Raw genomic sequence first — 57,120 nt, forward strand, 5'->3', positions numbered from 1 at the left:
GAGCGATCATCGCAGCAACCCGGCCGGAAAACCTCGATCACTCCACCCCGGCCGTCGTCCGGTTCATCTCGGCCAAACGGTCCCCGATCGACCCGGCGCTCCGGGAGAGTGGGCGGACCAGTTTGGCGACCTCGGCCCGCGCGCTGTCGACCACCAGCCCCAGCGCGGCCATCACCTCGCCCTCGGAAAGCACGGGTACGGCCACCGAGCAGGAACCCAGCGTCATCTCCTCGGTGGTCCACGCGAAACCGCGCCGTTGGATGCCGCCGAGCTCCCGAACCAGCCTGCCCGGCTCGACGATCGTGTAAGGGGTGTGGCGGGAGAGGTGGTGGGCGCAGTACTCCTGTACTTCCTCCCGCGAAGCGTGCGCCAGCAGCACCTTGCCCACACCGGTGGTGTGCAGCGGCAGCCTGCCGCCGCTGCGGGAGATGATCGGGGTGGAGCGCCTGCCGGTGAGCTTCTCGACGTAGACGGCCTGCAGCCCGTCGCGCACCGCCAGCTGCACGTTGGCGCCGGTCTGCTCGTGCAGCTGCTGCATGTAGGGCATCGCCACGCCGCGCAGCCCGGTGTGCACCGGAGCGAGCAGCCCGAGCTCCCACAGTCGCAACCCGATCGCGTAGCGCCCGGCGGCGTCGCGCTGCAACGCGCCCCAGTTCTCCAGCTCCCCCACCAGGCGGTGTGCGGTGGCCAGCGGGATCTCGGCCCGGTGGGAGATCTCGGTCAGCGACAGCCTGTCGGCGTCCGGACCGAAAGCGGTGAGTACGCTCAGCGCGCGCTCGGTCACCGAACGACCGGACTGCCTGCTGTTGCCCGCCATCGACCTCTCCCGAATCCTCGGCGTCGGGGTAACCCGGCCGCGGCACGCGCTCGCCGCGTGGCGAAAATCTGCCACGTACCGGTCCTCACCCGGAAAGATACTGGGAAGGTGAAACGGCACACACAGCGGATTCGGTGATCAGCCCACCGATCGCTCACCCGAACGGCGCATCGCCGGTTCCGCACCGATGCGCAGTGGCCTGCCCGCACCGAGCGCGGCCAGCGCGCCGCACAGGCACACCGCCAGCAGCAGCCACATCGACAACGTCCAACCGCCACTGATCTGGTGCAGCAACCCGACGAGCAGCGGTCCGGTCGCCGCGACCAGGTAGCCCACCGCCTGGGCCATCGCCGAGAGCCGGGACGCCACAGCGGCGTCCGCGGCACGCAGCCCGATCACGCTCAGCGCCAGGCCGAACAGCGCGCCCATTCCGAAGCCGAGCACCACAGCGGCCGCCCACATCCAGGAAAGCGGCGCCAGGAAGACCCCGAGCAGTCCCAGCGCCGAGACTGCCAGCAGCGACACCCCGAGCCATCGCTGGTCGGCGCGTCTGCCCGCCAGCAGCGGCAGTGCCATGGCGCCGAGCGCCTGCACCAGCGTGGACACCGAGAGCACCAGTCCAGCGGCGGTGGCGGCCATCCCGCGGTCCTGGGCGATGGTCGGCAGCCAGCCGAACACCACGTAGGCCAGCAGCGACTGCAGCCCCATGAACGCGGTCACCTGCCAGGCCAGCGGGCTGCGCAGCAGTCGCGCGGCCGAAACACCGGAACCGGGGGCGACCGCGCGACCACGCCGCAGGAACGGCAGCCACACGAGACCGGCCAGTAGGGCGAGCCCCACCAGCCCGATCAGCGGCACCCGCCAGGAGCCACCGGCGGCACGCATCAGCGGCACCGCCAGCGCCGCGGCGAGGCTGCTGCCGAGCGTGAGGAACACGGTGTAGAGCGAGGTCACCAGCGTCACGCTGCCGGGGTACTCCCGCTTGATCAGCGCGGGGAGCGTGACGTTGGCGATTCCGACGGCCGCGCCGACCACGATGGTGCCGCCGAACAGCGTCACCGTACTCGGCCCCGCGCGGAGCAGGCTGCCCAGCACCAGCAGCGGCAGGCAGACCGCGACCACACCCTCGTCGCCCCACCGCCGGCGGATGGAGGTCGCCGCGAGCGCGAACACGCCGAGGCAGACCACCGGCAGGGTCGGCAGCAGGCCCGCGACACCGGTGGAAAGCTCCAGATCTCCCGCGATGTCCGGCAGCAGCGCACCCGCCGCCGTGAACGGCGGGCGCAGGTTCAGCGCCAGCGCCGCGATCGCCACCAGCAGCCACAACGAACGCTTTCGCACCGTTACCACCGCCCTCCGACTCGGCGTGCTCCCGACAGCGGTCGCGAGTCGGGCGCCGGGATCGCTTCCCTCGGCTCGGGGACTCGCCGGAACGGCGGAGTCCCGCGTGGTGCCGTCAAGCCACGGAAGGTCCCGGAACGGGGTCGTCCGGCGGGCTCGACGCCGAGCATCGCCGTGTCGCCACGGCCGGGGATCGAAACTGCCACTCCCACACGAAATCATGAATTCGGTCCCGATGGAGAGCCTTCCGGCTCGTGATACGACGCACCGGGCCGCTCGCCGGAAGATCGCTCGTGAAGCGGTAGGTCACGAGAACGTGGCCTCGTGGGACCGTCCGCCGCCCGAGGTGGTCAAGGGCTCCGCTGGGACCGATCCTCGGCCGGACCGGCGGCGGGCTGCTCCTCGTCCCCCTCGGTGAGGGGTCGGTTGGGCGGCGCCGGTGGCGGGTCCTTGGTCAGCACAGCGGCCATGACGACCGCTAGGGGCAGCAGGCACAGCACGAGCAGCACGGGGCGGTAGGACACGGTCATCGAACGCCCGATCGCCAGCAGCGGCGGCCCGAAGGCGGAGGCTCCGACGGTGACGGAGTGGACCACCCCACGGATGGAGCCGATGTGGCGCAGCCCGAAGCAGCGTGGGAAGGCCACGGCTTCCAGGGTGCGGATGCCGTTGGTGCACACGCCGAGCGCGAGGCCGTAGGCGAAGGCGGTCCAACCGGGATGGACCCATCCGGCACCGAGCGTGGCCACGGCCAGCACGGTCATGGTGGCGACGATGAGCACGCGGTCGGCCACGTAATCAGCGAGCCAGCCGAGCAGGAAACTGGCGGCGAGTCCGGCCAGCGTCTGGGGGATGAACACGGCGGCGGCCTGCGCGGCGCTCAGCCCCCGCTCGCCGAGCAGCGAGACCTGGTGGAAGGTCAGCGCGGTGGCCACGAGGCTGCACACCCCGACACCGCTCGCGACGACCCAGAACATGCCGGTGCGCATCGCCTCGGGCAGGGTCCAATCCACCGTAGGGCCGTTACGGCGTCCGGCGCCGCCGGAAACGGGTTCCCGCTGGTGCTCCTCGGGGCGGGGTGGGGTGCGCGGCAGGACGAGCAGCGCGGCGGGGACGACCAGCGCGAGGACGACCACCCCTTCCAGGGCCCAGACCTCGCGCCATCCCAGCTCGGAAACGAGGCGTTCGAGCAGCACCGGCACCAGGGAGATGCCCGCCGTGCCGATGGCCGAGGTGAGGCCCATCGCGAAGCCGCGGCGGCGATGCACGTAGATGGCCACGGTGGTGGTGGCCACCAGGTTGAGCGCTCCCTGGCCGCCGACCCGGATTCCGATGAAGGCCGCGGTCAGGCCGATGATGCCGGATACGGTGGACGCGGCGAGCAGGATGATTCCGAAGCAGGCACCGATGGCGGCCATGATCGTGCGGGGGCCGAAGCGGTCGATGACGCGTCCCAGCAGCGGCATGACGAGCGCGCCGGAGATAGAACCCGCCATGTAGGCGGTCGAGACCACGGTGCGGGAGAGTCCCAGTGACTCGATGATCGGATCGACGAAGACCGACACGGCCGGGGTTTGTCCCGGGGCGGTCAGCGCCAGGGCCGTCGCGGTGGGAACGACCACGCGGGACAGCCGGGGTTCGGTCGTTGTCCCGGTGTCCGCCGCTGCCGTGGCTTTCGCCGCTTCGGTACTGTTTCCGGAGCCGTCTGAAGTGGACACTGAGCGGGTTCCTCGGTCGACTCGTGGTGGTCGTTCGGAAGCGACGGTATCGGACGGAAACCGGAGACTCCGTCGAAGGAGAGGGGATCACTCCGCGTCGGCGACCAGGTGGCGCAGATCCAGGTCGGGGTTCAGCCGCACGAGGGAGCGCAGCGCGATGTTGTCGGTGAACACGGCCAGGGTGACACCGTCACGACGTTCCAGGACCTCGCTGTTGTGGGTCCGCAGTGCGGCGCTCTGGTTCCGGTCGCCGACCAGGCGCACCACCTGGTAGGGCAGCCGTTCCAGCTTGATCGGCGCGCGGAACTCGGACTCCATCCGTTGCGTGACGACGTCGAACTGCATCGGCCCGACCGCCGCCAGCACCGGAGCACCCCCGCCACGGGTCTCGGAGTGCAACACCTGAATGACGCCCTCCTGTGCCAGCTGTTCGACACCGCGACGGAACTGCTTCGCCCGGCCGGGATCACTCGTGCGGGCCACCGCGAAGTGCTCGGGGGCGAAACTGGGGATCCCGGGGAACTCGACGGCGGGTTTGCCCTCGTACAGCGTGTCCCCCACCCCGAGCGCGGCGGCGTTGACCAGGCCGACGACGTCGCCGGGATAAGCGGTCTCGACGGTGTCGCGCTGTTGCCCGAACATGTGCTGGGCGTACTTGGTGGCGAAGGGTTTCTTCGTCGCGGCGTGGGTGGCGACCATGCCGCGCTCGAACTCGCCGGAGCACACTCGGGCGAACGCCACCCGGTCCCGGTGGGCGGGGTCCATGCCGGTCTGCACTTTGAACACGAACGCCGAGAACGGTGCGTCGAGCGCTCGGGGGGTTCCTCGCGTGTCCGGCCGGGCGGTGGGCTCGGGTGCCAACCGCACCAACAGGTCGAGCAGCTGCCCGACCCCGAAGTTGCGTACCGCCGAACCGAACAGCACCGGGGTGGCCACGGCCGCCCGGAACGCCTCGGTGTCGAGGTCACCGCCGGACTCCCTCAGCAGCTCGGACTCCTCGACGGCCCTGTCCCACTCCGCACCGATCTCCGAGGAGGCCTCCTCGGCGGTCAGGCGGTTCTCCCGCGCGAGGTGGGCGCCGCCGTCGGAGCGTTCGTAACCGACGAACTCCCCGGACTCGCGGTCGAGCACGCCCCGGAAGTGCCCGGCCTCCCCCACGGGCCAGGTCAACGGCATCGGTTGGAGCCCGATCCGTTCGCTGATCTCGTCGCACAACTGGAGCGCCTCGCGCCCGGGACGGTCCCACTTGTTGATGAAGGTGATCACCGGGATGTCGCGGTGGCGGCAGACGTCGAACAGTTTCAGCGTCTGCGGTTCCAGGCCCTTGGCGGCGTCCAGCAGCATCACCGCCGAGTCCACCGCCGCCAGCACCCGATAGGTGTCCTCGGAGAAGTCGGCGTGGCCCGGCGTGTCCAGCAGGTTTATGACGCAGTCGTCGTACTCGAACTGCAGTGCCGCCGAGGTGATCGAGATACCTCGTGCCTGTTCCATGTCCAACCAGTCCGAGACGACCCCGCGACGACCGGCCTTGCCATGTACCGCACCGGCCTCCGAGATCACCTTCGCGTGCAGCGCGAGTGCCTCGGTCAGGGTCGACTTTCCCGCGTCCGGGTGGCTGATCACCGCGAAGGTGCGGCGCCGCGCCGCCTCCCCCGAGGGGTCCGCGTGCTGGGTCCGAGGGGCCGTGCTCAATCTGTCTCCCGCTGTAGCCGGATCACCGGGGTTGGTCCACCGGTGCTCGTCGAACCGCCGCGCCGCCTGAACTCCACGTCATACGCGCCGGGCGGTACGAGAACGCTGCCGTGCCGGGGGGGGTCTTCGGACAAGACCCCCGATACACAACACTTACGTCAGTGTAGGTTTTCGCGTGGGAGGCGGTCGTCCCCCGGTCGTTCCGCCACGTGGTGGCGGCCCTCTCCACCCGGCGGCACGAATCACCGCCGAAGCGTTCCACCGAGCCGTCCCCGCTGAGTCCGCGAGCCCAGCTCAATCGGCCAGGCGGTTGTGGAGCGTCTCGGCGAACTCCTCGGCGGTCCGCAGTCGTTTCCGCAGCCGGTCGCACTGTTCGTCGGCCTTTTGTTGGAAGTCCCGCAGCCGCTCCCGCTCGCCGTCCGTCAGCTCGGTGATTTCTCGGGAGAGCAGCTCCAGCAGCTCACGCATCTCCTCGAGCTGGAACCCCAGCGGTTTCATCCGCTTGATCACGGCCAGGCGTTGCAGATCGACCTCGGTGTACAGCCGGAACCCGCCCTGGCTGCGCGCGCTCGGCACCACCAAACCGACTTCCTCGTAGTAGCGGATCGTGCGCAACGACAGGTCGGTGCGCTCGGCGACCTCACCGATCTGCATATGCCCGTCCACCATGCCGTCCTTTCCTCGCACCCGGAACGCCCGCTGTTCGCGACGACGGTGACCAACGATTCTCGCGCACCGACGAACCCGGTCGGGCACGGACCACGTACGAGGGACGGCGACTGCTCGTCAGGCCCGGGGAGGACCGCCACTGCGACGCTTTTCGTCGCGGATCCCGTGCGGGGCACGGTTGGGCAGCCCGGAGCACGGCGGAACAACCCGGAACGGAGCGGGGCAGCCCGGAACGGAGCAGGGCAGCCCGGTTCGCGCCGCCAACCGGCATGGGGGTGGGGCGCGAACCGGACTCGGGTGGGTCCGAGGGGGCGCCGTCGGACCTTCGACCTTCCACACGAGGAAGGCGGTACCGGCTCAGAAGGTGAGCATGGCCTTGACGGCGCGGCGCTCGTCCATCGCCCGGTAGGCCTCGGCGGCCTCGTCGAGCGGGAGGGTGAGGTCGAAGACCTTGCCGGGATCGATCTCGCGCCGCCAGATCAGATCGCCCAGCTCGGGCAGGAACCGGCGCACCGGGGCCGGCCCGCCGTGCAGGTGCACCTGGGAGAAGAACAGCTCCTGGCCGTCGAGCGTGACGTCGTGGCTGACGCCCACGAAACCGACGTGCCCGCCCGGCCGGGTGGCCCGGACGGCCTGCTCCATCGACTCCTGGGTGCCGACGGCCTCGATGACGGAGTGGGCACCCAGCCCGTCGGTGAGCTCCTTGATCCTGGCCACGCCGTCCTCGCCGCGCTCGGTGACGATGTCGGTGGCGCCGTACTCGCGGGCGAGTCGCTGCCGGGGCTCGTGACGGCTCATTGCGATGATCCGCTCCGCGCCGAGCTGCTGGGCGGAGAGCACCCCGAGCAGCCCGACCGCGCCGTCGCCGACGACCGCGACCGACTTGCCCGGCCCCGCCTCGGCGGCCACCGCGCCGAACCAGCCGGTGCCCAGCACGTCGGAGGCGGCCAGCAGGCTGGGGATCAGGTCGGCGTCGGGCTTGCCGGGCAGCACCACGAGGGTGCCGTCGGCGTTGGGGATCAGCGCGCGCTCGGACTGGGTACCGACGGCGGCCATGAACACGCGGTTCACGCAGGAGGACGGATAGCCGGAACGGCAGATCTCACAGGTGCCGCAGGAGGCCACGAAGGAGCCGACCACGTACTGGCCGGGCTCGACGCTCGTGACCGCGCTGCCCACCTCCTCGACGACGCCGACGTACTCGTGGCCCATCGGAGTCGGCCCCGCCACGGGCTCGACGCCGCGATACGGCCACAGGTCCGAGCCGCAGACACAGCTGGCGGAGAGGCGGATGATCGCGTCGGTGGGGGCGGTCAGCTGGGGATCCGCGACGTCCTCCACGCGGATGTCGCGGGGGGACTCCAGGACAGCAGCTCGCATGGTTCTTCTCCTCGGTTCGTGTTGTTCGTCTCGGGACGGAGGGGGCGCGTATCCGGTCACCGAATGAGGACGGCTCGACTTCCTACGCTTCGTCGGCCGCCCGGTACTGCTCCTCGGTGACGGGTTCGAGCCAGGTCGTGCCGTCGCCCGCGGCGGTGCCTTCCAGCAGCGCGTAGTGGCACATGACGTTGCCCTCGGTGGCGCCGTGCCAGTGCTCCTCGCCGGGCGGGGTCCAAACGGTGTCACCGGGGCGCATACGGATGACACTGCCGTCACGGGTGCCGACGAGCCCGACACCGTCGATGCAGTGCAGTGTCTGCCCCAGCGCGTGGGAGTGCCAGTTGGTGCGGGCTCCCGGTGTGAAGCGCACCAGGCTCGCGATCAGCCGGGAGGGTTCCCGGGGCGGGTGCAGCGGGTTGACGTAGACGTCGCCGGTGAAGTTCGCGGCGGGCGCCTTGGCGGTGGGGCTGACGGGTTCGAGTTCCACGGTCTCTCCTCGATCCGGGGCAGCTGATCCGGACAGCTCCGTGCGGGGGTGCTCTCAGTCCTGCTCGTCGAGCTCCCGGAGCCGTGTCAGGCCGCTCAGGCCGTTGGGCCTGCGACGTCCTCCCACCCACCCGACGGCGGTTGCTCGCTCCAGGGGTCTCCGGCCCGCGCTCGTTCCACGGTCCGTTGCCACCCACACACCCCGTCCGGGCGCGCGGTTGCCAGGGGACGTTGGGACGGGGACCGGCAACACCCCCTCGACGAGGGCGGGGCCACCCGCACCGGCGGCTACACCTACGCATACCGCGATCCGGAGGGAACCGGGTCAACCCGCGACTCCCGGAGAAAGGGTGGCTACACTCGCGTCGTGCTCGGGTTGGGTGAGCTGGAGATGAAGGTCATGGACGTCCTCTGGGCCTCGGAGAGCCCACTGCGGGTCCGTGACGTGCTGGAACGGCTCAGCGGTGACCGGGCCCCGGCCTACACCACGGTCATGACCGTGCTCGATCATTTGCACACCAAGGGCTGGGTCACTCGCTCGCGGCGCGGCCGGGCCTACCACTACGTTCCGGCGCGGACCCGGGAAGAGGCGGGCGCCGGACTGCTGCGTGAGGTGCTCGACTCCTCGGGGGATGCGGAGTCGGTGCTGCTGCACTTCGCGGAGTCGGTTTCGGAGCGGGAGCACCGGTTGCTGCGACGGGCCCTCGACCGCGACGAACGTCGTGACGAGAAACCATGACCCTCGTACTGGGACTGCTGGGCACAGCGGTACTGATCGGGGCGCTCGGCCCCGTCTACCTACGCGGCCTCATGTCCCCCCGATTCGGACCCGGTACCGCTCTGACCGGCTGGATCATTTCGATGTTCGCCGCCCTCGGCTCGTTCTACGTGGCAACGACCCTGCTGGTCGTGCCGCACGGCCTCTCGGCCGACGGCCTGATCGGGATGGCCGCTGCCTGCGTGAACACCGGCAGGCACCTGTGGGAGACGGTGCTGCGGCTTCTCGTGGCGGGGCTCGCGGTTGCCCTGACGGTGCGAGCGTGCTGGGTGGCCGTGCGGATGGGCAGATCGGCCTCGGAACGCAGCCACCAACACCTGACCGCGCTGCGTTTCCTCGGTCACGCCGAACGAGGTGAACGGGATACGGTGTTCTGGCTGCCCGAGAACACCCCGGTGGCGTACAGCCTCGGCGGACGCCGCGGCGCGGTGGTCGCCACCACCGGCATCGCCCGGCTACACGGGGAAACGCGCAGGGCCATCCTCGCGCATGAACGAGCCCATCTGCGCGGGCACCACCATCGCCTCGTGCTCCTGGCCGAGATCGCCTCGCGAGTTCTGTTCTTCGTACCGCTGTTCCGCACGGCTCCCTCGTCGATCCGCGTGCTCGTGGAACTGGCGGCGGATTCCGCGGCGGCCCGCGTGTGCGGCCGGGACCGAGTCAGAAACGCCCTGCGGGCGGTCGGTTCGGAACGCCTCCCGGCGATCTCACTGGCCATGTCGCGCGAGGCGATCGAGCTGCGACTGCGCTGGCTGGAACCGACACCTCGCTCCCGATCGGGCAGGGTCGGCCACGGCCTCGGCTACCCGCTCGCGGCCTTCACGTCCCTGTCACCCGCCGTACTCGCGCTGGGAGCCACGGCTGGTGCCGTGCTGTGGTTGTGCCTGTTGACCGCGCCCCCCATTTAAATACTATCGAACGTAGTATTTACTATGCTCCGTAGTAATTGATCGAACGGAGCGCTCATGGGCACATCACCCCGAAAGGCACGACTGCGGCGACTCCACGCGGTGGTGGCGGGCCTGGTCGCTGTCATCGCGGTTCTTCTCGTCAGCATGCTCCTCCCGCGCGACGAGGGCCCGAACCGGACGGCCGCACAGCCGGAGCCCACCGAGTCCGGGCAAGCGAAATCAGAGCAGGCGGGGCCGCTCGATTCACTCGCCCACCGGGAGCCCGGCGATCCACAAGCGCTCGGCCGGGTCGACGCCCCCGTGGTCATGGTCACCTACGAGGACTTCCGCTGTCCGTTCTGCGCCAAGTACGCGCGCACGGTGGCTCCCGAGCTGAAGAAGCGCTATGTGGCGACCGGGGTGCTGCGCATCGAGTGGCGCGACTTTCCCGCTTTCGGTCCGAAGTCGGTTCGCGCCGCCGAGGCCGGTCAGGCCGCCGCGCGGCAGGGAAAGTTCTGGAGGTTCCACGACGTGGTGTATGCGAACACACCTAGTCGAAGCAAACCGGATCTGCCCGTGTCCAAGCTGATCGACTACGCCGAACAGGCGGGGATCACCGACATCGAGCGGTTCAGGTCCGATATGGCGAACGCCGACGTCGAGCGCGCTGTCCGGGCCGATTCGCAGGAGGGCAACCGCATCGGAGTCACCGCGACGCCGACATTCGTCGTCAACGGCGATCCGATCATGGGAGCACAGCCCCTCGAAGCGTTCGTCTCGGCGATCGAGACCGCCCGTGAAGAAGCCCGATGACCGGTATCGGTCTGCTCGGCGCGTTCCTCGGCGGACTGCTCACCCTGCTCAGTCCGTGCGCGGCGCTGCTGCTGCCCTCCTTCTTCGCCTATGCCTTCGACAATCTCGGCAAGCTGGTGGCACGAACGGCGGTCTTCTACCTCGGGTTGTGCGCGACGCTCGTACCGCTCGGTGCGGCGGCGGGCGTGTTCGGAGCCCTGCTCACGCAGCACCGCAGCACCGTGACCCTCGTCAGCGGACTCGTACTCGTCGGGCTGGGGCTGCTGCAGATCAGCGGAAGGGGATTCGGCATCGGCGCCGCACAGCGCTCGGTCGGAAGAATCCCGATCTCCTCCGGGATCTCGGTGTTCGCCCTCGGTTGTGTCTACGGGCTGGCCGGTTTCTGCGCGGGACCTCTCCTCGGCAGCGTGCTGACCGTGTCGGCCGCGGGCGGGAATCCCGGCTACGGCGGGACGCTGCTGGCCGTGTTCGCCCTCGGCATGGCTTTTCCGCTGTTCGTGATCGCCCTGTTGTGGGAACGCTTCGACCTGGGGAACCGCCGCTGGCTGCGGGGGCGGGAGCTGTCCCTGGGAAGGTTCCGGGTCCACACGACCAACCTCGTCTCCGGCGCACTGTTCTGCGCTCTCGGAGTGCTGTTCCTGGTCACCGACGGCACGGCCGGTCTGGGTGGACCGATCGATGTGGACACCCAGTACGAACTCGGCGTCCTGCTGCACCGACTCACCTCCGGCGTCACCAACCGAGCGGTGCTGCTGGTGCTGGCCGTGTTCGCCCTCGGGGTCGCGTTGTGGCGACTCCGCCGTGCTCGTAGCGAACGAACCTCCTCCCGATGAACCGCCCAACCGAACGGGCTCGCCACCAACGACGACAGCGGAGTTCGCCACATGCCTGCTCACCCGCCGAAGTGCGCGCGCATCCTCGCCGTGGCCAGTGCGCTCGTCATCGCACTGGCCACGGGCACCTCCGTGGCCACCGCCGCCCCGCCGCCGGACAGCTCCTCCGAAGCGGCACAGCGCCTTCGAGAACTGGCACGCGAAGCGGAGGCCCTCACCGAGGACTACAAGGAGGCCCAGGAAAACCATCGGACCCGTGAGCGGGAGCTCTCCCGCGCGGAAACCGCCGCCGAACGCGCGAGGCGTGCGGCGGAGCGGGCAAGGGCCGAGCAGGAAGCACTCCGCGGCGAGGTCGACGAGCTCACCGCCGCCGCCTACACCGGCGGCGGATCGAACCAGCTCTCCGCCCTGATCACCAGCCGATCCCCCGAACAGTACCTCGACCGAGCCAGCATTTTGGCCAAGCTCGCGTCCGAGAGGGGCGCGGCCGTACGGAGCATCACCGAAGCGACGCGGCGAGCGGAAACCTCCGAACGGCGAGCGCGAGCGGCTCGTGACGACGCCGCGAAGGCCGCCGCCGAGGCGGAACGCCTGGAGGACCGGATCGCTCGACGCAAGCGAGCCATGAGCGAGCGGATCGCCGAGGTAGAACGGCAGTACGACAGGCTCACCCGTGCGGAACGAGCCGCACTCGCCGCGGACGGCTCCACCGGGGTCGGTGCGATATCCGGTTCCGGCGCGGCCGTCGAAGCCGTCAACATCGCCCTGGGCAAACAGGGCTCTCCCTACGTGTGGGGCGCCAAGGGCCCGAACAGCTTCGACTGTTCCGGGCTGGTCCAGTGGTCCTACGCACAGGCCGGAGTCGACCTGCCTGCCTCGACCCGAACCCAGATCGACGCGGGCAGAGCTGTGGACCTCGATCGGATGAAGCCGGGCGACGTGGTCTTCTACTACGACTCGGCCAGCCACAACGGGCTCTACATCGGTGGCGGCGAGGTCGTGCACGCCCCCACAACGGGCCAAACGGTCAAGGTCGAGCACTACACCGACATCGGCGACGTGCATTCCGTACGCCGTATGGTCGGCTGAACGGAGGCGGATTCGCCCGCGGACCACAGCGGTCGGCGGGAGGCGGCCGGCGACGGAACACGGCGCAGCACCGCACCCGGGTCCGAACGTACTCACGATCGGGAAGGAACCGGCTCACGATGCCCTGCCTGTTGCAGATCGACTTTCCCACGCGAGGCCCCTTCGGTGCGGCCATGACCGAGGCGTTCACCGAGCTGGCCGAGAGCATCGACGGCGAACCGGGACTGCTGTGGAAGATCTGGACCGAGAATCAGGAGACCGCCGAAGCGGGCGGCGTCTACCTGTTCGAGTCACGCGAGACCGCGCAGCGCTACCTGCGCAAGCACACCGAACGGTTGAACGAATTCGGCATCACCGGCATCAATGCCAAGGTCTTCGACGTCAACGAAGCCCTGTCGGTGATCAATCACGCTCCGCTGCGGCGGGAATAGCCACGGGACAAGCCGAGGCGTTACGCAACCGACCGCGCAGCGCCGCACCGAGCAACAGCACGGAGAGCACTCCGAGTACCGGCTGAAGCGGTTGGAACCAGGTCACCGCCCCGCTGGTGCCCACCGCCAGAACCACGAGCATGTTGCAGGTGGGGCAGCCGATCGCGAACCACGCCAACAACGCCGCCCCCAAGCCACGCCGTTGCCGCGACGACGAGCTCTCCAGCCGGGATCCCCCTGGCCCCACGTACGTGGCCAGGAGCAGCCCGAGCAGCACGGCCGTGGTGATCCAGATCGGATAGACCCACCAGGGGGCGGGAAGCATCCGTATGAAGACCGGATTGTCGATGATCGCGGTCACCACTCCCATGACCAGCGCGATCACGATCGCCGAAGCACTCGCGACGCCCCACTGACGCACTGTCCACGCCCGCATCGAACACCACTTTCACCACTTACGCGCGATACGTGCGCGGTAGGGGAACCGGAGCGACACGCCGGATCGACCGGTACCGAACCAACAGCACACGACCGCGGCCGGCCGAGCTCGGATGCGCCCTCGCGCTCGCGGGAGCGGTACTGGCGATCCAGCAACTACTACACACCATAGTAGAACACGGCAGGTTCGCACACCCCTGATCGGAGCCCCGCAGACTCCCGGACCACCCGGCTCGGCTTTCCACCCCCAGTGGGAACCGACGGTCATGCCTAGTGCGCTCGTTCGGACGCAGCCAGCTCCCTACCAGGGCGGGGGGCGTCGTGGGGTGAACGAGGCGCTCGGCTCGCCACCACGGCGCGACGAAGCGAGCTTTCGGGGAACTCGGTATCGGTGGATCCGGGCAGCCGACGCTCCGCCGTGCGTGCTCGCCGTTCCGGTGCTGGGCTGACAGTTACGGGAAACCCCGAACCGCGAGGAGGCGGAGATGGCGGAGGACGAGGTCGATGCCGTGGTGGTCGGCATGGGTCCGGGTGGTGAGGACGTGGCCGGGCGACTGGCCACGGCGGGACTGAGCGTGGTCGGCGTGGACAATCGCCTTCTCGGAGGCGAGTGTCCCTATTACGCCTGCATCCCCACCAAGATGATGGTCCGCGGGGCGGGTGCGCTCGCCGAGGCCGGGCGGGTGCCGCTGCTCGCCGGAACGGCCTCGGTCCAGCCGGACTGGACCCCGGTCGCCGACCGCATCCGCGACGAGGCCACCAGTGGTTGGGACGACCAGGCCGCCGTGCGGCGTTTCGAGGCCACGGGAGGACGATTCGTGCGGGGCCTCGGTCGGCTGACCGGCTCCGGTGAGGTCACCGTCGCCACGGCTGAGGGGGAGCGGGTCTTCCGCCCTCGTCGGGCGATCGTGCTCAACCCCGGCACCGAGCCCACCGTGCCGCCGATCGACGGGCTCCGGGACACCCCCTTCTGGACCAACCGAGAGGCGGTGCGGGCCCGCTCGCTGCCCGGTTCGATAGTGGTGCTCGGGGCGGGGCCGGTGGGGTTGGAGTTCGCCCAGGTGTTCGCACGGTTCGGCGTCGACACCACCATGGTCGAAGCCGCACCACGAGTGCTGTCGGTGGGCGAACCCGAAGCCTCCGAGAGCATCACCGAGGTTTTCACCGCCGAGGGGATCACCGTACGCACCGGAACCTCAGCGCGGCGCGTGCGGCATCGGGACGGTCGGTTCACCTTGGAACTCGACTCCGGGGAGAGCGTCTCCGCCGAACAGCTGCTGGTCGCCACCGGGCGGCACACGGATCTCACCACGTTGGGGGTGGGCGCACTCGGTCTCGACGAGACCGCGAACACCATCGACGTGGACGAGCGGATGCGCGCCGCCGACGGGGTGTGGGCCATCGGCGACGTCACCGGTCACGGTGCCTACACGCACACCTCGGTTTATCAGGCACGCATCGCCACCGACGACATCCTCGGCGATGGTGCGGAGACCGCGGACTACCGGGCCATGCCCGCTGTCGCGTTCACCGACCCCGAGGTGGCCTCCCTCGGACTCACCGAGGACCGAGCCCGTCAGCAGGGCTTCCCGGTGCGCACAGCGGTCACCGGGATTCCCTCCTCGGCCCGCGGCTGGATCCACAAGGCCGGCAACGAGGGGGTGATCAAACTGGTGGCCGACACCGACCGCGACATCCTGCTCGGTGCCACCGTGGTCGCACCACTGGGCGGCGAGATCCTCAGCGCGTTCACCGTCGCGGTGCACACCCAGGTGCATATCGCCCAGCTCCGCCGGATGATCTTCGCCTTCCCCACCTTCCACCGGGCGATCGAAGCCGCCCTCGGCCAGCTAGTCGACTGAGGCAGGTCCACGGGGAACCGGCCCGGTCCAGGACGGAACATCGCACGGGTGTGACGGCCCGTCGGCGTGACGTCTCAGCTGAGTGTCGGGCCCGGTAGTGAGCGTTGTAGCCGGTTTCCGGCCGGCCGGCGGAATGTCCAACCGGTGTTGACAACGCCGTCCGTGGCTGTAGCCGATCCACCGGGCGGGTGCGACCGAACGCGAACTCGACCGCACCCGTTGCACCTCGGTCAGTCGAGACGAGCCTTCGCGTAGGCCTCATTCAGCGATATCGACCGGCCGAGTTGAGAAGGCTTGGCCCCTTGTGGACGTTCGGAGCAGAGACCACCCAACACGTGCGTTACGACTGATCGTCACTCCGACCATGCTTTCGGCAGAGCCGATGAGTATTGGCCGGGCTGCCTCGGCATCCAGCTGCGGGGACCTAGTTCCCCACTGTGTCCACCACGGCGAATCACTCAGTCACTCGACGCGCGAGCCACGGCACTCAGGTGTCGGCGCTTTTCGCGAATATCAGCAGAGATTTCGCGTTGCTCGGCACGGCAGAAACCACCAGAAGAGGGGCCGATGCGTCCCGGATGGCTCCGCCCCACCGGGATGGCGCGGGAGAGCGGGCGCCGGGAGCGTCGGTCACGCTATTCGGCATCGCCTCTGGTTCGGCGGGCATAAGCGCGGGCGGCACGAGCACGGTCGCCGCAGCGCGTCGAGCACCAGTGGCGGCGGCCGTGCCGGAGCAGGTAGCGGTTGCAGGGGTCGGAGCCGCAAGCGGTGAGCCGTTCGGCATCGGGCCCGGCGAGCAGGTCGGCCGTGTCGGCCGCGAGGCTCGCCAGGGCGTGGTCGACGACCTGTGTCGTGGGGTGCGGCGCAGCACGGTAGGGCCCCGTGGTGTCGTCCCAGTGCAGCAGCGGAGCGGTCGGCACCCTCGTCAGAGCCTCGTTGATCGCCGACAGCGCTGCGGGCAGCGCGGGCAGCTCATCGACACGCGAGGCGAACAGAGCCCGGATCTGCTCCCGCAGTGAACGCAGTTGCGTCGCGCACATCTCCCGCATGTCCGTGTCGGCCGGTGCCAGATCACGTTCCGCCAGCCACTCGTTCGTGGCCGCGGGCGTTCCGAGGAGATCGATGACGTGCCCACCGGGCAGGGTGAAGGCGCTGTTGGCCAGCGCCAGCGAGGGATACTGCTCCTCGCCGGGGGCGTACGGCAGGTCCGATTCGAGGGTCGCGAGCTCCGCCACATCACTCATGCTACACCATCACCCATCCATGATTATCACGCTTTAAATTGAATTATCCGTGATTTCCAGCTAGAGTCCATATCACGGTTTTACTGAATCTATCCGTGAGAGGATCTTTCTTGTCGACCCCTGACACGACCGCGCGGTTGCCCGTCCGCGTCTTCGGCGGCCCGACCGCTCTGTTCGACTACGGCGGCCTGCGTTTCCTGACAGACCCGACCTTCGACGAACCCGGCGACTACGGGGGTGACGGACCGGTCCTGACCAAGACCGCTCCCCCGGACGGCAGCACGGCCGAGCTCGGCCGGGTGGACGTCGTGCTGCTTTCCCACGACGAGCACGCCGACAACCTCGACACCTCCGGACGCGCCCTGCTCGCCGAGGTACCGCTGACCCTGACCACGCCCGGTGGCGGTGAGCGACTCGACGCCAGAGGCATGGCCGACTGGGAAACCGTCGAGCTCGACCGTCCGACCGGTGGCAAGGTCACCGTGACCGCCGTTCCAGCCATCCACGGGCCGGAGTCGCGCGAGGAGGTCGAACCCTTCGCCGGGCAGGTCGTCGGTTTCGTACTCACCGGTGAGGACCTGCCCACCGTCTACGTCAGCGGCGACAACGCCTCGCTGGAGGTGGTCAGCGAGATCGCGGAGCGCTTCGGCTCGGTGAACACCGCCATCGTCTTCGCCGGTGCCCCGCGGTTCTCGGTTCTCTTCGACGGCAAGCCCGTCGTCCTCGACAGCGCCCAAGCCGCCGAAGCGTGCCGCGTCCTCGATGCGAACCACATCGTGCCGGTCCACTACGACAGTTGGGCCCACCTCACCGAGGGCAGGCAACACCTGGAAGCTGCCTTCGCCCGAGCCGGACTGGCCGACCGCGTCGACTGGGCCCGCGAGAGCTGAGTCCGGCCCGGGGACGCACGCCGCTGTGCACCGTGCCCCGTGGTCCTCCGCCGGGACTCACGGGGCACGTCCCCAAACCCGTTCCCGCCAAGACCCCGCACAACCACCGAGAACAGCAGGAATCGAATCCATCGCGACTCCGCCCGACATGACCATGACGCCCCCGCCAACACCCCATCACAGCACCGCCACAGTGGACACCCAACCCTTGAACCCAGCGCCCTGAACATCACACCGCTGAGCACCAGCCGGAAACAGGGCGAAAACCCACCACGGAGTGACACTCGAAACACTCCACCACCCCGAAAACCCCGCCACGGCACGGAAAACCCGACGCGGCACACCCCAGAACACACAAAAAATCGGGGAGATCCCCGCCTCCAGCGAAGCTCTCCCCGATCATCACGTCCGAGCTCGACGAACCATTGTGTCGGTCACCCGACACCCATTGTGTCGTCGGCCCTCGGTGGGCGAGGGGGGAGTTGAACCCCCACGTCCTTTCGGACACACGGACCTGAACCGTGCGCGTCTACCTATTCCGCCACCCGCCCGTGGGCTTTTCTGTTGTAACCTCACTCTACAACACCCGGATCCGAACCCTTCAACGGGGGTCTCGTTCCGAATCACCGCACCGAGCGTGAGCGATCGGTACAATCGGCCTCCGGAACCGTGTTCCGCAACCGGCTCGATCAGGTTAACACAGCCAGGTCACCGGACCCCGCGGGGTGCGTCCCCGATCGGAACTAGTAGCTGTAACGGCTCGTCGCGCCAGATACGATGGTACGCAAGAGTCGAGAGTATGGAGGAGGATTGCCGTGGGCCTCGTGCAGCGCTTCGAGCGCAGGCTCGAAGGCATCGTCGGCAACAGCTTCGCGCGGGTGTTCGGCGGCAAGGTCGTTCCCCAGGAGGTCGCGCAGTCGCTGCAGCGGGAAGCCGAGTTGCAGGTGCGCGAACTCGCGGGCGGCAGATTGCTGGCGTGCAACCACTACGTCGTGCAGCTGAGCCCCACCGATCACGATCGACTCATGGAGGACGAGAATCGGGTCACCGATCTTCTCGCCGACTGCGTTCAGGAGCATCTCACCGAGCAGCGGTGGGACACATATGGTGACGTCGTAGTCTCCCTGGAGCGCTCTGAGACGCTGCACACGGGACAGTTTCGAATAAGCTCGTCCGTCGACCCCGACGTAAGCCGACGGCCGGCAACACCTCGTACCGCAGGAGACCGACCCATGAGCCAGCCACCAGGCCAATATCCCCAGGGGGATCCGTACGCCCAGCAGGCGCAGTACGGCTACGACCAGGGCCAGTACGGGCAGGACCCGAACTACGGCTACGGCCAGCCCGGTTATGACCAGGGTTACGGTCAGCCCGGCGGCGGATACCCCCAGTCCGGTGGCTTCCCCGACCAGGGCTACGGCCAGCCCGGTTATCCCCCGCCCCCTCCGGCCTACGGCCAGCCCCCGGGCTACGACCAGGGCTATGGCCAGCCCGGCGGCGGATACCCCCAGTCCGGTGGCTTCCCCGACCAGGGCTACGGCCAGCAACCCCCCGGCTACGGTCAACCGCCGGGGTACGACCAGGCCTACGGCCAGCAGCCCCCCGGTTACGGCCAGCCCGGTTATCCCCCGCCCCCTCCGGCCTACGGCCAGCCCCCGGGCTACGACCAGGGCTATGGCCAGCCCGGCGGCGGATACCCCCAGTCCGGTGGCTTCCCCGACCAGGGCTACGGCCAGCAACCCCCCGGCTACGGTCAACCCCCCGGCTACGAGCAGGCCTACGCACAACCGCCCGGCTACGGCCAGCCGGGTGGTGGATATCCGCAGTCCGGCGGCTTCCCCGACCAGGGCTACGGCCAGCCCCCGGGCTACGACCAGGGTTACGGCCAGCAGCCCCCCGGCTACGGTCAACCCGGATACCCACCGCCGGGAGCGCCGGGCGGCTACCCGCCGGACGCGGCCCCCAGGCAGCTGACCGCCACCCTCCAGCTCGACGACGGTTCCAACCGCTCGTACACCCTGCAGCACGGCAGTAACGTGATCGGGCGCGGACAGGAGGGCCAGTTCCGGCTGCCGGACACCGGGGTCTCCCGCAAGCACATCGAGATCCAGTGGGACGGCCAGGCGGCGATGCTCGCCGACCTGGGGTCGACGAACGGCACCACGGTCAACGGCACGCCGGTGCAGACCTGGCAACTGGCTGATGGAGACGTCATCCGCGTCGGCCACTCGTCCCTGGTTTTCCGGGCTCAGGGCTGAGGCCCGCCTCTACCAGCACGAGCCGACCAGCAAGCTAGGAGCGTCCCCAACAAGTGTCCGAGCTGGTGATTCAGCTGACCAGAGCAGGGTTTCTCGCCCTGCTCTGGTTGTTCGTACTCGTAGCGCTGCGTGTGGTGCGCTCCGACCTGCAGTCGGCTTCCGGACTGCGCATGTCGGTTCCGGGAGCGGGCAAGAAGTCCGGCAAACAGTCACGCCCGAAAACGAAGTCACCACGACAGCTCGTGGTCACCGAGGGGGCGCTGTCGGGAACCCGAATAACACTGGAGGGGCGTCCCATAATGATCGGTCGCGCCGATGACTCCACACTCGTCCTGGACGACGACTATGCTTCGACACGACACGCGAAGCTGTCGATACGGGGCCAGGACTGGTACGTGGAAGATCTGGGCTCCACCAACGGCACATACCTCGATCGGACGAAGGTTACGGGGCCGACCAAGGTCCCGCTCGGAGCTCCGATCAAAATCGGCAAAACGGTGATCGAGCTGCGCTCATGACCCTCGTCCTGCACTACGCGGCCCGCAGTGATCGCGGCCTGGTTCGTTCCAACAACCAGGACTCGGTCTACGCCGGCCCCAGACTTCTCGCCCTCGCGGACGGCATGGGCGGCCATGCCGCAGGTGAAGTGGCAAGCAAGGTCGTCATAGCGGCATTGTCCGCGCTGGACGACGACGAACCCGGTGACGACCTGCTGGGCCAGCTGCACGACGCGATGCTGTCCGGCAACAACGCGATCTCGGAACTGGTCGCCAGCGACCCGGATCTGGACGGCATGGGCACCACGCTGACGGCCATGCTGTTCGCGGGAAGCAAACTCGGCCTGGTCCACATCGGTGACTCGCGGGCGTACCAGGTACGCAACGGCGAGCTTTCCCAGATCACGCACGACGACACCTTCGTGCAGTCGCTGATCGACGAGGGAAGAATCACCGAGGAAGAGGCCGCCAACCACCCGCAGCGCTCGTTGCTGTTGCGTGCGCTGACCGGCCACGAGGTGGAACCCAGCCTCGCGGTGCGGGAAGCCAGAGCGGGCGACCGCTACCTGCTGTGCTCGGACGGTCTGTCCAGTGTGGTCAGCGAGGAGACCATAGCCGAGGCGCTCGGGATATCCGATCCCCAGCAGTCCGCCGACCGGCTGATCGAACTCGCCCTCAAGGGTGGTGGCCCGGACAACGTCACCGTGATCGTCGCCGACGTCGTCGACGTCGAGTTCGGTGACGACGCGCCGATAGTCGCCGGAGCGGCCGGGTTCGACAACCAGGACCCCCGCCCACAACCCGACTCGGCCGCGGCGCGCGCCTCGGCCGCCACTCGGAGCCAGCCGACACCACAGCAGCAGGAGTTCACGGCCCCACCCCCCGATCCACCACGCCGGAGACGGTGGTTACGCGGCATGCTCGTCGGCTTCGGCGTGCTGGTGGTGCTGGCGGGGCTGGTCTTCGCGGGGCGCTGGTGGCTGTTCAACCAGTACTACATCGGGGTGAACGGCTCCCAGAAAGTCGCGATCTTCCAGGGAGTGCAGGGCAGTGTGCTGGGGGTGAGCATGCACCGGCAGCTCGAGCTGTCCTGCCCTCCCGGCGCGGCGGAGGGATGCACACCGATCGAGGTCCAGGATCTCAAGGAAGCCCAACGCGCCAACGTGCGCGACGGGATAACGCAGGTTTCCGATCTCGACGAGGCGCGGGAGACGATCCACCGGCTGCGGCTGAGCGCACTGCTGCCGATCTGCGACGACGCGAAGCAGAACTCCGAAAGCAACCAGGGCAACACCGGTAACGACGGTTCCGGCGACGGCAACACCCGTAACAACGGTTCCGGCGACGACAACGGGCAGCAGCCCCCCGCCACCGGCGCCTCCGCGCGGAACGATCCCGCCGACTCCAGCGCCGGAGCGAGCACGACGAACCCGAACTCGCGGCCCTCGCAGTCGTCCGGCGAAGGCACACCGCTGAGCTCTCCCGAACAGGAACCGGGTGTCAACTGCCGGACGGTGAGTTGATGGCAGCCACCTCGACCAACCCGGAGAACCGCGAGGCCCCGGGCGGCACGAGCACGGGCAACGGAACAGGCGCCACGACCTCCACCACGCCGACCCGGCGAGGTACGGAGCTGGTGCTGCTGGCATTCGCCGCCGTGATCGTCACCTGCGCACTGACACTCGTCAATCTCAACCTGGAGTCACAGCCCCCGAGCCAGATCCTCTACTACGGGGCGGCGTTCCTCGCCCTGTTCGGGCTGGCGCACGTGGCGGTGCGACGCTGGGCCCCCTACGCCGACCCGCTGATCCTGCCGCTGGTCGCGTTCCTCAACGGGCTCGGCCTGGTGCTGATCCACCGAATCGACATCGGCAACGCGGCCGAGGCCGAACGCGCCGGGGCCGACTTCAGCCCCGCGGCACCCTCCCAGGTGCTCTACACCGCGCTCGGTCTGGTGCTGTTGGCCCTGGTGCTGGTGTTCGTCAGGGACCACCGCACGCTGGCCAAGTACAGCTACACCTGCGGCCTGGCCGGCCTCGTCGCGTTGGCGCTGCCCGCCGTGCTGCCCAGCATGATCGCACCGAACATCAACGGAGCCAAGCTGTGGATCAAGCTCGGTCCGCTGTCCTTCCAGCCCGCCGAGCTGGCCAAGATCCTGCTGCTGATCTTCTTCGCCTCCTTCCTGGTGTCGAAGCGGGAACTGTTCACCACGGCGGGACGCAGATTCCTCGGCATCGACCTGCCCCGTGCGCGGGACCTGGCTCCGGTGCTGGTCGCGTGGGCGGCCTCCATCGGGATCGTGGTGCTGGAGCGCGATCTGGGGACCTCACTGCTGTTCTTCGGCATCGTGCTGGTGATGATCTACATCGCCACCGAACGGGCGGTGTGGATCGTGATCGGGCTCTCGCTGTTCGCGGCGGGCTGCCTGGCCGCCTACTCGCTGTTCGGCCACGTGCAGCAGCGAGTCGACGCATGGCTGAACCCCATGACCAGCGACTCCGGTTATCAGTTGAGCGAAGCCCTGTTCGGCATGGCCACCGGCGGCATCGGTGGTTCCGGCCTCGGCGGAGGGCGTCCCGCGATCGTGCCCTACGCCAAGAACGACTTCATCCTCGCGGCCGCCGCCGAGGAGTTGGGACTGCTCGGGCTCGCCGCGCTGCTGCTGGTGTACCTGCTGCTGACCGCGCGTGGCCTGCGGGCGGCGCTGGCGGTGCGGGACTCCTTCGGCAAGCTGCTGGCAGGCGGGCTGGGCTTCGCGATGCTGCTGCAGGTCTTCGTCATCGCGGGCGGCGTGACCGGGCTGATCCCCCTGACGGGACTGACCACGCCGTTCCTGGCGGCGGGAGGCTCGTCGCTGGTCGGCAACTACGTGCTGGTGGGGCTGCTGCTTCGAATATCGGACGCCTCCAGACGCCCGCAGCAACCGAGTAAGCCACAGCCGAAACAACCCCCGATCGCCGAAGCGCATACCGAGCTGGTGGAGCGTCCACGTTGAACAAGCCACTACGACGAGTGGCCATGGCCATGATGGCGATGATCGTGCTGCTGCTGGCCAACGCTACTTATGTGCAGGTCATCAGGGCCGACGCGCTGCGCAACCACTCCGACAACAGCAGAACGCTGTACCAGCAGTACTCCACGCCACGCGGTCAGATCATCGCCGACGGCAAACTGCTGGCGAGTTCCGAGGCCACCGACAGCGAACGGTTCAAGTACAAGCGCGAGTACGCCAACGGTCCGGCCTTCGCTCCGGCCACCGGCTACTTCTCGTTCGTCTACGGACGCGACGAGGTCGAGCAGGCCGAGAACGAGGTGCTCAGCGGCACCGCCGACTCGCTGGCGCTGAACCGGCTGCAGCGCATGTTCAGCGGGCAGAAGCAGCAGGGCGGCAACGTGGAGCTGACCCTGAATCCCGCCATGCAGCAGACCGCCTACGACCAGCTCGCGGGAAGCGGCGTACGCGGGTCCGTGGTCGCGTTGAACCCGCAGGACGGCTCGATCCTGGCGATGGCCAACTCGCCGTCCTACGACCCGAACCGGCTGGCCAGCCTGTCTCGGGACAAGCAGGTGAAAGCCTGGAACGAGCTCCGTCAGGCACCCCACGACCCCCTGGTCAACCGGGCCACCTCGACGCTGTACCCGCCGGGCTCCACGTTCAAGCTGATCACCGCGGCCGCCGCGCTGGAGACCGGCAAGTACAACTACGACAGCAAGGTGACCGCGAAGTCGTCCATCAAACTGCCGAAGGTCGACGCCCAGCTGCCCAACTACGGTGGCTCCACGTGCGGGACGATGCCCACGGCGCCGCTGTGGGAGGCGATGGCGCGCTCGTGCAACACCGCCTTCGCCGAGATCGCCGGTGACATCGGGGAGAAGAAGCTGCGGGAGACCGCGCGGAGCTTCGGATTCGGCCAGGAGCTCGATATCCCGATGGGCGTGGCACCGTCCTCGATCGGCGAGATCGCGAACCAGGCGCAGCTCTACCAGAGCGGCATCGGTCAATTCAACGTGCGCATGACCCCGATGCAGAACGCGATGGTGGCGGCGGCGATCGCCAACGACGGCAAGGTGATGAAACCGCACCTGGTGGAGAAGACCCTCGCCCCGGACATGTCGGTGCTCGACAGCACCGACTCCGAGGAGCTGGGCCAGGCGGTCTCGCCCGAGATCGCGCACACCCTCCGAGACATGATGGTCAAGGCCGAGCAGCACGCGGGCGACGAGGGCAAGATCAGCGGCGTGCAGCTCGCCTCCAAGACCGGCACCGCCGAACACGGCGAGGGCAAGGATCCGCACGGCTGGTACGTGGCCTTCGCACCGGCCGAGAACCCCAAGATCGCGGTCGCGGCCGTCGTGGAGGACGGCGGCAACGTGGGGGCCGACGCCACCGGCAGCAAGATCGCCGCCCCGGTGGCACGGGCCGTCATCCGCGCCGGCCTGCAGGGGGGTGGCTGACGGGTGCCCAGCTCCGGCCAAACGCTCGCCGAGCGTTATCGGCTCGCCACGCGCATAGCCGTCGGCGGCATGGGTGAGGTGTGGCAGGCCGTGGACGTGCGGTTGGACCGCACGGTCGCGGTCAAGGTCCTCAAACCCGAACTGTGCGGCGACGCCGAGTTCCTGCACCGCTTTCGCACTGAGGCACGCACCACCGCGTCCCTGAACCACCCGGGGATCGCCGCGGTGCACGACTACGGCGAGGCGGCGGCCGTCTCGGACGGGCCGGAGGACACCGCCTACCTGGTGATGGAACACGTCGAGGGAGAACCCCTCGCCGCCATCCTCGCCAGGGAGGGGCGCATCACGGCCGAACACACGCTGGAGATGCTCGAACAGGCCGGTAACGCGCTGCACGCCGCCCACGAACGCGGCTTGGTGCACCGCGACGTCAAACCGGGAAACATCCTGGTCACACCGAACGGAACCATCAAACTGACCGACTTCGGCATCGCCAAGGCGGCGGACGCGGCACCGGTGACCCGCTCGGGAATGGTGATGGGCACGGCGCACTACATCTCGCCCGAACAGGCACTGGGCGGCGAGGCGACCCCGGCAAGCGATGTTTATTCGTTGGCGGTGGTCGGGTACGAGTGCCTGCGTGGCCATCGTCCCTTCCTCTCCGATAACGCGGTGACCGTCGCCATGATGCACATCCGCGACGTGGCGCAGCCGCTGCCGCCGGACGTTCCGCCGGGAGCCCGTGCGCTGATCGAAACGACGCTGGTCAAGGACCCCCGTAGGCGTTACGCCGAAGGCGGCGAGTTCGCGAACGCGGTGGCCAACGTCCGCGCGGGCAGACCGCTGCCCACCCCGGTGACGCTGACGGTTCCGCAGCAGCCGCCCCACACGCTCAACCACGCTCCGCCGCAACAGTATCCGGGGCAGCCCGCGGCAGGGCATTCGGCGGCGGGACAGCCGACGACAGGACAGTCGACAACAGGGCAGGGCTCGACGGGCCAGCACCACCCTCCCGGCCCACAACCGCCGCCCCCGCAACCATCGGCCGGAAGTCAGCCGCCCCACGGAGGGCAGCAGAACGCCGTGCCGCCGACCGGGGGGAACCTCGCGCCCAACACCTACGGCGCCAACCAGCCACCGGGAAACCACCACGCGCCCCCCACGGGAGCACCGCACCCCACGGGCAGCACCGTTCCCCCGGGGGTCATCCCGCCACAACCGGCACCCCCCGGCCTCGCGAGCGGCGGGAACCACGTCCCGGGGCACGGCCACCCGTTGGGACGTCCGGCTTCGCGCCGCCCCGGGCGCCGGACCGCCCTGCTGGTGGTGCTCGGCGTGATCGTGGTGCTGATACTGATCGCCGGTGGTTTCGCGTTGCTGCTGACGTACGATCGTTCGGCAGGTACGCGCGGCGCCGGAGTACCGGCCGCCCCGGAAGTCGCACCGAGTGCCCGACCGGACACCGACAGTCGTGTGAGATTGGCCGATTTCGCCCCTCCAGAGGCATTCAACGGCGGATCGGTACGGCATCCTGAGGGACGGCTCTCGTCGATTCCGAGGCCGGTGGCGGAACGGACGCCCGGCCCGCGGGGAATCGGCACACCGCGGCAGTACGCACTGCCGCCGCGAATCGAAGGCACCGACACTGTCTCGTCGATCGCGAACGAGACACGTGGAGCCGGTAAGCACGAAGTCGGGGGAACCGCGCACCGCGCCCGGAACCGGTCGGCGACAGCCGTCACGGCTTTCCGGGGCAACTTGATGGGACGCTCGTGGACACAGATCGGGACGACGCAGCGATGAGCTCACCGCGACTTCTCTCCAACCGCTACGAGATCGAGGACGCCCTCGGTTACGGGGGCATGTCCGAGGTACACCGTGGCCGTGACGTCCGGCTCGGCCGGGACGTCGCAGTGAAGGTGCTGCGTGCGGACCTCGCTCGGGATCCCACTTTCCAGTTGCGGTTCCGCAGGGAGGCGCAGAACGCGGCGGCGCTGAACCACCCGGCCATCGTCGCCGTCTACGACACCGGGGAGACCGACTCCGAGAACGGCCCGCTGCCGTACATCGTCATGGAGTACGTCAACGGCCGCACGCTGCGGGACATCGTCAAGACCGAGGGGCCCCTGGCGCCGCGCCGGGCGATGGAGGTCATGGCCGACGCGTCCGCCGCGCTGGACTTCAGCCACCGGCACGGCATCGTGCACCGCGACGTGAAACCGGCCAACATCATGATCACCGACTCCGGCGCGGTGAAGGTGATGGACTTCGGTATCGCGCGGGCAGTGGCCGACGGGCAGGCGGCCGTCACGCAGACCGCCGCGGTCATCGGCACGGCGCAGTACCTCTCCCCCGAGCAGGCCCGCGGCGAGACCGTGGACGCCCGCAGCGACGTCTACGCCTCGGGCTGCGTGCTCTACGAGCTGCTGTGCGGCGAACCGCCGTTCACCGGTGACTCGCCGGTGGCCGTGGCCTACCAGCACGTCCGGGAGCAGCCCGGCAAACCCTCCGACGTCAACCAGCAGGTGCCCGGCGAGCTGGACGCGGTGATCCTCAAGGCGCTGAGCAAGAACCCGGAGAACCGCTACGAGTCCGCCGCCGAGATGCGCACCGACCTGGTGCGGGTGCTCTCCGGCCAGCGCCCCAAGGCGCCGTTGGTGATGTCCGAGGAGGAACGCACCGAACTGGCCACCGGGGAGGCAGAGACCACCCGGGTCAACGACGAACGCGAGCCTCGTACCGCGGCGGCGGTACCGCCGGACTACGACGGCGACGACGAGGACTATGCCCGCAGGAGACGCAGGCGGTGGACGATCGGGCTGGTCACCGCCGCCTGCGTAGCGGTGTTCGCCCTACTGGCCGGGCTGGCTCTGGTGATGTTCAACGGTGGCGGCTCCGAGGAGCCGCAACGAATCCGGCTGCAGGACATGACCGGGATGGAGGTTCAGGAGGCCAAGCGGCAAATCAACGAAGCCGGATTCGAGAATGTCTCGTACCCGAGCCGCCCGTCCCCCGCCGGCAAAGAGGGCACCATCGTCGACCAGACTCCCGGGGCCGGGATGTACGTGCCCACCAAGGAGATAAAGCTGTTCAAGGGCACCGGCCCCGGCCAGGTGGATGTCCCCGACCTACGCGGGATGACGATCGGAGAGGCCCGCGCCGCCCTGGAGGGGAAGAAACTCGAGCTCGGCTCCCGGCAGGAACGGGAAGTGCAGAGCCAGTCCGACGTCGGCAAGATCATCGAACAGGACATCACCGGCCGGACCGAAGCGGGAAGCGCGATCAACGTCGTGGTGGGCAAGGCCATCCCGAAACAGCAGTTGTCCGACGTGACCGGGCTCCAGGTCGAACGGGCCAAACAGCTCCTGAGCTCGGCGGGCTTCGACGTTTCGACCAAGGAGGTCGCCTCGACCGAGGACCAGGGAACCGTGGTCAGCCAGAGCCCCTCCGGCGGGTCGAGCGTGGCCAAGGGCTCCGAGGTTACGCTCTCGGTCTCGGACGGCTCACAGATGTCGATGCCGGACGTGATCGGTTTCGACGAGTCCGAGGCCAAGTCCGCGCTGCGCGAGGCGGGCTTCAAGGGCACGGTGAGGACCGGCGAGAAGGCCGTTTCGGACTCCGCCAAGGAGGACACGGTGGTGGCCACCTCGCCCTCGGCGAACTCGAAGCTGGACCGCAACGGTGAGGTGACCCTGCGGATCGGCGTCGAGCAGAACGAGGAGAACCCCACCGATCCGTCGAGCACGAGTCCTCCCGGCGGAGGCCTCTTCGACTGACCGTCGCGGCCCCTCGGCAGCCGTGGGAGCGGCCCGCCCCGGAGAAAGCGCACACGTCCGGGGCGGGACAGCGCACAGCCGAACGGGAGAGCGCACAGCCGGAACGGAGAGCACCCGTGACCTCTCGGGCCGAGCCCATCGAGTGAGTGTCGACGCCAGCCGATACAGCCCGGCGTGCCCGGCCAGCGGAATTTCCGCTCGAGGGCGCCGTGCCGCCTTCCGCCAGGTTCTACGTCGGCGGGCGGTCCCGGTGGTCGATCAGCGCAGCGCGTTCGCGGCGAGCTCCCGCATACCGCGTTCCAGCTCCCCGACCAGGTCCCAGTCCGGCGCGTGCCCGGCGAGGTCCATCCAGTTGGCCAGCATGCGGTGTCCACCCTCGGTCAGCACCGACTCCGGGTGGAACTGCACGCCCTCCAGCGGCAGCTCACGGTGCCGCAGCCCCATCACCACCCCGTCGGCGGTACGTGCGGTGACGTCGAGTTCGGCGGGCACGCTGTCCGGGCGCAGCGTCAACGAGTGGTAGCGCGTCGCCACGAGCGGATGCGGCAACCCGGCGAACACACCGGATTCCCCGTGCTCGATCTCGCTGGTCTTGCCGTGCAGCAGCTCCGGCGCCCGCTCGACGACGCCGCCCAGCGCGGCCCCCAACGCCTGGTGGCCGAGACACACCCCCAGCATCGGCCTGCTCTCGCTCACGCAGTCGCTGACGAGCTCCAGGGAGCGCCCCGCCCCCTGTGGTTTGCCCGGCCCGGGACTGAGGAGCACACCGTCGGACCATCGGACGTCCTCGTCGGTCACGACGTCGTTGCGGCGAACCACGCACTCCACCCCGAGCTGAGCGAGGTACTGCACGAGGTTGTAAACGAAGCTGTCGTAGTTGTCGACCACCAGAACCCGCACGCCGGTCAGCCTACTTCGCCGCTCCCCCGCACGGCGAGCCCCGGGAGAACTCCGCCCCGGAACGTGTCACCCGAATCACTCGCTTCGCCCGCTGTACTGCGAAGACGCGGCGGGTCGCTCGTGCCGGGCAACGACGATGCGATAGCCTCCGCGTCTCGTGGATACGCCTAGCCCATCGGCGCCGGGACCAACGGTGGCGCCGTGATGACCACCGGGAGACCGAACGGGATGCTGACCGCCGTTGTGCGGCGCTCAGCGGTGTTGCTGCGACTGTTCGTCCGGGCCAGCCACCCGGCCAGGACGGTGGTCATCGGCTTCGCGATGGCCGTGCTCTTGGGAACGGCACTGCTGATGCTGCCGGTCGCCACGGAGCAGGGCAGCACAACGGACTGGGTGACCGCGCTGTTCACCGCGACCTCGGCGGTGTGCGTGACCGGCCTGGTGGTGGTCGACACCGCCGCGCACTGGTCCACCTTCGGTGAGGTGGTGGTCCTCGGACTCATCCAGGTGGGTGGCCTCGGCATCATGACGCTGGCTTCGCTGCTGGGCATGCTCGTGGTGCGCAGGCTGGGACTGCGAATGCGCCGCAGCGCCCAGACCGAGACGAAGAGCCTCGGCCTCGGTGACGTCCGCTCGGTGATCGCGGGAGTGATCACGCTGAGCCTCGCGATGGAGGCGATCACCGGGCTCGCGCTGACCCTCCGGTTCGTGCTCGGGTACGGCCAATCGTGGGGGGAAGGCACCTACTTCGGGGTGTTCCACGCCGTCTCCGCGTTCAACAACGCCGGATTCACGCTGTATCCCGACAGTCTGGAGCGCTACGCCACCGACCCGCTGGTGTGCCTGCCGGTGCTGTTCGCCGTCGTGGTCGGCGGACTGGGATTCCCGGTGCTGTTCGAGATCGGCCGCAGGTTGCGCGGCAAACGACGCCGCTGGTCGCTGCACGCGCGGGTGACACTGCTGGCCTACTCCGCGCTGTTGGTGGTCGGCGTGCTGGCCTTCGGCGCGTTCGAGTGGAACAACCCGGAAACACTGGGACCGCTGAGCATCGGGGGTAAACTGCTGGTCGGGCTGTTCCACGGGACGACCCCCAGAACCGCCGGGTTCGCGACCGTGGACATCGGCGAGATCAACCCGACCACGATGCTGGTCAACGACGTGCTCATGTTCGTCGGGGGCGGCAGCGCGGGCACGGCGGGCGGTATCAAGGTCACCACCTTCGCGCTGCTGGCGTTCGTGATACTCACCGAGGTGCGGGGCGAGTCGCAGGTACACGTGTTGGGGCGCAAACTACCCCTGGGGTTGCAGCGCCAGGCGCTTACCGTGGTGCTGGTGGCGGTGGGCATGGTGTTCACCGCGACGCTGCTGCTGCTCGTCATCACCCCCTTCGAACTGGACGTGGCCCTGTTCGAATCGATCTCGGCCTTCGGCACCGTCGGTCTTTCCACCGGCATCACCGAACAGTTGCCGCGAGCGGCTGAGCTCGTACTGATCGTACTGATGTTCACCGGCAGGCTGGGCCCGATCACCATGGCCTCCGCTCTCGCGCTGCGGGAGCGCGGCCGCCGTTACGACTTGCCTGAGGAGCGACCGATCGTTGGGTAGACAGAATCACGGTGCACGCCCGTCCCGCGTGGTGGTGATCGGACTGGGTCGCTTCGGCGGGTCGCTCGCCGTGGAGCTCGTCGAGGGCGGCTCGGAGGTACTGGCGCTGGACAACCGACCCCACCTGGTCCAGCAGTTCTCGGACGCGGTCACCCACGCGGCGGTGGCCGACACCACCGACCCCGAGGTGCTGCGCCAACTCGACGTACCCGACTTCCGACGCGCCGTTGTGGCGATCGGGGACGACCTGGAAGCCAGCATCCTGACCACCTCGCTGCTGGCCGAATTCGAGATCCCCCACATCTGGGCGAAGGCGGTCAGCAGGCAGCACGGCCGCATCCTCGAACGGGTCGGCGCGCACCGGGTCGTCCTACCGGAACACGACATGGGTGAGCGGGTGGCGCACCTGGTGACCGGCCGGATGCTGGACTACATCCAGTTCGAGGACGACTACGCGATCGTCAAGACCCGCGCCCCGGCGGCCGCGGTGGAACGCCCACTGAGCGAGACCAGGGTGCGCAGCAAGTACGGGGTGACCGTGGTGGGGATCAAGCGTCCCGGTGAGGGGTTCACCTACGCCACGCAGGAAACCGTGCTGCACCACGGCGACATACTGATCGTCTCCGGCCGGTCCAGTGACGTCGAGAGGTTCGCCGACCTCACTTAGCAGGGCCGCGACAGGACTTTGCTACGGGGCCGGGTAGCCGGCACGTGAGTCGGCGCCTTGCCGCGTTGGGCCGGCTCTTGAGTAGCGACCTACGCGGCGAGCGGCCCGGCCTTGCGATGCATCCGACTCACGCACCGGGGATAACCGCGCTGCGACCCGCATGGCCACTTCCCAACGGTGGTCTCGGGCACGGCGATTTCTTGGGAAATTGACGGCGGGCCGGGTGGAGTTCGATCCCGAGGCCGCTCATTCCAGGTTGGACCGGCTCATTCCAGGGTCGGGTCGCCGAAGGGCAGCAGCGGCTCGACAGCGGGAAAGACCACGAACAGCAACAGCGCGATCACCCCGGCCACCAGCAGCAGCGCCGCGACGGCCCGCACCGCGAGCGGCCCGGGCAGATGGCGCCAGATCCATGCGTACATTCACATCCCGCTCTCGTGTCGCGGTGCTCAACCGTCCAGTTCCGGAGGGCGGAGATCCGGCCGGTCCGCCACCTTCGGATAACGTTTGGTCAGCACGCCGTGCACGATCATCCGCTTCTCCGCCGAGTAACGCGGATGGCAGGTGGTGAGCGTGATCAGCCTGCTGCGCCACTGCTCGGGCACGGTGCCACGGGGCACGCCGGGCACGGGGTGGATGACCTCGCGACGTTGTGGCTCGACGATGCTCCTACCGAAAACCTCCCGGTAGGGACCTCCGATCGGTGCCGCACCGGCGCAGCTTTCCGGAGCGGTTTCCGGATCCCAGTCGGCGGCCTCGTCCCGCAGCGGAAGCACGCGGTAGACGTACCACTCGGTGGCCGTTTCAACGACGATCGCGTCACAGGAGTCGAGCCGGTCGAGATCCCCGAACGGGGACATGCGTCCGGAACGGTGTCCCGCCAGGGCGAAGTTGCCCCGTTCCCCGGGAAGGGCCGTACCGGTGTAGTGCCCCGGCCCGGCGGTAAGGGTGCCCTGGTCGGTGCCCTCCAAGACGGTGAACGGGAAGCCCGATCCCAGGGTCGGTACGTAGAGCCGGGCGAAGCCGCGTCCGGGTATGGGGTCCGGTGCCCGGTCCTCCGGGGAGACCTCCCGCCAGCGGTCACGCAACCGCTGCGTGGCATCGGCCTGCTGGCGTGCAGAGAACCAGCTGGTCACCTGCACCTCGTAGAACACGAAAAGCAGCACCACCAGGCCCAGTGTGATGAGCCCCTCGCCGAATCCGCGCAGCACAGCGCGTAGTCGACCTGGCCGTCGCTCCGGCGGTGGTGCCTGCGGCGGAGTGTCGAGACTCACCATGACGCCCTCCCCGACCCCGATCGAGGGATATCAACAGCAGCATACGGGTTGTTCGGAAAACCGGGATATTGCGTTAACGTGTGAGTGGAAAGCAGTCGCCTCGGGGCGGTTCGTCAGTCGTCGGTCGCCCGGCACCAACGGTGCGGGTCCGGCGGAACGCGCGGAGCACCTCGTTCGGCGGCGTGTGAAACGTGTCGAGGAAGGTCCGTCCCACCGGGCGAGCAGCACGGTCGGGGCGGCCGAACCCACCTGGCGAGGACACCATGCCCAAGTCAAAGGTCCGCAAGAAGACCTCCTCTCCCCCGCCAGTAGATCGCCGCACACCGGTGAAGGCGAAGTCAGCCGGACCCTCCCACCCCATCTACGTCGGCGTGATGCTCGGCATGATGGTGCTGGGCCTGCTGTGGCTGGTGGTCAACTATCTGGCGGGCCCCAAGATCCCGTTCATGGCCGATCTCGGGCCGTGGAACTTCGCCGTCGGCTTCGGATTCATGATCATCGGGCTGTTGATGACCATGAAATGGCGGTGAGAGCTGTCCGGGCCGGGACGCCGAATAACACGAATGTAAGTCATCCCCATGTGGACAACTCCTGTGGACAACTTCGTTCGGGCAGCCGTTGAGCTGCGATGACGACTCAGGCGATCCCGGCGCGGCGCAATCCCGAGTCTGGTCCACACCGGTAGGCTCACTGGTGCTCTGCTGGGTGGTGGCCGCGGGACTGCTACCTGTGGTCTGGCTGGCCGGGAACATCATCGACCGCGTCTTCCTCGGCGCCGCCTTGGTGGTGGCCGTGGTGGTCGCGGGATGTCTGACCTACCTGCGCCCCAGACTTCGTGCCGACCCCGCCGGAATAACCGTGCGGACACTCGGTGGACGCCACCGCTGGCCTTGGGAGCGGATCTCGCACCGCGTCACCACCAGCAGCCGGTTCGGTCGCACCGTGCCGATGCTGGAGATCGAGGTACCCGAAGCGGATCTGACGGGAGGGCTGCTGCTGTTGGGCCGGTTCGATCTGGGCGCGGAGCCGACCGAGGTGGCCGAAGAGCTCGAAACGCTGCGGTCCTGAGAACTTCCACGGGTCCTGAGAACTTCCACGGTCGATGGCGCCGGACTCACCGACGAGACGCTCTCGGCGCCAGTGCCACGCATCCGGCACCAGTGAAGGGGAGCTCCATGTCGCACGACCTCACGCGGCTGCCGGTGCGGACCCCGGTGGTTCGAATCAGTTCGTCCGCAGGCAGAACCGCCTGCCCTGCAGCACGTCGCACACCGTACCGCCGAGCATCGCGTCGCGGGTGAGCATCGCGACCACGATCACCAGGAACAACCCGGTCAGCGCAACGGTCTGCCAGAGATTCCGCCGCGCGGCTGGGGCGTAGAGCAACGCCGCGGTAGCCGCCGCACCGAGCACGAGTCCACCGAGGTGCCCGAACAACGAGATACCCGGGATGCTCACCGTGAGCACCACGTTGATCCCGATCACCAGCAGGATGGGACGCATGTTCAGCTTCAGCCGCCATGCGGCCACGGCCACTCCACCGAAAAGCCCGTACAGCGCTGTGGAGGCACCTGCCGCCTGGGTGAACGCCGAACTGAACAGGAACACGAACATGCTGCCGCCCAGCAGCGACAGCAGGTAGACGGCTGCGAACCGAACCCTGCCGAGCAGTAACTCCATCTCGCGGCCGACAATCCACAACGCGATCATGTTGATCAGCAGGTGAATCAGCCCGAAGTGCAGGAAGGCCGAGGTGAACACGCGCCACCACTGCCCCGTCGCCACTTGGACGGGCACCAGCGCCCAGGTCTGGAAGAGTGGGGCAGTGTTGTTCCCAGAGACAGAACCGGCCTGCGCGACGGTCAGCACGTAGAGCAGCACATTCACCGCGATCAGCGCCGGAACCAGCACGGGCTTGCTGCCCAGTCGAGCACCGGCCACGGTCACCGGTTGGCGAACACCACGCTGCCCCTGCTTGACGCAGTCCACGCAGTGCTGCCCCACCGAGGCGTCCCGCAGGCACTCCGGGCAAGCGGGCCGTCCACAGCGCGTGCAGCTCAGCCCGGTGGGTCGGTCCGGGTGGCGCGGACACGTCGGCATGGCCTGGGGACTGTTCGGATCCCCGGCCTGTCCTGGTGGAACGTTCACCTCGAGCCCCGCTCCACGGGCGAGGCGCGCGACCGGCCCCGGCCGCGTCGCCACGGCTCAAGCTTCGGCGGTCTCGCCACGTTCGATGGTCACCTTCTCGATGACGATGTCGTTGACAGGACGATCGCCCTGACCGGTGGCGGTGTTGGCGATCTCGTCCACCACGTTACGCGACTCCTGGTCGGCGACCTCACCGAAAATGGTGTGCTTGTAGTTCAGCCACGTGGTCGGCGCGACCGAGATGAAGAACTGCGAGCCGTTGGTGTTCGGTCCCGCGTTGGCCATGGCCAGCAGGTACGGCCGGTTGAACTGCAACTCGGGGTGGAACTCGTCGGAGAACTGGTATCCGGGGCCGCCACGGCCGGTACCGGTCGGATCCCCGGTCTGGATCATGAAACCGTCGATGACCCGGTGAAAGATCACACCGTCGTAGAACGGGCCGGACCGTTCACCCCGCGCGTTGGGCTCCGTGTAGTCCGCCGTTCCCTCTGCGAGCCCGACGAAGTTGGACACGGTCTTTGGAGCCTGGTTCGGGAACAACTCGACTCGAATGTTGCCCTGCGTAGTATGCAGGGTCGCGGTCACCGTCGTTCCCACGAGCGATCCGTTGTCTGCCACCACCTAATCCTCGCATCGACGAGCGTACCAACCGCCACAGGGTGCAGTATGGAGTTTGATCGTCAAGGAGTGCGCGGTACCCGGTGAGCACGAAGCGAACACCGGGTCCACAGCCCGCTGATCACGGCGATAGCCCCGCGAAAGCCGGACGATCAGCGGTGTCACCCGGGCGAGGAGTCCGGCAGGGCCCAGGAATAGGAGGCAACAGCATGGACGAGGTCAAAGCGATGTCCCGCGCCGGCGAGAACGTGGGCAGAGCCGTCGGCACCGGAGTGAAGGGCGCCCGGCACGGTGCGGTCAAGGCCCGCACTGTGGGATCGAAGGTGTCCAAGCAGGCCGCGGCACTGGCCGAACAGGAGCTGGCCGCACACGGTATCTCCACGGACGATCTGCAGGAACGGATCACGCAGCGGGCTACCGGAATGTCCCGCAAGGAACTCGCCAAGCGCGGCAAGAAGGCCCGCAAGGCGTGGGACAAGCGGACCGCCAAGCAGCGCAAGCAGCTCGCCAAGAGCGCCGAGGTCGCGCGCAAGGAGCTCGCCGGGCGGATCGATCCGGGCAAGCCCAAGCGGCGCAAGTGGCCGTGGGTGGTGCTGCTCCTCGCCGGAGCCGCGGCAGCGGCGGCCGCCGCCCTCTCGCGCCGCCCCGAGGAGCTGCCGATCGACGACGGCCAGTTCCCCCCGAACGAGCCGCAGGGCCAGAGCCCCGCGTCGACCGAGAACGGGCAGGTTTCGGACAAGCAGCCGCACCAGGGGTCGCAGAATCACTGACCGAGCGCTGAGCGCTCGCACGGTGGGGTCCGGTGGTCCACCGGGCCCCACCTTCCTCCCACCGGCCCGCGGCGAGCGCGCTCCCGCCGTCCTCCCGTTCCTGTCGTCTTGGCAGGCTGTGTGCCCATGACCGAGCCCGACACGGACACCAGTTTCGAGCTGCACGCCGCCGTACACGTCCACGCGGACCCCCGCACCGTCTACGACACCGTCAGCGACATCACCCGCATGGGCGAGTGGAGCCCCGAGAACACCGGCGGGGAATGGCTCACCGACCCACCCGGACAACCCGGCGCCCGCTTCCACGGCCACAACCGCATGGAAGAACTCACCTGGACCACCGAGTGCCAGGTACTGGAGGCCGAGCCGGGGAGCCGCTTCTCCTGGGCGGTTCTCACCGGAGCGCCGGACACGGACGCGTCGGTCTGGTCCTTCGAGATCACCCCTGCTGAGGAGGGCGGCGCCGAACTCGTGCAGCGCTACCGGCTGAGCACACTGCCCACCGGCTTCCGGCAGGCCCTGGAACAGCTGCCGGAGGACGAGAGCACCGAGCTGATGCGGCAACGCCGGGAGCAACTTCGGGAGGCGCTGTGGCAGACCGTGCGGGCCGTGAAGGAAACCGTGGAGAACGCGTGACCGGCCGCCGTGAGTCGCGGCGGAGACTCGTCGGACTCCGACGGTGGGGGCTCGTCGGAGTCCGGGGGATTCACGGAATTCCGGGCGATTTGTCGGGGTGGCTTGGCAGAGTACGCGTATGGCCGAGCCCGAGATCGATACGCGCTTCGAGCTGCACGCCGCCGTACACGTCCACGCGGACCCCCGCACCGTCTACGACACCGTCAGCGACATCACCCGCATGGGCGAGTGGAGCCCCGAGAACACCGGCGGGGAATGGCTCGACCCACCCGGACAACCCGGCGCCCGCTTCCACGGCCACAACAGGGGCGACCACCGCGACTGGACCACCGAGTGCGAGGTACTGGAGGCCGACCGGCCCCGCCTGTTCTCGTGGGGCGTTCACGGCAGCGTGAACGCGGCCGAAACCTCGATCTGGTCGTTCGAGATCACCCCCACCGACGGCGGTTGTCTGCTGACCCAGCGGTACGTGATGAGCGAACTCCGCCACGGGCTGCGGGTGCAGCTCGCCGAACTCTCCGAACAACAGGCGGCCCTGTTCCTGGCCCGCCGCAGGTCGCGACTGGAGGGCGGGATGCGCCACACCGTCCGCGCCGTGAAACGAACCATCGAGCAGGCCCGCGGCCTCGCCGCGGGCGAGTGAAGCGCCGCGGCACGGCGCCCCGCACGACACCCAGTACGGAGCGGAAATCGGGCTTCCCGACGAACCGAAGGGCTGCCCGAGGAACCGGCCGCGCCAAGGTTTCCCGAAACGCTCATAACGACCGGATAGCGGAACGAAATCGGACAGGTCTAGCCACGTCACGAGCGGGCGCGCCATACGTCTCACGGACAACGGGCGGCCACGGGGAACCCCGGCGCCGAGGGCACGCGTCCGTGAGCACCACCCGGTCATCGGCGCACACGGGGAGGGGCCGGACGGGTGCGCCGGGGGCCCGAACCGGGGAAGTTCGGGCCCCTTCCCCACCCCGACGACAACACGACAGCCGAGCGGAACGATCCGGAGAACAGGAGAGGAAACGATGTCCGACCTCAAGAACGAGACGATGAACCCGATCTTCGCCGAACTGGCCCGCGAACTGTCCGACCCGATCGGCTCCGAGATCGCCGTTTCCGAGCCGCCCGAGTTCGCGGACCTGCTTGTCGACTCGGCGCTCAGCGGCAGGCACCGCGACAGCGAGGAAGCCGAGGCCGTCGGCACCGAGCCGAGCGGAACCGATCGGCCGGACGGGGCGGTGCTGCAGACCGCCGGGCGGCACGCCCAGTGAAATCGAGCCCGTTCGGTACGCGTCCGGACGGACGGGCGTGTCGGGAGCGTCGGCCGCGTCGATCCCGGGCTGGACGCGGCCCGGGAGCACCGACACCCCGATTGGCCGCGAGCGGTCGGGGCCGTCCGCCCCGGAAGGACGTTTCGGAAACCGGCGACGAACCGGGGTCGTGTCGGAAGAACGCGCGCTTTCCCGGTGAGTCCGGGCACTCGATCCCGGCCCGGCCTCGCCGCTCGGAGCCCCGAAATCACTCGGACCGGCGGGGAACCTTCAACCGCGAGTGCACCGCGTTGTTCGTACTCGCCCCGTTGACCACCACCGAGTGCAACAGTCCATTGTAGACCAGATCCCACATGTCACGGTCCTTCTGGATTTCATCCACCTTGGTCTGAACACTCCGACCACCGCTGTCCTTCAGATCCAGGTGCATGGACATTCCACGGTGACGAACCTTGATCTCGGTGAGCTCGTACAACAACACCCAGGTGCGACCCACCTTCAACCATTCCGCACCGGCTGCCGGATCCACCAGTCGAAAGATGCCGTACATCCCGAAACCGGCCACGACCAGGAAAACCCAGGTCCACCACATATCGAGCCAGCTGTAGTCGAAACCTTGATCAACTCCGATAAGGACTCCGATCAACACGCTGGCGGCCACCCCCATGCGGATCGCGTACCGCTGGCTGTGCCGATACCACTCCAGCACCGGTCCGTGTCCCTCCGGTGGTTCCGGTTTCCGACGCCGATTCCGATCACGCTCCGGATCGCTGTCCTTCAACGGGTTGTCCTGCTGGAAGAAACCGGGCGCGCGCGGCGGCCTCGGTTCCCCCGTCCACGGATCCGGACGCGGCGGCAGCTGTTCCCGGATCGAACTCTCCTCTGCCATACCTGGTGCTCCACTATTCCCCGGTCAACCAGTTCTCGGCACTGGTCGCGAGAAAGTCTCCGGCCATACTCCCGACCGCTCCTCCGACCACCGTTCCGACGCCTGGAAAGATCGCCGATCCGATCGCCGCACCGGCGGCTCCGCCGACCGCTGCGCCTCCAAGACTGGCACCGGCATCCATGGCTGCCTCTCCTGCGGTGTCGGTTCCGGTCGCGACATCTATCCCTTCCGATCCCAAAGTCAAGGCAGTCCCCACGTACGGCACTCCTCGGAGAACGGAACCAGTTCCCTTCGCGATCCTGGAACCACTCTTCACGTACTTACTGGCATCCGCGGCGACTAAATCACTCGCCCCGCCAAACTTCTTGGCCAAACCACCCGTTTTCGCTCCACGTACATCGGCGACCTTGGATTTGGCGCCGTACTGCATGGCCGCCACCCTCGCTTTGGCGGCATCGCTGCTGTGGTCCGCCGCTTTGGCCAGGTTGCGCATCTCCCTCGCCTTGTCATCGAAGGCGTCCGCCTGTTCGAAGAGCGCGGCGGCACTCTCGGTGGAGGTCTTGATCGCGGTCAGGCCACCGGTCAGCGAGCGGGTCACGTGGGTCTTCACAGTGTTGAAGGTCTCGTTGGGATCCTTCATCGCGGATTCGAGTTCGCGATGCGCTTTCTCCTGCTTCTCCCGCGCATCGACCACGATGTCGCCCGCTTCCTCGAAAGCCCGCTGCCGCTTATCGGCGGCTTCCCCCGGAGCGCTCGGCTGCCCGGGCTCTCCGGCGGGACTCGGTTTCGGCGGCAGGATCTTCGTCCCATTGATGACGAGTCCCGCCTGCCTCGCAACGCCACGTGCGGCGGCCATGCGCGAATCAACGGTCTCCATATCGTCGGCGAAGGCCCGCAGCGCCGACTCGACCTTGCCGAGCGCCTCCTCCAGGTCCTGTGCCTGCTTGGACCGCCGCCCCAGTTCACCGCGTGCCGCATCGGCGGCGGTGCCGGTCCAGAAACTCTCGGAGGCACCGCGCTGCTCGCTCACGACATCGATGACCTCTCCCGTGCCAGTGCCGAGTTTCCCCAACCAGTCGGCGGTGTCACGACACGTGGCGGATTCGTCCAGCACCTCGGTATCCAGTTCCCCAGCCATGTTTCACCCCGGATCAGTCGGCCCTACCGCCGTACTCGTCGTAGTACTCTTTCCGTAACCGCTCAGCGTTCCGGTTGTCCAACTCGCCGTAGCTTCCGTCACTGGCGTCGATGTCACGGGCGATCTCATCGATCGCGGCGATCACAGCACCAGCGGTCTTCGAGAGCTCGCCCAGCGTGTGACTCACTTTCTCCGCTGACGTGGACACCTGGGGCATATCGGCGGCGTTGTTCGCGGCGGCATCCAGCTTGTCGGTGCTGCTTCGCAGCGCGGACGCCATACCGCGCAATCGATCGCGATCGGCGCGAATCCCGTTCTCCGACATGGTCACTCCTCTCCACCGTGCCGAAGGTTTTCCGGCAAGGGCGTGTCCAAGCAGATCGTGTGCGCACCACACGCACGCCTGACCTCGCCGAGCAGACCCGAAGGAACGGGCGCGGCTGCCTGATGTGGTCCGCAGCCCCGACGCAGCGCTTCCATCGACGTGTAAGCCATCACAGCCAGCGATTCGCCGGGCATGGGTTGCAGTTCCAGCTCAACGCGTTCCTCTCGCCGGGTGAACGGACGCGAGGCCAGATACACCGTTGTCCAGTCGTACGATTCGGGGTCGTTCCACTCCGCTTCTTCTTCCGCCCATTCGCCCGCGGTTCCCCGCAGCTCGGCCGGAATCGAGGCGTCCAACAAAACTCCGAACCGGAAATCGGGCGATTTCAGGGCGGAATCGGAACCGGAGCCGATCAGAGCGGACTCGTGGAGCTTGTCGAGTGGCAGCAGTATCCACGGTTGATCCGGCCCACATCCGGCCAGAAAACCGTCTAATGTGGAATAAGCGAGTACCACCAGTCCGCCGGAGAACTCCCGCATCTCCAGCATCAGACCGCCACTCTCCTCGTCAGGACGACAAGCGAGGTATAGCCGAGAAGGAAGCCGGTCGGTCTCGTCGAGGTCGTAGACGCGCGGCTTCTCGGTCAGTTCGACCATCGTCATTCCCCGTTTCAGTACGAGTGCCGTAAGGCACACCGTAACGAGTCACCGGCCCGCACGGTTCGGATTCGACACTTCGAGACCAGTGAGAACCGGGGTGTTTCCCGCAACACGAACCCCTGCACGTCACTGCCCCGTCCGTGACGGGTGACCCGGATGCTGCCGGTCGTCCCGCGCGGGGCGCGGGCTACGCCCCGCTTGTCGCGGCTCGGTAGTGAATGTACAGTCACTCACCATGCGAACGGGTTCGAGGGCTACGGCCGAGGAGCGCAGGCGCGCGGTCATCCGCAGCGCGGTGACCGTGTTCGCCAACTCCGGATACGAGACCAGCCCGGTCACTCGAGTGGCCGAACACGCGGGCATCTCCTCGGCCTACGTCATGAAGTTGTTCCCACGCAAGATCGACCTGTTCGTCGCGGCGATCGGCGACTGCTACGACCGCATCCTCGCCGAGCTCGCGGAGGCCGCCGAGGAGGCCGGGACGGCGGAGACCACCGAGATCCTGGACCGAATGGGAGCGCGGTACGCCGAGTTGATCGCCGACCGCGACCTGCTGCTGCTGCAGGTGCAGGCACTGGCCTCGACCCAGCTCCCCGAGGTGGCCTCGGCGGTGCGCGACGGGGTCGGACGGATCACCTCCCTGGTGATCTCCAGGGCGCGAGCCGAGGCGGACCAGGCACAGGACTTCCTGGCACGCGGCCAGCTGTGCCACCTGCTGACCGCGATCGAGGCGTTCGACACCGACGCCGACTGGGCGAGCGCGCTCACGAAGGGATTTCGGCACAGCCCGGCCTCCTGAGCACGGCCCGCGGGCTCACCCGCAGGCCCGATCTCTCGACGGCACTCGACACGACTGCGATCACCACGGCAGCGACCGTTGTCACCCACGAAAGTGAATGAACAGTCACTCACAAATCATGAAGGAGCGAAGCTCATGACCACCGGTGACCTCCACGTCGTACTCGGCGCGGGCCCCGCGGGCAGCACCCTCGTGGCCGAACTGCTCGCGCGTGGTCTCCGGATACGACACGTCAACCGCACACCGATCGACAACGCCCCCGCCGGGATCGAGACGGTGACGGCCGACGTCTCCGCACCCGAACGGGCAACGGCGGCGACCGAGGGAGCCGCGACGATCTACCACGCCGTCAACGTGCCGTACCACCTCCAGGTCGAGATGATGCCGGAAATCGGCCGAGCGGTACTCGACGCCGCACACCACAACGACGCGAGGCTGGTGGTGCTCGACACGCTCTACCCGTACGGCGAGGCCGACGGCGCGGCGATCACGGAGCGGAGCCCCTGGGCGGCGACGAGCCGCAAGGGCCGGATGCGCGCCGCGTTGGACCGTGCCTACCTGGACGCGCACCACGCGGGCGAAGTGCGGGTGGCACTGGGGCGAGCCGCCGACTTCTACGGACCGGGGGTGGTGAACTCCACCCTCGGCGGGGCGTTCTTCCCGGCCGCCCTGACCGGCGAGCCCGCACTCGGATTCGGCGACATCACGCTGCCGCACAGCTACTCCTACCTGCCCGACATCGCCGCCGGGCTGGTCGACCTCGGCACCACCACCGACGAAACCGCGCTCGGCAGGGTCTGGCACCTGCCCACGGTGCCCGCGGTCAGCACCGCGCACATCCACGCGCTCGTCGAACGGATCATCGGTGGCCGCATCACCACGCGGGTGCTCGACCGAGCGATGGCCACCGGCCCGTTCGACGAGCGATTCATGAGCGAGTACGCCGAGATCTTCTACCAGCACCTCGTCCCGCAGAACATGGTCTCGGCACCGTTCGAGCGGCGCTTCGGCAGCCAACCCACCCCGCTACTCGACGGCCTGCGCGCCACCGTCGAGTGGTATCGCGAGTTCCTGACCGCTCAGCAAGAAACCCGGACTCCGTGACGGCGGGGCACCGCCGGGCAAGTCCGCATCCGGACTCCGAAGATCCCGTCACGATTCCTGGAGAAGGTCACGATTCCCGGAAAAGGTTGTCCCGCAGCCTGGCAAGGCTTACCGGCGTATTCCGGGCATCGAGTTCCTTTCGAGCAGCCCCACGCCGGGGAGACCGGTGCGCATCAACCCGTGGGTTTGCGGGCGACCAGGCGCTCCACGATGCCGAGCTTGAACCTCTCGTGCAGCTCCAACTCGAATCCGGCCGCGCGGACCTGCTCCACAGGACGTCGCCGGAAGTGCTCCCCGGCCTGCGGAATCGTGACCAGCTCCAGCAGGCGTTGCGCCACCCGCACCGGCCACGAGGTGCTCACCACGTGGTCGGCCAACAGCAGCAGCCCGCCGGGCCTGAGCACCCGATCCATTTCGGACACCACGGCACGGACATCGGGAACCGCGCACAACGAGAAGGTGCACACGACCGTGTCGAACGAGGAATCGGGAAAGGCCAACCGCTGCGCGTCGCCGACGCTCAGCTCCACCGCGCGCCCCGAGTTCTCGGCGCGGCGGCGCGCCCGGTCGAGCATCCCCCTGCTGATGTCCACCCCGGTCAACCGAACCCCGGCCGGATACCGCTCCAGGTTCAGCCCGGTGCCGATGGCCACCTCCAGCACCTCGCCCTCGGCTCGCCCGCACAGCCACTGTCTGGTGTCGCCGAAGAAGCGGCGCTCGATGCGGTCCATCTGCCGGTCGTAGGTCCGGGAGTGCCGGTCCCAGTGCCGCCGGGACCGCTCCAGCTTTCCCGCCGCCGTCCGCATCGCGCCCACCCCGCTTCGCACGCCGAGTACGCCTCTCAAGTTACTACGGGACGGCAACGGCCTGCCGTTTCCGGGATCGACGGGACGCCGAGGGCGCGAGGTGGTCACCGAAGAGGTGCTGCCTCGGCGCGTGCCCGATGCCGGGTGCGTCTCCCCCGACGACCCAATTTCCGTTCACTCGGGCGTCTCCACCGGACGGACACACGGCGGAACCTCAGCGAGTGGTTCGACGCTTCTCCAGCCGGTCCCACCGAGCCGCGACGAACACCGGCACGAACCCCGCGACCAGCAGTGCGAGGAACACGGGGAACGGCCACCAGCCGACCTCGGCCGTCCGTGTGATGCGCCACTGGACGGCGCACAGCGGCAGCAGCCCGGCACCCAGGGCGGCGTTGAGCACCAGTACCGCCCTGGCCTGCCGCGCCGCCGAGGCCCGGCTGGCGGGGCGCTTGACCGCGCCGGTGCGGGCGTCGGACGGCAGCTCGTCCTCGGGTCCGGTCCGCGCGACGGCGAAGGCGGAGCCCGCGATCAGCACCGTGGTTCCGATGTAGAGGAAGACGGGCACGAAGGCGGAGCCGACGGATTTGCGTGCCCACGCATCGACCCCGCTCGGGCCGATGTGCTGGGGCACCGTCCCGGGCAGGTCGGGATACACCCTCGCTCCCCAAGCACTCATGCCGACCAGGAGCACGAGGCTGGGCAGCAACCACAACCACGGGAATCGTGGCCCGGTTTCCGTGGGAATCGCGCATCACCCCGCTGGACGTCCGACGCCCCGGCAATCACCCTGTCCGGCAGCGCTCGGACAATTGTGAAATTTTGTCGTGATCGACGAAACCCACCCACGAAGGACCCCACCCACGAAGGACCGGCCACGGCAGGACGCGGAGCCGTCAGAGCGGATCGATGCGGGCCTTGAGCAGGCAGAACGCGTTGCCCTCGGGGTCGGCGAGGACGTTCCACTGCTCCTCGCCGGTCTGACCGATGTCGGCCGGGCGTGCCCCGAGCTCGCGGAGGCGTTCGAGTTCGGCGTCCTGATCGCGATCAGTGGGGTTCAGATCGATGTGCAGCCGAGACTTCCCCCGATCCGGTTCGCCGCCGCTTCGGAGGATGATCGTCGGCCGCGGACCGCCGAAACCTTCGCGCGGCCCGATCTCGATGGCGTAGTCCTCCCCGGCGTATTCACGACCGAGCTCCACGAAGTCCAGGACCTCGCACCAGAACCGCGCCAGCGCCTCGGGGTCGCGGCAATCGAGCACGAGCTCACCGATACGACACGCCATTGCCGAAACCCACTCTCAGTACGGAAACCGACGGGCGACCGCGGACGGATCTCGCGGTCTCCCGCGTAGGGAACAACTCGAGATCGTACTGGGGGAGTCGAGCAGGCGCGAAGGGTTTTCGGCTCCCCACCCGGCCGGATCGTGGCCAGAGCCGGGAACGAAAAAAGGACCAGGCCTTGCGACCTGGTTCTCCAATGGTGGAGACGAGGGGAATCGAACCCCTAACCCCCGTTGATTCTTTACAATCGGCAGATGTTCCCACCTGTGTCGGCTGGTCAGCTGCTGCGGTAGGTATCGGCCGCGGCTTGGATCCGGGCGACGTAGCCTGCCCAGTAACCCTGGCCGCCGTACTCCTCGTGATTGCGACCCCCCTGACCGTCGATACTCTCGCGCAGGATGTCTACGTGGCCGGCGTGCTGGGCGGTTTCGGCAACTACGCGTACCAGCAGGTGACCGACCGTCGTGTCACGCTGGCCAGGGGCCCACCAGGCGACGTGCGCGGGCGTCTCCAGGCCCAGCTGCGTAATCGACGTGTCGGAGTGTTCCCACGCCTGGCGGTAGAGCCCAGTGAGGTACTCGCGGGACTGTTCGGGGGTCGCCCACATGTCCGCGTCGTCCCAGATCGAGCCATCCGCTACCCAGGGCAGGCAGATAGGTGAGGGCCGCCCTACGCAATCACCGAGGTAGCCGCTCTCGATACCCGCCAGATGCTTGACCAGCCCGAGAATGTTCGACCCGCTGGGTGTGAGCGGGCGCCTGGCGTCGTAGTCGTCGAGTCCGTCGAGCCCGCGCAACACAGTCTCCCGGGCCTCTTGCAGATACCGGAGCAGATCGCTTGCCATGCCTGCGGAGGATGTCTTACTGACCACGCAGCACACCGTAGCCCTGTCGACCGACACGACTACACCGACAACGACTACTTTGCCCTGGGAAATCCGCTGACCGCTCCCCCGTACATCCGGGGAATCCTCACGCGGCCGGAATCGTGATCCCTCCTCGATTGAGAAGCAGGCTGGGCACGTCCGTGTCCGGTGACCTTGGGTTATGCCTGCCCGCACCTCGGCATCGGGACATCGACGGCTGCCAGGAAGCCCACCAGTCTCCGGCCGGAGCGAGCCGGTCGGCGGTATTGCCGGCCAGTTCAGCTACCGAGATGCCGAGCGGGTTCGCCAGCGCCACAGCAGCCGACAGGATGGGTTGCTGTTCGCCTGCCTCGTATCGCCTGAGCTGGCGCACACCGATACCCGCCGCATCAGGCAAGCCCGGACTGCGACATCCCCAGCTCGGCACGCCGCTGATCGGTGGCATGCACCCCAGCTGTGCCCCAGGATAGATCATGAAAAAGGACCAGGCCTTGCGACCTGGTCCTCCAATGGTGGAGACGAGGGGAATCGAACCCCTAACCCCCGCCTTGCAAAAGCGGTGCTCTGCCGATTGAGCTACGTCCCCTCGCAGCGCCGAAGCACTGCCGCACGGCCCGCGGACAACGTTGCCCGATCGGTGGTGTCGTAGTGGCACACCCCGAAGCGCGGCCGAACCGCGATTCGCTCAGACCTCCGCGGTAGCTTCACGCCACAGGTCGGCCTCCGCCTTGGCCGCACTCTTGCGACGCACGACGAACAGGACGGCACCGGCAACAGCAGCGAGAACGAGCAGCTTCTTCACTTCGGACGCCTCCTACTACGAACGTATGCCGCCGCCGCGATAATCGCAGCGGCGGCACGTGTCACGTGGGCCTAGGAGGACTTGAACCTCCGACCTCTTCGTTATCAGCAAAGCGCTCTAACCGACTGAGCTATAGGCCCTGCGTGCGGTTATAGATACTACACACCCGCACGATCGTCTTCCAAAGGGGGGTTCCCCCTCACCGTCCCGGGGGACGGGCGAACCCGGAACGGACTCCCGGAACCCCAGGTCAACCGGGGAACCGGGAGTCACGCGGGACATCACTCCCGCTCGGAAAGGGTCACCTCGACCCCACCGACGAAATCCGCCGCCACGTTGTAGATGAACCCGGCAACAGTGGCCAGTGCGGTGAACAGCACGATGTTGATCGCGCCGATCATCGAGGCCACCGCGAACACCCGCACCGGACTGATCAACGGCTCGCTCAACGAGTTCTCGGGCTGGGTCAGCTCACTGAACGTCCCGTTGAGCTGCTCCCAGACCCCCATACCGCCGAGCACCCCGTACAACACCGCCACGGCGATCAACCACACGAAGAACAGCGTGACGCTGAGCATGAGCGCCAGCTTGAGCACCGACCACGGATCAACCCGCCTGATCTGCAGGCTCGCCCGTCGGGGACCACGACTCGGCCGACGCGGCGCACCCTGGGTGGCCGCCCCACCGCGAGCCCCGCCTCCCATGCCCAGCGAGATCCCCGCACGAGCCGACTCCGCGGTGGACCCGTCACCGGCGGACTCCCCGGCTGTCTGGGAACCAGCGGACTGGGAACCCGCGGCTTGGGAGGCCGAACCCGCCGGATGCGGAATCCGGTGCGTTTCCTCCTCCTCGTAGCCCGTCCCCGAGTCCGAATCACGCTGCCCGTCCGAGTCGTCCGAAACCTCCGTGGTGCCCGAGGAGGTGTCCGCCGAGGCGGTGGAAGTACTCATCGAGCCACCCACTCGCTGCCAGGGGGGAGTGGCCCCGGAACCGTCGACCTCACTCCGGGAGCCCTTCGCGCCACCGGCCGAACCAGACGAATCCCCACCGCCGTCGGCAGCGTCCGTGGACATCCCCTCGGAAACCGAGGTGGTCGCCTCCGCCGTCGTAGTGGTCGAGGTCGTTTCCTGCTCGCCGGTTGAACGAGACTCCGATTCCTGCGGCTTGTCCGAAGATGTCACGAGCGATCCTTCACTGATCGTCGGCTGCCTACCACGCGGGGTACCCCGCGCCTACTTCCGTTGCTCCGGGCCGGCTGCGTCCGGATCGGCGGCTTCATCCGCGTTGCGCGCGATGGCCACCAGCGAGTTCCCCTCACCCAGATCCATCAGGCGCACCCCCTTCGTCTGCCTACCGGCCTTGCGCACCTCCTTGGCGGTGGTGCGAATGACCCCGCCCGTGGAGGTGATCGCGTAGAGCTCATCCTCCAGTTCGGCGATGAGCGCTGCCACTAGCCTGCCACGTTTCCGGTCGTGCTGAATGGTCAACACGCCCTTACCGCCGCGTCCCTGCACCGGGTACTCGTCGATGGGCGTGCGTTTGGCGTACCCGCCCTGGGTCGCGACCAGCACGTAACGGTCCTCGTGGCAGACGCCCATGGCCAACAGCTCGTCCCCGGAGTTGAACCGCATCCCCAGCACACCGGAGGTGGCACGCCCCATCGGACGCAGCACCTCGTCGCTGGCGTTGAAACGGATGGACTGCCCCTCGGCCGAGACCAGCAGCAGGTCGTCCTCCGGCGAGCAGAGCACCGCACCCACCAGCTCGTCACCGTCCTTGAGGTTGACGCCGATCAGCCCACCGGAGCGGTTGGAGTCGAAATCGGTGAGTTTGGACTTCTTGACCAGCCCGTTCTTGGTGGCCAACACCAGGTACGGAGCGACGGTGTAGTCCTTGATCTGCATCACCTGGGCGATGTGCTCGTCCGGCTGGAACGCGAGCAGGTTCGCCACGTGCTGCCCGCGGGCGGTGCGGTTGGCCTCGGGCAGCTCGTACGCCTTGGCACGGTAGACCCGCCCCTTGTTGGTGAAGAACAGGATCCAGTCGTGCGTGGAGCACACGAAGAAGTGCGAGACGATGTCGTCCTGCTTCAACGCGGCGCCCTGCACACCCTTGCCGCCCCGCTTCTGGGCCCGGTAGAGATCGGTCCGGGTCCGCTTGGCGTAACCGGTCCGGGTGATGGTCACCACCACGTCCTCGTCCGCGATGAGGTCCTCCATGGAAACCTCACCCTCGTACGGGACGATCCGGGTGCGCCGCTCCTCGCCGTGCTTGTGCACGATCTCCATCAGCTCGTCGCGCACGATCAGGCGCTGCCGCTCCGGCTTGGCCAGGATGTCGTTGAGATCGGCGATCTGCGCCTCGATCTCGGACAGCTCGTCCAGCAGCTTCTGCCGTTCCAGCGCGGCCAGCTTGCGCAGCTGCATGTCCAGGATCGCGGTGGCCTGTTCCTCGTCGATGCCGAGCAGCTCGATCAGCCCGGAACGGGCGTCGTCCACGGTCGACGAGTTGCGGATCAGGTCGATGACCGCGTCCAGCTGGTCCAACGCCAGCGTCAGCCCGCGCAGGATGTGGGCACGCCGTTCGGCGCGCTGCAGGCGGTGCTTGGTACGCCGCACGATCACGTCGATCTGGTGCCGCACGTAGTAGCGGATCACCTGGTCCAGCCGCAGCGTGCGGGGCACGCCGTCGACCAGCGCCAGCATGTTGACACCGAAGGTGGTCTGCAGCTGGGTGTGCTTGTAGAGGTTGTTGAGCACGACCTTGGGGATCGCGTCCCGCTTGAGCGTGATCACGATGCGCATCCCGCGCCGACTGTTGGACTCGTCGGCGATGTCGGTGATCCCCGAGATCTTGCCCTCACGATGCATCGTGGCGATGTTCTCGATCAGGTTGTCCGGGTTGACCTGGTACGGGAGCTCGGTGACCACCAGCGAGGTGCGCCCCTTGGCGTCCTCCTCCACGTCGACCACCGCACGCATCCGGAGCGAGCCGCGGCCCGTGCGGTAGGCGTCGGCGATCGCGTTGGTGCCCATGATCATCGCGTGGGTCGGGAAGTCCGGCCCCTTGATGCGCTCGATCATGGCCTCGAGCAGCTCGTCGTCCTCGGCCTCGGGGTTGTCCAGCGCCCAGACCACGCCGTCGGCGACCTCGCGCAGGTTGTGCGGCGGGATGTTGGTCGCCATCCCCACCGCGATACCGCCACCGCCGTTGACCAGCAGGTTGGGAATGCGCGAGGGCAGGACGTCCGGTTCCTGCGTGCGGCCGTCGTAGTTGTCCGAGAACTCGACGGTGTCCTCGTCGATCTCGGCCAGCATGCTCATCGCCAGCGGCGCCAGCCGGGATTCGGTGTTGTGACTGACGAACCCGTTGGTGACGAAGGAATGGTCGTCACTGTCCACGCGGAGGCTGTAGACCGGCTGGGCCCCGGCATCGGTGACAGATTCGACCTCGGCGTAGTAGAACCTGCCGTCCACCAGGGGTTCGACGACCTCGAGAACCTCGGGGTTGGTGATCCGGCTCGTAATCTCGGCCCGGTCCGCTTCCCAGCGCTCGATGCGGTCGACATTGTGCCGCCGCAGCCAGTCGCGCTCCGTCCAGCGTTCGGCGCCGTGTTCCCTGATGTAGTCGGCGACGAACGGAACGTGGTCGTGACTCATGGCCGTGCTTCGTGCGGGGATATCATCGAGAATCCCGACCAGCTTTCGTTGCTTGGCGTCGTGGAACCCGACACGGGAGGCGAACAGTCGAGCGTCGCGGCGATTGGTGACGACGACCTTGAACTCACCCGAGGCGTACTCGGAGATCTTGGATACGACCCCGAACTCGAGCAGCAGTTGCTGAACCTCCCCCGCCAGCCGACGGCTGTAGGTGGAGTAGGAGATCTGCACCGAATTTCGCGGCAGCGCGGAGCACGAACCGTCACCGGTGAACAGCCCGACAAGGAAGGCCCGCTTGGTTTCACTGCCCTCGCGCCACACGAACTCCGGGACCGTCTTGTCCGCGCTCCGATCCCCGATGAGCTCAGCGAGGACGCTCTTCCGGAACTTCGACATGTCCTGGATGTCGAGCTCGTGAAGTGTGTTGCCGGAAGCGATCCGCCGGGAGGAGACGTATCTCGGACCACCGACCACCGCGTCGTACAACTCGACCACGTAGCGGAAGAAGTCCTCATCCAGGTTGTTGAAACCGGCCCGACCCGGCGAGACGAATCCCTCGCTCACGAAGGCTCCGGCCAGCAGCGCCCGCTCCTGTACCCCGGACAACGGCTCGCCCTGCGAAGGCTCGCTACGCTGCATGACGACGTGGTCGCCGGGACCGATCTCCTCCAGCAGCTTCCACAGCAGGGTCGGAACGCCGAGCACCTTCGTCAGGCACAGCACCGGATGGTTGTGCGTCCCGATCAGCTCATAGCCGCCCTTGGTGCGCAGCCTGAGGGTCGGGTGCTCACCCGAGTGGAAGAGCTTCTCGGCGCGAACCGGATCACCGGAGCGCCCGAGAACCTTGAGATCGATGTCGTTGTCGCTGTTCGACCGCGCGTCCGGCACGATGTCGCCGATGCGCACCGACGAACCGTCGGCCAGTTTCACCAGGGTGTCACCGGTTACGCAGTAGCGCATCGCGGCGGCCGGATCGTTGCCGGGCGAGCCGAAGTTGCCCTGCCCGTCGATGAGCACGTTGCGCATCGACCACGGCTGGGCCATCCGTACCAGGGTGTCGTAGATCGCCGAGTCGCCGTGCGGGTGGTAGTTACCCATCACGTCGCCGACCACGCGCGAGCACTTCACGTAGGAACGGTCTGGGCGGAACCCGGAGTCGTACATCGCGTACAGCACCCTGCGGTGCACCGGTTTGAGCCCGTCGCGCACGTCGGGCAGCGCCCGCGCCACGATGACGCTCATGGCGTAGTCGATGTAGGAGTTCTGCATCTCCTGCTGGAGATCGACCGGTTCGACTCGGCCACCCTCCGGGGGCAAGGTCTCGGTCATACCGTCCTTCTCTTCGCTGGGTTGGCGGTCGCGGTTCGCCCGGTGGCCCCGTCACTTGCGCGGCCACGGCCACGCCGGGCGATCTCGCGGGGTCGTGGGGGTCGGCGCGGGCGCCGATCAGACGTCGAGCAGTCGGACGCCCTTGGCGTTGCGGGTGATGAAGGAGCGGCGCGCTTCCACGTCCTCGCCCATCAGCACGCTGAACAGCTCGTCGGCCGTGGCGGCGTCGTCCAGGCTGACCTGCATCAGCACGCGGTTGTCGGGATCCATGGTGGTTTCCCAGAGTTCGGGGGCGTTCATCTCGCCGAGCCCCTTGTACCGCTGGATGCCCTCCTCCTTGGGGAGCTTGCGCCCCTCCTGGGCGCCCTGCTGCAGCACCGCGTCGCGCTCGCGGTCACTGTAGACGTACTGCGGCTGCGAGCGCGGCCACTTGATCTTGTAGAGCGGCGGGCTGGCCAGGTAGACGTGCCCGTTCTCGATCAGCGGCCGCATGAACCGGAACAGCAGTGTGAGCAGCAGCGTGCGGATGTGCTGCCCGTCCACGTCGGCGTCGGCCATCAGCACGATCTTGCTGTAGCGCAGCTTGGACAGGTCGAACTCGTCGTGGATGCCCGTGCCCAGCGCGGTGATGATCGACTGGACCTCGTTGTTCTTGAGGACCTTGTCGATCCGCGACTTCTCCACGTTGATGATCTTGCCCCGGATGGGCAGGATCGCCTGGTAGCGGGACTCCCGGCCCTCCTTGGCCGAGCCACCCGCCGAGTCGCCCTCGACGATGTAGAGCTCGCACTCGTCGGGGTTGTTGGACTGGCAGTCCTTGAGCTTGCCCGGCAGCCCGCCGATGTCCATCGCCGACTTGCGCCGCACCAGGTCCTTTGCCTTGCGGGCGGCGACCCTGGCCTGCGCGGATGAGACCGCCTTGTTGATGATGTTCTTGGCGTCGGCGGGGTTGCGCTCGAACCAGTCGTTGAGCCACTCGAAGGCGGTGGTCTGCACGAAGGACTTGACCTCGGTGTTGCCCAGCTTGGTCTTGGTCTGCCCCTCGAACTGCGGCTCGGAGACCTTGACCGAGATGATCGCCGCGAGCCCCTCGCGGACGTCGTCGCCGGTCAGGCTGCCGTCCTTGTCCTTGAGGAGCTTCTTCTCCTTGGCGTAGGAGTTGACGACCCTGGTCAGCGCAGCGCGGAAGCCCTCCTCGTGGGTACCGCCCTCGTGGGTGTTGATCGTGTTGGCGAAGGTGTAGACCGACTGGTTGAACCCCTCGTTCCACTGCATCGCGATCTCGACCTCGTGCCCCTCACCGGCGGCGCTGAAGCTCACGATCTTCTTGTGGATGGGGTCCTTGGTGTGGTTGATGTGCGCGACGAAGTCCTCCAGGCCGCCCGGGTAGTGGAACACCCGTTCGGCGGCGCGGGCGGACTCGCCGGAGGCGTCCTCGCCCGAGCTGTCCTCGGCGGCGGCGCGCTCGTCCCGCAGCACGATGCGGAGCCCCTTGTTGAGGAAGGCCATCTCCTGCAGCCGCCTGGCGATGGTCTCGGCGTCGAACCGGGTGGTCTCGAAGATGTCCGGATCGGCCCAGAAGGTGATGCTGGTGCCGGTCTCACCGGTATGCTCGCCCCGTTCCGGGGAGGACACCGGTTTGGAGTCCTCGTAGCGCTGCCGCCACACGTGGCCGTCGCGGTGCACCTCGGCCTCGAGCCCGGTGGACAGCGCGTTGACGACCGAGACGCCGACGCCGTGCAGCCCGCCGGAGACCGCGTAGCTGTCGCCGCCGAACTTGCCGCCCGCGTGCAGCATGGTCAGCACGACTTCCAGCGTGGGCTTCTTCTCGATCGGGTGCTCGTCCACCGGGATACCGCGGCCGTCGTCGGTTACGCGGACGCCGCCGTCGGCGAGCAGTGTGACGGTGACCTCGCTGGCATGACCTGCCATCGCCTCGTCCACCGAGTTGTCCACAACCTCCTGCACAAGATGGTGCAGGCCGCGCTCACCGGTCGAGCCGATGTACATGCCGGGACGCTTGCGGACTGCCTCAAGGCCCTCGAGAACGGTGATGGATGAAGCGCTGTATTCGTTCTTCTTCGCTGTCACGGGCCTCGGAGTCTCCTAGAGCCGAATCGCTTGAGTCTGCGGCCCGCACGGCGGGATCGGCGAAGCCGCCCCGCGGGCCGGGGCCGGTACGACCCCACCACCGCCCGGTACTGGAACGTCACGACACCGACGAACGAACCGGACCCACCGCCATTCTACTGGTCGGCCCCGTCAGAAAGACGCCAAGGACGCCCCTGACTTGCTCACAGAGCCACCAAAACGGATCAGGACACCTTTAAAGGGCGGCGAACACGACATTGGGATTCTGACTTGTACCGTGCCGCCCGGTGCAACCCGGGTGCCCGAACCGCACGAACCTCACCTGAAAGCGGGACGCCCCCCGGTTCCGCCCGAACGTCCGGGCACACCTCGCCACCCCGCGAAGGGCTCACCCGTAGGTGTCGCGCGGGCCCCTCCCTGAGATGTGGCGGGGCCCGTGCCGCCAGCTGGGGGCCGCCGGCCCCGCCACCTTGATCCGCCGTACCACCCGACTGCCGAGGCCGTCCGCGATCCGCTGCACGAGCTGGCGCTGCAACAACCGCAACTCGGTGGCCCACGCGGTGGACTCCGCCCGCAACGTGAGCACTCCCTCGCTGAGCTCGACCGGTTCGCTGTGCGCCGCGATCTCCTCCCCCACGAGTTCCGCCCAGCGCCCGAACAACTGGCCACCGGTCAACCGCTCGGACCATCCCCTGGAGTCGACGACTCGCCGTAGCAGCCGTCCCAGCTCCTGCGGATCCCGGTCGTCGGCGTCGGGACCCGACCAACCACGGCTGCGCCGAGTGCGGCCGGTCGGGCGTCCGACCCGCCCACGGGGGCGTGCCTTGGACTTCTCGCGCGCCGCCTGCAACGCCGCCCGAGCCAGGTCCGAGCCCGAGGTCCGTTCACTCGCGACCCCAACCGGTTCGGGGCCAGTGGCCCGCTGATCGGCAGATGTGGTGTCGCGGGAACTCGACCCACCCTCCGAGTTGTCCACACTGTCCACAGTTCGATCCCCAACCGTGGCCCCGTGCTCCGAGTCAGTGCCGCCGGGTGAACCCGCGGCGGCTGGTGCGGGCCATCGGGACGCGAACAACGCGTCGCGCTCGACCGCCGAGCGGGGTCGTCCTCCGGACTCATTCGGCACGCCGCACCTCCCCCTCGCGCACGTCGAACCGAACCCCCGACAGCTCGGTGGGAACGTCCTCGGCCACGGCCGCGGTCACCAGCACCTGTTCCGCCCCGGCCACCGACCGGGCCAACCGGGCGCGGCGCCGCGCGTCCAGCTCCGCGAAGACGTCGTCCAGGATCAGCACGGGTTCGGCACCATCCTCGGACAGTAGGTGATACGAGGCCAGTCGCAACGCGAGCGCGAACGACCAGGACTCGCCGTGACTGGCATACCCCTTGGCCGGGGCCTGCCCCAGCATCAGCTCCAGGTCGTCGCGGTGCGGCCCCGACAGCGACACACCGCGCTCCAGCTCCTGCTGCCTGGACTCGCCGAGCTGCGTCAGCAGCGCGGACTCGATCGTGACGGGATCGGCCCGCGTGCCCCCCGGAGTGCCGTACTCCTCGGGCAGTCCCGGCACGCTGCTGCGGTAGGCAGGCTCCGCCACGCGGGAGGCGGGCCCCTCCGCGGGCGGCGGCCCGTCCGCGGCGACCTCGGTATAGCAACGCCTGACGTGCGGAATCAGGTCAGCGACCAGGTCCAACCTGCCCGCCAGCAGATCGGCACCGTACTTGGCCAGGTGGCCGTCCCAGACCTCGAGGGTGCGCAGGTCGCTCGGGTCGGCGCTCCGCGCCGCGCCCGCCGACTTCAGCAGTGCACTGCGCTGCTTGAGCACCTTCTCGTAGTCGGCACGCACCCCCGCGTAACGTGGCGATCGGGCCACCAGCAGTTCGTCCAGGAAGTCCCGCCGCTGACCGGGATCGCCCCGCACCAGCGTCAGGTCCTCGGGGGCGAACAGCACGGTTCGCAGGATGCCGAGGACGTCGCGCGGTTTCGTGGCCGAGCCGCGATTGATCCGCGCCCGGTTGGCCCGCCCCGGGGCGATCTCCAGTTCGACGAGCAGCTCCCTGTCCTGGTTGACCACGGCCGCACGCACCACAGCGCGCTGCGCACCGTGCCTGATCAGCGGGGCGTCGTTGGGCACGCGGTGCGAACCGAGGGTGGCCACGTAGCCGACCGCCTCGACCAGGTTCGTCTTGCCCTGACCGTTGGCGCCGACCAGTGCCGTCGGCCCGGCGTCCAACGGAAGGTCCACGTGCTGCCAGGACCGGAAGTCGGTGAGTTGCAGGTGGCGTACGTACACGACGGTCCTAGGGGCGAGGAGGCACGAACCGGGCGTTGAACTCGGTGACCGTCAGCGCGGCCACCGCCTGCGGCTCACTCCCCGTCGCTGGATTGCACCGCGTGACCGCCGAACTGGTTGCGCAGCGCGGCCACCGCCTTCATGGCGGGCGAGTCGTCCTGCCGGGAAGCGAACCTGGCGAACAGCGCGGCGGTGATCGCCGGGGTGGGAACCGCGTGGTTGATGGATTCCTCCACAGTCCAGCGGCCCTCGCCGGAGTCGGTGACATAGCCCTGCAACTGTTCCAGTTCCGGATCCTGCTCCATGGCGCGGACCAGCAGGTCCAGCAGCCAGGAACGCACCACGGTGCCGTGGCTCCACGCCTTGATCGTGCCCGCGACATCGGTGACCAGGTCCGACGCGGCGAGCAGCTCGAAGCCCTCGGCGTAGGCCTGCATCAGGCCGTACTCGATGCCGTTGTGCACCATCTTGGCGTAGTGGCCCGCGCCGACCGGGCCCGCGTGCGCGAAGCCCTTGGCCCGCTCGCCGGCAGGACGCAGCGTGTCGAAGATCGGCATGGCACGTTGCACGTCGGCGATCTCACCACCCGCCATCAGGCCGTAACCGTTCTCGGCCCCCCAGACTCCGCCGGAAACGCCGACGTCGACGTAGGAGATTCCCGACTCGGCCAGCAACGCCGCGTTGTCCCGGTCGTCGGTGTAGCGCGAGTTGCCGCCCTCGATCACGAGGTCGCCCGCGTCGAGCAGTCCGGCGAGTTCCCGAATGGTGCTGCTGGTCGGTTCGCCGTGCGGAACCATGACCCACACGGTGCGCGGCGCGGTGAGCTCGGCCACCAT

The 57,120-nt window shown here is 68.2% G+C and carries 55 protein-coding genes and 3 tRNA genes (1 of these 58 cut by a window edge); 25 read left to right on the plus strand and 33 right to left on the minus strand.

All coding sequences use genetic code 11. The annotated features are described in order from the left end of the window. Positions 1–37 precede the first annotated feature (37 nt). From ACOQFL_RS21935 to ACOQFL_RS21965, 7 genes are all read right to left on the minus strand, one after another. Positions 38–817, minus strand: a complete 780-nt coding sequence (locus tag ACOQFL_RS21935; protein ID WP_435546097.1) for an IclR family transcriptional regulator — start codon at positions 815–817, stop codon at positions 38–40. Between the two features lie 138 nt (positions 818–955). Further along, positions 956–2,158, minus strand: a complete 1,203-nt coding sequence (locus ACOQFL_RS21940) for a CynX/NimT family MFS transporter (RefSeq protein WP_435546098.1) — start codon at positions 2,156–2,158, stop codon at positions 956–958. Positions 2,159–2,508: 350 nt separating this feature from the next. Next, positions 2,509–3,876 carry an MFS transporter gene (locus ACOQFL_RS21945; protein WP_435546099.1) on the minus strand — a complete coding sequence of 456 codons (1,368 nt, stop codon included), beginning with the start codon at positions 3,874–3,876 and terminating at the stop codon, positions 2,509–2,511. 87 nt (positions 3,877–3,963) lie between these two features. Further along, a complete protein-coding gene (locus ACOQFL_RS21950; protein WP_435546100.1) occupies positions 3,964–5,568 on the minus strand; it encodes a peptide chain release factor 3 in 1,605 nt (534 codons plus the stop codon). Between the two features lie 294 nt (positions 5,569–5,862). Beyond that, positions 5,863–6,237: a MerR family transcriptional regulator gene (locus ACOQFL_RS21955; protein ID WP_435546101.1), complete on the minus strand. Its 375-nt coding sequence runs from the start codon at positions 6,235–6,237 to the stop codon at positions 5,863–5,865. Between the two features lie 357 nt (positions 6,238–6,594). Continuing rightward, entirely contained in the window at positions 6,595–7,617 is a 1,023-nt protein-coding gene (locus ACOQFL_RS21960; RefSeq protein ID WP_435546102.1) for a zinc-dependent alcohol dehydrogenase family protein, read from the minus strand. Between the two features lie 82 nt (positions 7,618–7,699). Further along, positions 7,700–8,104 (minus strand): (R)-mandelonitrile lyase, encoded by a 405-nt coding sequence (locus ACOQFL_RS21965; protein WP_435546103.1) that lies wholly within the window; start codon positions 8,102–8,104, stop codon positions 7,700–7,702. Positions 8,105–8,470: 366 nt separating this feature from the next. Between ACOQFL_RS21965 and ACOQFL_RS21970 the strand changes: the two genes are divergently transcribed. The 6 genes from ACOQFL_RS21970 to ACOQFL_RS21995 all read left to right on the plus strand — a co-directional run bounded on the left by ACOQFL_RS21970 (position 8,471) and on the right by ACOQFL_RS21995 (position 12,937). Next, positions 8,471–8,842 (plus strand): BlaI/MecI/CopY family transcriptional regulator, encoded by a 372-nt coding sequence (locus ACOQFL_RS21970; protein WP_435546104.1) that lies wholly within the window; start codon positions 8,471–8,473, stop codon positions 8,840–8,842. Beyond that, the gene (locus ACOQFL_RS21975; protein WP_435546105.1) at positions 8,839–9,789 is read left to right on the plus strand and encodes a M56 family metallopeptidase; all 951 of its coding nucleotides are present in this window, start codon (positions 8,839–8,841) and stop codon (positions 9,787–9,789) included. The genes ACOQFL_RS21970 and ACOQFL_RS21975 overlap by 4 nt, the downstream gene beginning before the upstream one ends. A 57-nt stretch (positions 9,790–9,846) precedes the next feature. Continuing rightward, positions 9,847–10,584 (plus strand): DsbA family protein, encoded by a 738-nt coding sequence (locus ACOQFL_RS21980; RefSeq protein ID WP_435546106.1) that lies wholly within the window; start codon positions 9,847–9,849, stop codon positions 10,582–10,584. Then, positions 10,581–11,417 (plus strand): cytochrome c biogenesis CcdA family protein, encoded by an 837-nt coding sequence (locus ACOQFL_RS21985; protein WP_435546107.1) that lies wholly within the window; start codon positions 10,581–10,583, stop codon positions 11,415–11,417. Before ACOQFL_RS21980 ends, ACOQFL_RS21985 begins: the two co-directional genes overlap by 4 nt. Before the next feature lie 51 nt (positions 11,418–11,468). Continuing rightward, positions 11,469–12,506, plus strand: a complete 1,038-nt coding sequence (locus tag ACOQFL_RS21990; protein ID WP_435546108.1) for a C40 family peptidase — start codon at positions 11,469–11,471, stop codon at positions 12,504–12,506. A gap of 119 nt (positions 12,507–12,625) precedes the next feature. Next, complete coding sequence (locus ACOQFL_RS21995) at positions 12,626–12,937, plus strand: monooxygenase (protein ID WP_435546109.1); 312 nt, start codon at positions 12,626–12,628, stop codon at positions 12,935–12,937. Here ACOQFL_RS21995 and ACOQFL_RS22000 read toward each other — a convergent pair. Further along, positions 12,909–13,373, minus strand: coding sequence for a hypothetical protein (locus ACOQFL_RS22000; protein WP_435546110.1), 465 nt, complete (start codon positions 13,371–13,373; stop codon positions 12,909–12,911). The two genes, ACOQFL_RS21995 and ACOQFL_RS22000, sit on opposite strands and share 29 nt — an antisense overlap. A gap of 487 nt (positions 13,374–13,860) precedes the next feature. Between ACOQFL_RS22000 and ACOQFL_RS22005 the strand changes: the two genes are divergently transcribed. Continuing rightward, positions 13,861–15,237, plus strand: coding sequence for a dihydrolipoyl dehydrogenase family protein (locus ACOQFL_RS22005; protein WP_435546111.1), 1,377 nt, complete (start codon positions 13,861–13,863; stop codon positions 15,235–15,237). A 635-nt stretch (positions 15,238–15,872) separates the two neighbouring features. On the opposite strand, the gene ACOQFL_RS22010 is transcribed toward ACOQFL_RS22005, so the two are convergent. After that, the gene (locus ACOQFL_RS22010) at positions 15,873–16,481 is read right to left on the minus strand and encodes a CGNR zinc finger domain-containing protein (RefSeq protein WP_435546112.1); all 609 of its coding nucleotides are present in this window, start codon (positions 16,479–16,481) and stop codon (positions 15,873–15,875) included. 110 nt (positions 16,482–16,591) lie between these two features. Here ACOQFL_RS22010 and ACOQFL_RS22015 point away from each other — a divergent pair, with 110 nt between their 5' ends. Continuing rightward, positions 16,592–17,371, plus strand: coding sequence for an MBL fold metallo-hydrolase (locus ACOQFL_RS22015; protein WP_435546113.1), 780 nt, complete (start codon positions 16,592–16,594; stop codon positions 17,369–17,371). A gap of 467 nt (positions 17,372–17,838) precedes the next feature. On the opposite strand, the gene ACOQFL_RS22020 is transcribed toward ACOQFL_RS22015, so the two are convergent. After that, positions 17,839–17,922, minus strand: a tRNA-Leu gene (locus ACOQFL_RS22020). 264 nt (positions 17,923–18,186) lie between these two features. On the opposite strand from ACOQFL_RS22020, the gene ACOQFL_RS22025 reads away from it, so the two are divergent. From ACOQFL_RS22025 to pknB, 7 genes are read left to right on the plus strand one after another with little or no spacing between them, the layout of a single operon-like run. After that, positions 18,187–19,629, plus strand: a complete 1,443-nt coding sequence (locus ACOQFL_RS22025) for an FHA domain-containing protein (RefSeq protein ID WP_435546114.1) — start codon at positions 18,187–18,189, stop codon at positions 19,627–19,629. A gap of 53 nt (positions 19,630–19,682) precedes the next feature. Next, the gene (locus ACOQFL_RS22030) at positions 19,683–20,147 is read left to right on the plus strand and encodes an FHA domain-containing protein FhaB/FipA (RefSeq protein ID WP_092627977.1); all 465 of its coding nucleotides are present in this window, start codon (positions 19,683–19,685) and stop codon (positions 20,145–20,147) included. Beyond that, positions 20,144–21,649, plus strand: a complete 1,506-nt coding sequence (locus ACOQFL_RS22035) for a PP2C family protein-serine/threonine phosphatase (protein WP_435546115.1) — start codon at positions 20,144–20,146, stop codon at positions 21,647–21,649. Before ACOQFL_RS22030 ends, ACOQFL_RS22035 begins: the two co-directional genes overlap by 4 nt. Beyond that, positions 21,649–23,121 carry an FtsW/RodA/SpoVE family cell cycle protein gene (locus ACOQFL_RS22040; RefSeq protein WP_435546116.1) on the plus strand — a complete coding sequence of 491 codons (1,473 nt, stop codon included), beginning with the start codon at positions 21,649–21,651 and terminating at the stop codon, positions 23,119–23,121. Before ACOQFL_RS22035 ends, ACOQFL_RS22040 begins: the two co-directional genes overlap by 1 nt. Beyond that, positions 23,118–24,581, plus strand: coding sequence for a peptidoglycan D,D-transpeptidase FtsI family protein (locus ACOQFL_RS22045; protein ID WP_435546117.1), 1,464 nt, complete (start codon positions 23,118–23,120; stop codon positions 24,579–24,581). The genes ACOQFL_RS22040 and ACOQFL_RS22045 overlap by 4 nt, the downstream gene beginning before the upstream one ends. 3 nt (positions 24,582–24,584) lie before the next feature. Continuing rightward, complete coding sequence (locus ACOQFL_RS22050; RefSeq protein ID WP_435546118.1) at positions 24,585–26,384, plus strand: serine/threonine-protein kinase; 1,800 nt, start codon at positions 24,585–24,587, stop codon at positions 26,382–26,384. Beyond that, positions 26,381–28,357 carry a Stk1 family PASTA domain-containing Ser/Thr kinase gene (pknB, locus tag ACOQFL_RS22055; protein ID WP_435546119.1) on the plus strand — a complete coding sequence of 659 codons (1,977 nt, stop codon included), beginning with the start codon at positions 26,381–26,383 and terminating at the stop codon, positions 28,355–28,357. The genes ACOQFL_RS22050 and pknB overlap by 4 nt, the downstream gene beginning before the upstream one ends. 258 nt (positions 28,358–28,615) lie before the next feature. Here pknB and ACOQFL_RS22060 read toward each other — a convergent pair whose 3' ends face one another. Next, positions 28,616–29,257, minus strand: a complete 642-nt coding sequence (locus ACOQFL_RS22060; protein WP_435546120.1) for an aminodeoxychorismate/anthranilate synthase component II — start codon at positions 29,255–29,257, stop codon at positions 28,616–28,618. Between the two features lie 204 nt (positions 29,258–29,461). Between ACOQFL_RS22060 and ACOQFL_RS22065 the strand changes: the two genes are divergently transcribed. Beyond that, positions 29,462–30,862, plus strand: a complete 1,401-nt coding sequence (locus ACOQFL_RS22065; protein WP_435546121.1) for a TrkH family potassium uptake protein — start codon at positions 29,462–29,464, stop codon at positions 30,860–30,862. A gap of 28 nt (positions 30,863–30,890) precedes the next feature. Further along, on the plus strand, positions 30,891–31,529 hold the full coding sequence (locus tag ACOQFL_RS22070) for a potassium channel family protein (RefSeq protein WP_435546152.1): 639 nt from the start codon (positions 30,891–30,893) through the stop codon (positions 31,527–31,529). A 266-nt stretch (positions 31,530–31,795) separates the two neighbouring features. On the opposite strand, the gene ACOQFL_RS22075 is transcribed toward ACOQFL_RS22070, so the two are convergent. Together ACOQFL_RS22075 and ACOQFL_RS22080 are read right to left on the minus strand one after the other, a co-directional pair. Continuing rightward, a complete protein-coding gene (locus ACOQFL_RS22075) occupies positions 31,796–31,951 on the minus strand; it encodes a hypothetical protein (RefSeq protein ID WP_435546122.1) in 156 nt (51 codons plus the stop codon). A 27-nt stretch (positions 31,952–31,978) separates the two neighbouring features. Further along, the gene (locus tag ACOQFL_RS22080; RefSeq protein ID WP_435546123.1) at positions 31,979–32,806 is read right to left on the minus strand and encodes a class E sortase; all 828 of its coding nucleotides are present in this window, start codon (positions 32,804–32,806) and stop codon (positions 31,979–31,981) included. A gap of 263 nt (positions 32,807–33,069) precedes the next feature. Here ACOQFL_RS22080 and crgA point away from each other — a divergent pair, with 263 nt between their 5' ends. Both crgA and ACOQFL_RS22090 read left to right on the plus strand, forming a co-directional pair. Beyond that, entirely contained in the window at positions 33,070–33,336 is a 267-nt protein-coding gene (gene crgA, locus ACOQFL_RS22085) for a cell division protein CrgA (protein ID WP_092627966.1), read from the plus strand. Positions 33,337–33,499: 163 nt separating this feature from the next. Further along, positions 33,500–33,874 carry a PH domain-containing protein gene (locus tag ACOQFL_RS22090; RefSeq protein WP_435546124.1) on the plus strand — a complete coding sequence of 125 codons (375 nt, stop codon included), beginning with the start codon at positions 33,500–33,502 and terminating at the stop codon, positions 33,872–33,874. Between the two features lie 156 nt (positions 33,875–34,030). Here the strand turns inward: ACOQFL_RS22090 and ACOQFL_RS22095 are convergent, their stop codons facing one another. Both ACOQFL_RS22095 and ACOQFL_RS22100 read right to left on the minus strand, forming a co-directional pair. Beyond that, positions 34,031–34,954: a rhomboid family intramembrane serine protease gene (locus ACOQFL_RS22095; RefSeq protein WP_435546125.1), complete on the minus strand. Its 924-nt coding sequence runs from the start codon at positions 34,952–34,954 to the stop codon at positions 34,031–34,033. Positions 34,955–35,011: 57 nt separating this feature from the next. Next, positions 35,012–35,575 carry a peptidylprolyl isomerase gene (locus ACOQFL_RS22100; RefSeq protein ID WP_175496715.1) on the minus strand — a complete coding sequence of 188 codons (564 nt, stop codon included), beginning with the start codon at positions 35,573–35,575 and terminating at the stop codon, positions 35,012–35,014. A 206-nt stretch (positions 35,576–35,781) separates the two neighbouring features. Here ACOQFL_RS22100 and ACOQFL_RS22105 point away from each other — a divergent pair, with 206 nt between their 5' ends. The 4 genes from ACOQFL_RS22105 (at position 35,782) to ACOQFL_RS22120 (ending at position 38,246) form a co-directional block, all read left to right on the plus strand. Then, positions 35,782–36,342: a hypothetical protein gene (locus ACOQFL_RS22105; protein WP_435546126.1), complete on the plus strand. Its 561-nt coding sequence runs from the start codon at positions 35,782–35,784 to the stop codon at positions 36,340–36,342. 126 nt (positions 36,343–36,468) lie between these two features. After that, on the plus strand, positions 36,469–36,978 hold the full coding sequence (locus ACOQFL_RS22110; RefSeq protein ID WP_435546127.1) for an SRPBCC family protein: 510 nt from the start codon (positions 36,469–36,471) through the stop codon (positions 36,976–36,978). 118 nt (positions 36,979–37,096) lie between these two features. Then, positions 37,097–37,621, plus strand: a complete 525-nt coding sequence (locus tag ACOQFL_RS22115) for an SRPBCC family protein (RefSeq protein WP_435546128.1) — start codon at positions 37,097–37,099, stop codon at positions 37,619–37,621. Between the two features lie 379 nt (positions 37,622–38,000). Then, a complete protein-coding gene (locus ACOQFL_RS22120; RefSeq protein WP_435546129.1) occupies positions 38,001–38,246 on the plus strand; it encodes a hypothetical protein in 246 nt (81 codons plus the stop codon). 247 nt (positions 38,247–38,493) lie between these two features. Here ACOQFL_RS22120 and ACOQFL_RS22125 read toward each other — a convergent pair whose 3' ends face one another. Genes ACOQFL_RS22125 through ACOQFL_RS22140 form a run of 4 tightly spaced genes read right to left on the minus strand, consistent with a single transcriptional unit; the run spans position 38,494 to position 41,260 of the window. After that, complete coding sequence (locus tag ACOQFL_RS22125) at positions 38,494–39,135, minus strand: AtpZ/AtpI family protein (protein ID WP_435546130.1); 642 nt, start codon at positions 39,133–39,135, stop codon at positions 38,494–38,496. 13 nt (positions 39,136–39,148) lie between these two features. Continuing rightward, positions 39,149–40,273, minus strand: a complete 1,125-nt coding sequence (locus tag ACOQFL_RS22130; protein ID WP_435546131.1) for a WXG100 family type VII secretion target — start codon at positions 40,271–40,273, stop codon at positions 39,149–39,151. A 13-nt stretch (positions 40,274–40,286) separates the two neighbouring features. After that, positions 40,287–40,598: a hypothetical protein gene (locus ACOQFL_RS22135; RefSeq protein WP_435546132.1), complete on the minus strand. Its 312-nt coding sequence runs from the start codon at positions 40,596–40,598 to the stop codon at positions 40,287–40,289. Positions 40,599–40,600: 2 nt separating this feature from the next. Further along, complete coding sequence (locus ACOQFL_RS22140) at positions 40,601–41,260, minus strand: SAV_915 family protein (protein WP_435546133.1); 660 nt, start codon at positions 41,258–41,260, stop codon at positions 40,601–40,603. 232 nt (positions 41,261–41,492) lie between these two features. On the opposite strand from ACOQFL_RS22140, the gene ACOQFL_RS22145 reads away from it, so the two are divergent. Further along, positions 41,493–42,056, plus strand: coding sequence for a TetR/AcrR family transcriptional regulator (locus ACOQFL_RS22145; protein ID WP_435546134.1), 564 nt, complete (start codon positions 41,493–41,495; stop codon positions 42,054–42,056). A gap of 135 nt (positions 42,057–42,191) precedes the next feature. Next, positions 42,192–43,160 (plus strand): NAD-dependent epimerase/dehydratase family protein, encoded by a 969-nt coding sequence (locus ACOQFL_RS22150; protein WP_435546135.1) that lies wholly within the window; start codon positions 42,192–42,194, stop codon positions 43,158–43,160. Between the two features lie 173 nt (positions 43,161–43,333). Here the strand turns inward: ACOQFL_RS22150 and ACOQFL_RS22155 are convergent, their stop codons facing one another. The 14 genes from ACOQFL_RS22155 to gnd form a co-directional block, all read right to left on the minus strand. Then, the gene (locus ACOQFL_RS22155; protein ID WP_435546153.1) at positions 43,334–43,966 is read right to left on the minus strand and encodes a class I SAM-dependent methyltransferase; all 633 of its coding nucleotides are present in this window, start codon (positions 43,964–43,966) and stop codon (positions 43,334–43,336) included. A 214-nt stretch (positions 43,967–44,180) separates the two neighbouring features. Further along, the gene (locus ACOQFL_RS22160) at positions 44,181–44,678 is read right to left on the minus strand and encodes a DUF1648 domain-containing protein (RefSeq protein WP_435546136.1); all 498 of its coding nucleotides are present in this window, start codon (positions 44,676–44,678) and stop codon (positions 44,181–44,183) included. 181 nt (positions 44,679–44,859) lie between these two features. Continuing rightward, entirely contained in the window at positions 44,860–45,249 is a 390-nt protein-coding gene (locus ACOQFL_RS22165) for a VOC family protein (protein ID WP_435546137.1), read from the minus strand. A gap of 275 nt (positions 45,250–45,524) precedes the next feature. Then, positions 45,525–46,118 (minus strand): DinB family protein, encoded by a 594-nt coding sequence (locus ACOQFL_RS22170; RefSeq protein WP_435546138.1) that lies wholly within the window; start codon positions 46,116–46,118, stop codon positions 45,525–45,527. A gap of 100 nt (positions 46,119–46,218) precedes the next feature. Beyond that, positions 46,219–46,587 (minus strand): helix-turn-helix domain-containing protein, encoded by a 369-nt coding sequence (locus tag ACOQFL_RS22175; RefSeq protein WP_435546139.1) that lies wholly within the window; start codon positions 46,585–46,587, stop codon positions 46,219–46,221. A gap of 35 nt (positions 46,588–46,622) precedes the next feature. After that, positions 46,623–46,698, minus strand: a tRNA-Ala gene (locus ACOQFL_RS22180). 99 nt (positions 46,699–46,797) lie between these two features. Beyond that, on the minus strand, positions 46,798–46,914 hold the full coding sequence (locus ACOQFL_RS22185) for a DLW-39 family protein (protein WP_435546140.1): 117 nt from the start codon (positions 46,912–46,914) through the stop codon (positions 46,798–46,800). A 66-nt stretch (positions 46,915–46,980) separates the two neighbouring features. After that, a tRNA-Ile gene (locus ACOQFL_RS22190) sits at positions 46,981–47,054 on the minus strand. 141 nt (positions 47,055–47,195) lie between these two features. After that, on the minus strand, positions 47,196–48,095 hold the full coding sequence (locus ACOQFL_RS22195) for a DUF3566 domain-containing protein (protein WP_435546141.1): 900 nt from the start codon (positions 48,093–48,095) through the stop codon (positions 47,196–47,198). A 51-nt stretch (positions 48,096–48,146) separates the two neighbouring features. Next, positions 48,147–51,902: an intein-containing DNA gyrase subunit A gene (gene gyrA, locus ACOQFL_RS22200; RefSeq protein WP_435546142.1), complete on the minus strand. Its 3,756-nt coding sequence runs from the start codon at positions 51,900–51,902 to the stop codon at positions 48,147–48,149. A 117-nt stretch (positions 51,903–52,019) separates the two neighbouring features. Continuing rightward, the gene (gene gyrB, locus ACOQFL_RS22205; protein WP_435546143.1) at positions 52,020–53,993 is read right to left on the minus strand and encodes a DNA topoisomerase (ATP-hydrolyzing) subunit B; all 1,974 of its coding nucleotides are present in this window, start codon (positions 53,991–53,993) and stop codon (positions 52,020–52,022) included. A 388-nt stretch (positions 53,994–54,381) separates the two neighbouring features. Continuing rightward, on the minus strand, positions 54,382–54,969 hold the full coding sequence (locus tag ACOQFL_RS22210) for a DciA family protein (RefSeq protein ID WP_435546144.1): 588 nt from the start codon (positions 54,967–54,969) through the stop codon (positions 54,382–54,384). 139 nt (positions 54,970–55,108) lie between these two features. Next, positions 55,109–56,284 (minus strand): DNA replication/repair protein RecF, encoded by a 1,176-nt coding sequence (recF, locus tag ACOQFL_RS22215; RefSeq protein ID WP_435546145.1) that lies wholly within the window; start codon positions 56,282–56,284, stop codon positions 55,109–55,111. 74 nt (positions 56,285–56,358) lie between these two features. Further along, positions 56,359–57,120 carry the 3' portion of a phosphogluconate dehydrogenase (NAD(+)-dependent, decarboxylating) gene (gnd, locus tag ACOQFL_RS22220; RefSeq protein ID WP_435546146.1) on the minus strand. 129 nt of this gene lie beyond the right edge of the window, so 762 of the gene's 891 nt are visible here — the last part of the coding sequence; its start codon lies beyond the right edge, outside the window — the gene reads right to left on this strand; it ends in the stop codon at positions 56,359–56,361.

The sequence above is a fragment of the Actinopolyspora sabaoui genome (genome assembly GCF_051225635.1).
Taxonomy (GTDB): domain Bacteria; phylum Actinomycetota; class Actinomycetes; order Mycobacteriales; family Pseudonocardiaceae; genus Actinopolyspora.

What these genes read in the sequence shown, in the direction of transcription:
- ACOQFL_RS22135 (WP_435546132.1), bottom strand. Translation starts at nt 40,598, where the DNA reads ATGTCGGAGAACGGGATTCGCGCCGATCGCGATCGATTGCGCGGTATG.
- ACOQFL_RS22010 (WP_435546112.1), bottom strand. Translation starts at nt 16,481, where the DNA reads ATGAGTGATGTGGCGGAGCTCGCGACCCTCGAATCGGACCTGCCGTAC.
- ACOQFL_RS21990 (WP_435546108.1), top strand. Translation starts at nt 11,469, where the DNA reads ATGCCTGCTCACCCGCCGAAGTGCGCGCGCATCCTCGCCGTGGCCAGT.
- ACOQFL_RS21935 (WP_435546097.1), bottom strand. Translation starts at nt 817, where the DNA reads ATGGCGGGCAACAGCAGGCAGTCCGGTCGTTCGGTGACCGAGCGCGCG.
- ACOQFL_RS21960 (WP_435546102.1), bottom strand. Translation starts at nt 7,617, where the DNA reads ATGCGAGCTGCTGTCCTGGAGTCCCCCCGCGACATCCGCGTGGAGGAC.
- ACOQFL_RS22080 (WP_435546123.1), bottom strand. Translation starts at nt 32,806, where the DNA reads ATGGTGAGTCTCGACACTCCGCCGCAGGCACCACCGCCGGAGCGACGG.
- ACOQFL_RS22000 (WP_435546110.1), bottom strand. Translation starts at nt 13,373, where the DNA reads ATGCGGGCGTGGACAGTGCGTCAGTGGGGCGTCGCGAGTGCTTCGGCG.
- ACOQFL_RS21995 (WP_435546109.1), top strand. Translation starts at nt 12,626, where the DNA reads ATGCCCTGCCTGTTGCAGATCGACTTTCCCACGCGAGGCCCCTTCGGT.
- gyrA (WP_435546142.1), bottom strand. Translation starts at nt 51,902, where the DNA reads ATGACCGAGACCTTGCCCCCGGAGGGTGGCCGAGTCGAACCGGTCGAT.
- ACOQFL_RS22155 (WP_435546153.1), bottom strand. Translation starts at nt 43,966, where the DNA reads ATGCGGACGGCGGCGGGAAAGCTGGAGCGGTCCCGGCGGCACTGGGAC.
- ACOQFL_RS22120 (WP_435546129.1), top strand. Translation starts at nt 38,001, where the DNA reads ATGTCCGACCTCAAGAACGAGACGATGAACCCGATCTTCGCCGAACTG.
- ACOQFL_RS22110 (WP_435546127.1), top strand. Translation starts at nt 36,469, where the DNA reads ATGACCGAGCCCGACACGGACACCAGTTTCGAGCTGCACGCCGCCGTA.
- ACOQFL_RS22145 (WP_435546134.1), top strand. Translation starts at nt 41,493, where the DNA reads ATGCGAACGGGTTCGAGGGCTACGGCCGAGGAGCGCAGGCGCGCGGTC.
- ACOQFL_RS22165 (WP_435546137.1), bottom strand. Translation starts at nt 45,249, where the DNA reads ATGGCGTGTCGTATCGGTGAGCTCGTGCTCGATTGCCGCGACCCCGAG.
- ACOQFL_RS22035 (WP_435546115.1), top strand. Translation starts at nt 20,144, where the DNA reads ATGACCCTCGTCCTGCACTACGCGGCCCGCAGTGATCGCGGCCTGGTT.
- ACOQFL_RS21955 (WP_435546101.1), bottom strand. Translation starts at nt 6,237, where the DNA reads ATGGTGGACGGGCATATGCAGATCGGTGAGGTCGCCGAGCGCACCGAC.
- ACOQFL_RS22115 (WP_435546128.1), top strand. Translation starts at nt 37,097, where the DNA reads ATGGCCGAGCCCGAGATCGATACGCGCTTCGAGCTGCACGCCGCCGTA.
- ACOQFL_RS21980 (WP_435546106.1), top strand. Translation starts at nt 9,847, where the DNA reads ATGGGCACATCACCCCGAAAGGCACGACTGCGGCGACTCCACGCGGTG.
- ACOQFL_RS22125 (WP_435546130.1), bottom strand. Translation starts at nt 39,135, where the DNA reads ATGGCAGAGGAGAGTTCGATCCGGGAACAGCTGCCGCCGCGTCCGGAT.
- ACOQFL_RS22150 (WP_435546135.1), top strand. Translation starts at nt 42,192, where the DNA reads ATGACCACCGGTGACCTCCACGTCGTACTCGGCGCGGGCCCCGCGGGC.
- ACOQFL_RS22175 (WP_435546139.1), bottom strand. Translation starts at nt 46,587, where the DNA reads ATGATCTATCCTGGGGCACAGCTGGGGTGCATGCCACCGATCAGCGGC.
- ACOQFL_RS22140 (WP_435546133.1), bottom strand. Translation starts at nt 41,260, where the DNA reads ATGACGATGGTCGAACTGACCGAGAAGCCGCGCGTCTACGACCTCGAC.
- ACOQFL_RS22105 (WP_435546126.1), top strand. Translation starts at nt 35,782, where the DNA reads ATGGACGAGGTCAAAGCGATGTCCCGCGCCGGCGAGAACGTGGGCAGA.
- pknB (WP_435546119.1), top strand. Translation starts at nt 26,381, where the DNA reads ATGAGCTCACCGCGACTTCTCTCCAACCGCTACGAGATCGAGGACGCC.
- ACOQFL_RS22065 (WP_435546121.1), top strand. Translation starts at nt 29,462, where the DNA reads ATGACCACCGGGAGACCGAACGGGATGCTGACCGCCGTTGTGCGGCGC.
- ACOQFL_RS22040 (WP_435546116.1), top strand. Translation starts at nt 21,649, where the DNA reads ATGGCAGCCACCTCGACCAACCCGGAGAACCGCGAGGCCCCGGGCGGC.
- ACOQFL_RS21975 (WP_435546105.1), top strand. Translation starts at nt 8,839, where the DNA reads ATGACCCTCGTACTGGGACTGCTGGGCACAGCGGTACTGATCGGGGCG.
- ACOQFL_RS22075 (WP_435546122.1), bottom strand. Translation starts at nt 31,951, where the DNA reads ATGTACGCATGGATCTGGCGCCATCTGCCCGGGCCGCTCGCGGTGCGG.
- ACOQFL_RS21985 (WP_435546107.1), top strand. Translation starts at nt 10,581, where the DNA reads ATGACCGGTATCGGTCTGCTCGGCGCGTTCCTCGGCGGACTGCTCACC.
- ACOQFL_RS22005 (WP_435546111.1), top strand. Translation starts at nt 13,861, where the DNA reads ATGGCGGAGGACGAGGTCGATGCCGTGGTGGTCGGCATGGGTCCGGGT.
- ACOQFL_RS22130 (WP_435546131.1), bottom strand. Translation starts at nt 40,273, where the DNA reads ATGGCTGGGGAACTGGATACCGAGGTGCTGGACGAATCCGCCACGTGT.
- crgA (WP_092627966.1), top strand. Translation starts at nt 33,070, where the DNA reads ATGCCCAAGTCAAAGGTCCGCAAGAAGACCTCCTCTCCCCCGCCAGTA.